Here is a 51073-nt window from a genome sequence, read left to right as displayed (position 1 = left end):
TCGAACGACACCACCGACAATGCCCCGGCGCTGGCCGCGCCGGGAACCTTAAGGAAGTACTGCTGCTGCCCGCTCAACGTTGCGCCGAGCGCGTCGAAACCCTCTGCCATCAGTCATCGCTCCGTAGCCGCCGCAGTGTCTGGCACTGCGCATGCGGCATACTAAAAGCGACGAATTAACCTCTACAATCGTAATTCCCTGAAACTGCTGGATGCAGGTTCAAAAGGCTGCGCGATAAATCCCCAGCGCGTCCGCCTCGCTCACTTCGCGCGGATTATTGACCAGCAGGCGGGTCTGGAGCATGGCGTCGCTGGCCAGGCAGTTCAGGTCGCCTTCCTTCACGCCGACTTCGCGCAGCGTGCGCGGGATGCCGGTGGCCAGCACCAGTCCTTCGATATGGGCGATCAGCGCGGCGGTCTTGGTTTCGCAGCTGCCGGTCGTGCCGGGCAGCACCACGTCGGTCAGTTCCGCGTAGCGCTTGCTGGCGGCGTCGGCATTGAACTTCATCACGTGCGGCAGCACGAGGGCGTTCGAGAGGCCGTGCGGCACATGGAAAATGCCGCCGATCGGGTAGGCCAGCGCGTGCACGGCGGCCACCGGCGAGTTGGCGAAGGCCTGGCCGGCGAACATCGCGCCSAGCAGCATSGCCTCCCGGGCATTGCGATCGTTGCCGTTGTCGCAGGCCAGCATCAGGTTGCGCGAGAGCAGGTCCAGCGCGCGGATGGCCAGCATGTCCGAGACCGGATTCTTGAGGTGGGCGCTGGTGTAGGCCTCGATGGCATGCACCATGGCGTCGATGCCGGTGGCGGCCGTGGCCGCGCGGGGCAGGCCGAGCGTCAGTTCGGCGTCGAGAATCGCGAGGTCGGCGAACAGCTGCGGCGCCACCACGCCCATCTTGGTGGTTTCGCCGGTCGTGACGATCGACACCGCCGTCACTTCGGAACCGGTGCCGGCCGTGGTCGGCATCTGCACCAGCGGCAGCCGGGCGCCGGTGACCTTCTTCACGCCGTACATGTCCTTGAGCGCCTGCGTGGCGGGCAGGAGGACGGCGATCAGCTTGGCCACATCCATCGACGACCCGCCGCCCAGCCCCAGCACCACCTCGGCATCGGCCTGGCGCGCGCGCTCGGTGGCGTCCAGCACGATGTGCTCGGGCGGATCGGCAATGACATCGTCGATCACGGTCACCTGCCAGTCATGCTTGGCGAGGTCTTCCAGCGCCGGCGCGAGCAGGCCGCTCTTGGCCAGGAAGCCGTCGGTCACCACGCACAGGCGCTTGGCCTGCGGGAACGACTCGCGCAGCAGGGCGCCCAGCCGGCGCGCGGCGCCGAATTCGACGATGACCGTCGGCACGGTCTGGAAGCGGAACGGGTTCATGTTGTCTCCGGGAGTTCGGGGCAGGCGGGGCGATCGGGGTCGCCCTTGCTCAGCAATGGGTGCCATAAGGCGGACCGGCACAGTATGCACCGGCCTGCCCGCCTGCATCACATCTGCAGGCAGAGGTACTTGATCTCGAGATATTCGTCGATGCCGTGGCGCGACCCTTCGCGGCCCACGCCCGACTGCTTGATGCCGCCGAACGGCGCCACCTCGTTCGAGATCAGGCCGGTGTTCAGGCCGACCATGCCGTACTCGAGCGCTTCGGCGGTGCGCCAGGCCCGCGCGATATCGCGCGTATACAAATAGGCGGCCAGCCCGTATTCGGTGGCGTTGGCGGCAGTTACTGCCTCGGCGTCGGACTTGAAGCGGAACAGCGGCGCCACCGGCCCGAAGATCTCCTCGCGGGCCATGCGCATGTCGGCGGTGGCGTCGGCGATGACGGTGGGGGTGTAGAACGTGCCGCCCAGCTTGTGCGCGGCGCCGCCGGTCAGCACGCGGCCGCCCTTGGCGCGGGCGTCGTCCACAAGCGATGCAACCTTGTCCAGCGCGGCGTCCTCGATCAGCGGGCCGATCGTCACGCCGTCTTCCAGCCCGTTGCCCACGCGCAGTTGGCCGGTGCGCTCGGCCAGCTTCGTGGCGAAGGCGTCGTAGATGCCGTCCTGCACGTAGAAGCGGTTGGCGCAGACACAGGTCTGCCCGCCGTTGCGGTACTTGGCGGCGAGTGCGCCTTCCACGGCGGCGTCCACGTCGGCATCGTCAAAGACGATGAACGGCGCGTTGCCGCCCAACTCCAGCGAGAGGCGCTTCACGGTGGGCGCCGACTGCGCCATCAGGATGCGACCGACCTCGGTCGACCCCGTAAACGACAGCTTGCGCACGATGGGGCTGCCCGTTAGCACGGCGCCGATGGTCTTGGCATCGCCGGTCACCACCTGAAGCACACCGGCGGGAATGCCGGCCCGGTGCGCCAGTTCGGCCAGCGCGAAGGCGGACAGCGGGGTCAGCTCGGCCGGTTTGATGACGATGGCGCACCCGGCCGCCAGGGCAGGGCCTGCCTTGCGGGTGATCATCGCTGCCGGGAAATTCCACGGCGTGATGGCGGCGCAGACGCCCACGGGCTGGCGCAGCGTGACCAGGCGCTTGTCGGCGGCCGGCGTGGCCAGCACTTCGCCGTCCACGCGCTTGGCTTCCTCGGCAAACCATTCGATAAAGCTGGCCGCATACGCGATCTCGCCGCGCGCCTCGGCTAGTGGCTTGCCCTGCTCGCGCGTCATCAGGTAGGCCAGATCGTCCGTATTGGCGATCATCAGGTCGAACCAGCGGCGCAGCAGGTTGGCGCGTTCCTTGCCGGTCTTGGCGGCCCAGGCGCGCTGCGCTACCTCGGCGGCGGCGACGGCGCGCTCGGTCTCGGCCGCGCCCAGGTCGGCCACCTTGGCGATCACCTCCCCGGTGGCCGGGTCCGTGACGTCGAACGTGGCGCCGGAGTCGGCGCCAATCCATTGGCCATCCACATAGGCCAGCTGTTTCAGAAGCGAGGGATCCTTGAGTTGCATGGCGGCTTTCCTGAGCGGGTTGATTCATATCGTTCAATAGATGGAACGATATTCGGTATGTCGAACGTGAGCGTATGATACGCCCATGCACGGCAGACTGCCAACCGCCCGGAAGCGTTCCGCGCAGCCGGTACAATCCGCCCAACTCTTCCGTATTGCCCAATGCCCAAGTCCGCCTACAACGCTCCCGCCGATGATGCCGCGCCGTCGCTGAAGTCCACGTCGCCGGCGGTGGTGCGCGCGGTACATGTCATGGATGCCGTGGCCGCCGCCCCGGAACCGCTGACGCTGGCCGACCTGACCCGGCTGACCGGCGCGCCCAAGAGTTCCCTCCACGGCATGTGCGACACCCTCGTGCAGCTGCAACTGCTCAAGCGCCTGCCCAACGGGGCGATGGCGGTGGGCCCGCACGTGATGGCCTGGGCCAACGCCTTCCTGTCGCAGACGCAGATGACGAGCGAGTTCCGCGCGCTCTGGGAGCAGACCGATGCCTTCCACGACGCCACGGTCACCTTGTCGATGCTCGATGGTGCGGAGGTGGTCTACCTGGCCTGCCAGAACGGCGACCGCCCGCTCGGCGTCACGTTCCGCATCGGCATGCGCCTGCCGGCGCCCTACACGGCCACGGGCAAGGCGATGCTGAGCACGCTGCTGCCGGCCGAGGTGCGCGACCTGTTCGCGCCGGGCATGCCGCCGCCGCTCACGCGGGCCAGCGTGGCCGATGTGGATGGTTTGCAGGCCGAACTGGCCCAGGTGCGGGAGGTGGGATATTCGACCGACAACGGCCAGATGCGCGAGGGCATGACGTGCTTCGGCGCCCCGGTGTTCGACGCGGCCGCCCCGTGCGCAGCGGGCGCCATCGCGGTCAGCTACCTGACCAACGAGATCGATGCGGCCACCGGCGACCGCATCGGCCAGCAGGTACGGGCGCTGGCGGACCAACTGTCGGCAAGGCTTGGCGCCCGGCGGTAACGTCCGCCACCGGGGAAGCCATCACGCGGTCAGGCCATGCTCGACCGCAAACACCGCCACCTGTACGCGGCTGGCCAGATTCAGCTTCTTGAGGATGTTCTGCACGTGGATCTTGACCGTGCTCTCGGCCACACCGAGGTCGCGCGCGATCTGCTTGTTGCTCTCGCCCCGGGTCAGCCCGCGTACGATCTCGCGCTCCCGCACGGTTAGCCGCGCGCCGTCCTCGGCACTCGGAGAAGGCGGTGCGGAAGGCTGCGCCGGCGCGCGGAACTGCGCCACGAGCTTGGCCGTCATGCCATCCGAGATCACCGGCTCGCCGGATGCGGCGCGGCGGATGGCCGAAGCCAGGAAATCCGCCTCGATATTCTTTAGCAAATAGCCCCGGGCGCCGCCGCGCAGCGCGCTGGCCAGTTCCTCGGCTTCCTCGGAGACGGTGAGGATCAGCACCGCCGTGTCGGGCAGGTCCTGCGCCAGCAGGGCCAGCGTCTCCAGCCCGGACAGCCCGGGCATGTTCAGGTCCAGCAGGACCACGTCGGGGCGATGCTGCTTGGCGCGCTTGAGCCCCTCCACGCCATCGGCCGCCTCGTCCACGACGGCAAAATCGGGCTGGCGCTGCAACAGCGCGCGAATGCCTGAACGGAACAGCGTGTGATCGTCGATCAGCAGGATGCGGATGGTCATGGCTGGAGACTCGCTTCGTTGATTTCGTTGGGCGCTGTGGCTTCGTTGGCTTCGCCGGCCACATGGGCGCCGGGCACGCGCAGGGCCACGCGGGTGCCGCGCCCGGGCGCGGAATCGATCGACAACTGCGCGTTGAGCCGCGCGGCGCGCTCGCGCATGATGTGCAGACCCACCTGCATCTCGCAGCGCGTGGCGAGCCCGGCGGCATCGAAGCCCTCGCCATCGTCCTGCACCACCAGTTCGAGGTCGCGCCCGCCTTGCAGCCGCACCAGCACGTGGCCGGCCTGCGCGTGCTTGCGCACGTTGGAGAGCGCCTCCTGTAGCACGAACAGCACCTGCAACTGGGCATCGGGCGGCAGCGGCCGGGCGTTGTCGTAGCCCTCCACCTCCAGCCGCACCTCGGTGGCGCACTGCCGCCGGAAGCGCGCCACGGTGTCTTCTGCCGCTTGCCGCAACTCGCCCTGCGTGAGCCGGGTGCGGAAGTTCAGCAGCAACTCGCGCACATCCTGGTAGCTTTCGTCCACCCCGCAACGGAGCATCGGCACGATCGCCGCCACATCGGCCAGCGCCCCGCGCGAGACGGCATCTTCCAGCAGTTGGGCTTGCAGGTTCAGGTAGTTCAGGCCTTGGGCGATGCTGTCGTGCAAGCCCTGCGCCACGAGGTTGCGCTCCTGCACCACGGCCAGCTGGCGCGCGGTGGCGGACAGCCGCTGGTGTTCGAGCGCCACGCCCAGGTGCTGCGCCAGCGTCTCCAGCAGTTGCCGGTCGGATGCATTGAGCACCCGTGGCGAGCGGAAGTGGAGCGAAAACATGCCGATCACCCCGCGCGGCGTGTCGATGCGGAACGCCGCGAAGCCGCCGAAGCCGCAGGCCATCGGCGGCGAGGGCAGTGCGTGGGTTGCAGACGGCCAGGCGACCACGCGCTGCCGCGTGGCCGCGCCGCAGTGGCAGGCATCGGCCGCCATGCGCTGTTCCTGCTCGACCAGCGTGGCGGGCAGCCCTTCGGAAACCACCATGTGGAGGTTCTCCGGCACTGCATCGAGCATGCGCACGCTGCCGCCATCGGCGTCCAGGCGCCGCATGATCCGGGTCAGGAAGCCCCGGCACAGCGCCTCGGCCTCGTTCGGCTGGTTCAGGTAGGCGGCGATGTCGTAGAGCGTCTCGAGGTCGCGGTTGCGCCTGGCCAGTTCGGCGGTCTTCTGGGCCACGCGGGCTTCGAGCCCCCGGTAGAGTTCCTGGAGTTCGGCCGCCATCCGATTGAAACCGGTGCTCAATGTGCCGAATTCGTCACGGCTGGTGACCGGCAGGCGCAGCGAGAATTCGCGGGCCGCCATGCGGCGCAGGCCATCCTGCAGCGTCAGCACGGGCAGGATGATCCAGAGATAGAGCAGGTAGATGACCGCGACGGTGCCCATGCAGGCAATGGCGGCCAGTGCGGCCTGGGACATGCGCAGCAGGTCCGTCTTGCGCGCGTTGTCGGCCTCGATCATGCGCACCAGATGGTCTGCCTGCGCGACGAAATCCGACAGCGCGGCCACATAGGTGAGCGATGTGCCGTCGGGCGCGTTCAAGTCCTGCTCCGCCAGCGGCTTCATCCGGTCGTCCCATGCCCGTGCCACGCGGTCGAGCTGGTCGTGGATGGCCGGCACGGCGGGCAGGAACAGCGGTCGTGTGGCGTCGCCCCGGCGCAGTTGCGCCAGCGTCTCGTCCAGCTGGGCGATCCGTGGCACAAGAGCGTGGGGTTGATGGGCGCGGGCGCGGGTCAGTTCGATCGCCACCGCGTTGGCGCGCATCCGCACGCTGCCAGCGTCGTTGATCGCCGCGCCGGCGCCTTCGAGGTTCCAGGAGAGCCACAATGTGCCGCCGATCATCGTCAGGACAACCAGCAGCGAGATCAGGGACAGCGAGATGATGCGGGTGGAGAGGCGGTGGCGCAGCCCCGGCAGCCCGACCGCCGAGGTGGCATGGGGGTCCGCGTGCGCATCGAACGCGGTGTCAGGAAAGGGGGCTGGCATGTTGTGGGGGCGAGGGCAGGGCGTGGGGACAGCTGCCATTCTGGTACCGGCGATTGCGCCGTTTCCTGCGCTGGATCAAATCGCCGACGGATGGGACGGGAACTTACGCGGGATTCGCATTCCGGCAACAGCCCAATCAGGCCGGCGCGACCCCCGCCGGCTTTTCGCCCGACATCAGGTAGTGGATCAGGTCCGCCACGGGGCGGATGGCGTCGCCAAACGGCAGCGTGCCCTTACCCCGGAAGAACAGGCCGCGCTCCACGTCGCCCTTGAGCGCCTGCGAGAGCTTGCGGTCGATGCAGAACTGGCCGATGCGCGCCACGCCGTCGCGCAGGCCGCACGATTGCAGGCAGTCGAAGCCCTCCAGGCACTCGCGCACCTTGGCGCGCGCCTGGAGCGCCGACTCCCGGGAGAGATAGCGCTTGAGCCACGGCGTCAGCACCGCGCGCGCCGGCAGTCCCGCCACGCTCGTGAATTCGCCGATCTGTTCCTGCGGCGCGGAAGCCAGCACCTGTTTGAAAGCCAGATGCGCATCGCATTCCTCGGTCACGGCAAAGGCGGTGCCGACCTGCACGCCGGCCGCGCCCTGCGCCAGCCAGTGATGCAGCTTGCCGTGGTGGCCCAACCCGCCGGCCAGGATCAGCGGCACGGACTCCCAGGCCAGCCCCAGGCTGGCGAACAGCGTGCGGCATTCGTCCAGCACGCGCGCAAACGAGAACCGCTCATCGCCAATGTCCTCCATGCGCGAGGCGCCGAGGTGCCCGCCGGCATGCGCGGGATGTTCGATCACGATGGCATCGGGCAGCCGTCCCTTCTTCATCCACTTGCGCAGCACGAGGCTGACGCCACGGGCGTCGGACAGGATCGGGATCAAGGCCACCTTCGGGTGATTGGCGGTCAGTTCGGGGAGGTCGAGCGGCAGGCCGGCGCCCATGACGATGGCATCCGCGCCGCTATCGCACGCCTGCCGGACCAGCGCCGCGTGGGCGCCAACGGCCTTCATCACGTTGACGGCGACCATCCCTTGCCCGCCCGCCAAGTCCTTCGCCGCGCGCACCTCGCGGTCCAGCGCCACGAGGTTGGCGTGTTCGATGGCCGCCTTGTCGCGTTTGGCCGTGGCGGCCATCAGGTCGGGGTGATGATGGCGCAGGTCGATGCTGGCGATGGTGCCCATGGCGTTGTGGCGGGCCACCGTGCCGGCCAGCCGATGCGCGGAGATGCCCACGCCCATGCCGCCCTGCACGATAGGAAGCAGCTTGCGGCCGGCCAGGTTGAGCCATCGATGTGTCATGAGGAAATCCGAAGTCAGGAGGGGCAAAAAACGGCCCAGCGTCTCACGCGCATCGGGGTGGCAGTTTGCCCCAGATCAAATTGCGGGGGATCGGCGGCCCGTTCCGAGGACCTAGTTCGGCGGAACGAGACGGGTAGAACACAGCCGGGGTTTGCGCGGGGTCAAAGGTTCCCTCGATGGGCATGACTAGCATCCTTGATCGATCGCTACCCCATGCGCCGCACCGCGCATTTTCGCCATGGATGCCTCCCCGCCCGACGTGCATGATGTGCCCGATGCGCCAACCCCCCCAACCGAGCCATCGCGCCGCCAGCCCCGCCGGCCCCAACTGGTGGCACCCGCCGGCTCGCTCGCGGCCCTGCGCATGGCGCTGCAGCACGGCGCGGACGCCATCTACCTCGGGTTGCGCGATGCCACCAACGCGCGCAACTTCGGCGGCCTGAATTTCTCCGAGGACGACATCCGCACCGGCGTGGCCGAAGCCCGCGCGCGCGGCGCCGAAGTACTGTTCGCCATCAACACGTTTGCGCAGATGGGGCAGGTAGACCGCTGGCACCGCGCCGTGGACGCCGCCGCCGCGCTGGGCGCCGACGCGGTGATCATGGCCGATCCCGGCCTGATGGCCTACGCGGCGGAGAAGCACCCCGACCTGCGCCTGCACCTGTCCGTGCAGGGCTCGGCCACCCATGCCGATGCCATCGCGCTGATGCGCGAGCGCTTCGGTATCCGGCGCGTGGTGCTGCCGCGCGTGCTGACGCTGGCGCAGATCGCCAAGCTGGCCAGGCAGACCGATGTGGAACTTGAGGTCTTCGGCTTTGGCAGCCTGTGCGTGATGGCCGAGGGCCGCTGCCTGCTGTCCTCGTACGCGACCGGCGATTCGCCGAACAACCGTGGCGTCTGCTCGCCAGCCCACGCCGTGCGCTGGGACGAGGCGGACGGCACCATGCACGCGCGGCTCTCCGGCATCCTGATCGACAGCTACGCGCCCGGCGAGCCGGCCGGTTACCCCACGTTGTGCAAGGGCCGTTTCACCGTGGAGGGCGAGCACGGCTACGTGCTGGAGGAGCCCACCAGCCTCAACGCGCTGTCGCTGCTGCCGGCGCTGATCGACATCGGCATCGCCGCCATCAAGATCGAGGGCCGCCAGCGCAGCCCGCGCTATGTGGGCGATGTGGTGGGCGTGCTGCGCGCCGCCATCGACGGCGCCTGGCGCGACCCCCGGCGCTTCGTGCCACGCCAGGAATGGCAGGCCACATTGGGGCGCCATGCCGAGGGCGACCAGGTGACCCAGGGCGCCTATGACCGTCCGTGGCGCTGAAACCGTCCGCATCCCAGCCACCATGACCACATCCACTTCCCCCTATTCCTTGACCATCGCGCTCGGTCCGCTGCTCTACTACTGGCCCCGCGCGGACGTGCTGCGCTTCTATGCCGATGTGGCAGACGCCCCCGTGGAGCGCGTCTATCTTGGCGAAGCCGTCTGCACGCGCCGCCACGAATTGCGCCATGCCGACTGGCTGGACGTGGCACGGATGCTGCGCGATGCCGGCAAGGAGGTGGTGCTGTCCACCCCGGTACTGGTCGAATCGGACAGCGACATCGCGGCCATGCGCCGCGTCTGCGAGCAGGACGAGTTCCTCGTGGAGGCCAACGATCTTGGCGCGGTGCGCGCGCGGCGCGGGCGGCCGTTCGTCGCCGGGCCGCATCTGAACGTCTATCACGCCGATACGGCGACGTGGCTGGGCTCGCTGGGCGCGCGCGGGGTCGTGGCGCCGGTCGAGATGGACCACGCGGCGCTGGCCGCGCTGGCGGCGGCGCGGCCAGCCGGCATGCAGATCGAAGCGATGATCTGGGGCCGCATGCCGCTGGCGATCTCCGCGCGTTGCTTCACGGCCCGGCATCACCGCCTGCGCAAGGATGCCTGCGAGTTCCGTTGCCTCGACTACCCGGACGGGCTGGTCGCCCGCACGGGCGAAGGGCAGCCGTTCTTCGCCCTGAACGGCATCCAGACTCAGTCCGCAAGCTGCCTGGACCTGTGCGCGCACCTGCCGGAGATTCAGGCGATGGGCGTGGATGTGGTCCGCGTCAGCCCGCACGCCGTGGGCACGCTGGACGTCATAGCGCTGCTAGACGCCGTGCGTCACGGCCGCACCGGCGCCGCGCCCAGCGGCATCGTGCCCGCCGGCGCCTCGGCGAGCAACGGCTACTGGACCGGCCAGCCCGGCATTGCCTGGATAGCCGGCGCGCCCGCATGACTGCCCCAAGACCATCGATGAATTCTTCTTCCCTGATTGCCCGCATCCATCGCCGCCTGCCCGCCCCTGCGCAGGCCCTGCCGTTCGTGATGGCGCTGGAGTCCGCGCGCCGCGCCGGCTGGTTGCAGCCACCGTCCGCGCTGGGCGGTCATGCCTTCCTGCTCGTGGTGGAAGACCTCGGGCTGGACCTGCGTTTCCGCTGTGCAGGGGGCGTGTTCCGGATGGGGCCGTTCGATCCTGAACCCGCCCCGGCGCTGACGCTGCGCGCCCGCGCCGCCGATTACCTGCAACTGCTCGCCGGCCATGCCGATACCGACACGCTGTTCTTCCAGCGCCGGCTCTCGATTTGCGGGGACACCGCGCTGGGGTTGGAGGTCAAGTACTGGCTCGACGCCACGCCGCGTCCGGCCTGGGTCGAGCCCTGGGTGGCGCGGCTAGCGGTGCTGTTTCCCGAAGTCCGTGCCGCGTGAGAGCGACGGGCTGGCCCGTCAGGCCTCGGGCGCCAGATCGCCGTAGCGCACGCCGCGTGGCTTGAAGCAGCAACGGGCGCGGAGCACGGCACCGGGGAGGTTGGCGAGCGCGGGCATCGCCGTGAAGCCATCGAGCGTCGCCTGGAGGTCGGCCGCGCTGCGCGCCCGCACCACCGCGAACAGGTTGAAGGGCCATGCCGTGCCTCGGCGCGCGCGCCGGTAGCAGAGTGCCACCGCGGGCAGGCGGGCCAGCCGCTTGCCCAGCACATCCACACGTGCGTCGGGCGCATTCCATACGCACATCGCGTTGTGCACGAAGCCGAGTTGGCCCGGCTGGAGAATGGCGCCGAAGCGGCGGATCACGCCGGCCTCGCGCCAATGCGCCAGCCGGCGCCAGAGTTCGTGTAGCCCGATGCCGGTGCCACGCGCCATGGCGTGGTAGGGCTCGGGCGTCAGCGGCAGGCCGTCTTCCAGCGCTGCCACCAGCCGCCAGTCGGCATCGGTCATCAGGGGCCGCAGTGGCACCCCGGCATCGACGTGGTATTCACATTCCAGTGGCAGTGCGAGCGGCGTCTGGTGGACATCCGCGCCAATGCCGTCGAGTACGGTCGCCAGGTGGTCGGCATCGCGCGCACCGGCCACGAACCAGAGGTTGTAGCGGTGGCCGGTTCTGCAGTAGTGATGGCCGATGGCCGGGTCGGCGTTGAGTCGCCGCGCCACGCTCTCCAGCCGCGCCGCCGGCACGGACAGCGCCGCGAGCGTGGTGGCGCCGATGGCGTTCGGCGCGAAGCGGGCGCCGACATGGCTGATGCGGCCGCTGCCAACGTCGCGCGCCAGCAGCGACAGCAGGCCATGCTCGGACAGGCCGAGCGCCCGGGCCAGGCACCGGTAGGGCCGTGGCTCCAGCGGGAAATCTTGCCGAAGGCGTTGGTAGAGTGCAGTCTCGTCGATCATGGCGATATCCGGAGCAGCGGGCAGGATTGCGTGCCCGCCATGATGAGCCGGATACCCGGCCGCCCCGTTGACCCCCATCAAGCGCGGATCAGCGCCCCCGCACGAGCTGCCAGGCCCGTCCGAGGTAGGTGACCGAGGCGAAGCCGCTCCACACATGCACCAGCCGCGTGAACGGGAAGATCGCGAACAGCGAGATACCGAGGAACAGATGCACGCGGAACAGCAGCGGGGCATCGGCGATGAAGTCGGGCGCATCGGCGCGCAGCGTGACGATGTGCTGGGCCCAGGTCATCAGCTGCACCATCATGTGACCGTCCATATGGCCGGCGGACACGAAGATGGTCGAGAGCCCGGCCAGCAAGGTCGCCAGCAGCCAGAGCAGCAGCACCTTGTCGCCGGTACGCGTGACCGCGGCAACTCGGGCGTTGGTGAAGCGCCGATGCAACAGGATCAGCAGGCCGATCAGGCAGATCGTGCCCATGACTCCGCCGGCGCCCATCGCCACGGCCTGCTTGAGCGTGTGGGAGACACCGAGCGCGTCCCACACGGCCACGGGTGTGAGCAGGCCCGCCAGATGGCCGAAGAACAGCCCGAGGATGCCAACGTGGAACAGGATGCTGCCCAGCCGCAGGTTGCCGCGATAGAGCAGTTGGGAGCTGTCGGCCTTCCAGCCGTACTGCTCGCGCTCGAAGCGCGCCAGGCTGCCGAACAGGAACAGGGCGGCGGCGATATAGGGATAGATGCCGAAGAGGAACTGGTGGGCGAATGACATGGTGGTCGCCTGCGTCGTCAGGGAGGTCATTGGGGGGAGGGGGCGCGCCGGTCGTGGAAGCGCACCACTTGTTCAGCCGGCATGGCCGCCGCCAGCAACGGCTCCACGCCATCCGTGCCGGGGCCGAACAGTTCCAGCGCTTCGTCCATGTCGCGCACGGGCGGGTCGGTCCGGGCCTCGGGCTGCACGCTGGTCATTGAGCGCAGCACCGTGAACACGGTCGCGTACGGGCTGTCGTGGCGCGCCAGCCGGTCGCAGATGGCCGCCAGCACGTGGATGGCCTCGCCCAGCAACTGCTCGGCGCGCTGCGCCTGCCCGTCATCGGCCAGCGCGCCGAGGAACTCCAGGAACAGCGGCACGTAGTCGGGCAACTCGTTCGCCACCGGCTCGAAGCCGGCGCGCCGGTATTCGTCGATCAGATCGACCATGGCTTGCCCCCGGTCGCGGGACTCGCCATGGACGTGCTCGAACAGGTGCAGCGAATGCGCGGGATTGCGGTCGAAGGTGGCCACGTAGTGCTCCTGCAGCGCGATCAGCGGGCTGTCGCGCAGCGGGCCGGTCAGCGGGGCCAGCCCCGCGCGGGCGGCGGGCCAGGCGTCGAGCGCCTGTTCGATCTCGGGCATGGCCGCCTGCAGCGGCGCTTCGGGGTAGCCCAGCAAGGCGCTGAGCACGGGATAGAGGGTCATGATGGATCCGTTGTTAGCAGGTGTCAGCAGGTTTCAGTCGGCTTCTTGCGCGACTTGGGCATGTCCGCGAAGACCACGCTGCCCTGCGGCTTTTTGCCGAACAGCGAGCCCTCGGACGTACCGCCCGAGCAGCCGTTGCCGAACGTGAAGCCGCAGCTGCCTTTCTCGTTGAAGCTGTCCTCGACCATTTCCTTGTGTGACGATGGAATCACAAAACGATCCTCGTAATTGGCGATGGCCAGCAGGCGGTACATGTCCTCCACCTGCGCCGGGGTCAGCCCCACCTGCCGCAGCACGGCGAGGTCCGCCTCGCCATCCACGACTTCCGAGCGCTTGAACGCCCGCATGGCCAGCATGCGCTGCAGGGCGGTCAGCACTGGCGCCACGTCGCCGGCGGTCAGCAGGTTGGCGAGGTACTTGAGCGGAATGCGCAGGCCCTGCACGTCCGGGATCATCCCGTTCATGCCCATGAAGCCGCTTTCCGCCGCCGACTGGATCGGCGAGAGCGGCGGCACGTACCAGACCATCGGCAGCGTCCGGTATTCGGGATGCAGCGGGAAGGCGATCTTCCATTCGCAGGCCATGCGATAGACCGGCGACTTGCGCGCGGCATCGAGCCAGCTCTGCGGAATGCCCTGGCGCAGCGCCTCGGCCTGCACGGTGGGGTCGTTCGGGTCAAGGAAGACGTCGAGCTGGGACTGGTACAGGTCGCGCTCGTCCTCCACGCCGGCGGCGCTGGCGATGCGATCCGCGTCGTACAGCATCACGCCGAGGTAGCGGATGCGACCGACGCAGGTCTCGGAGCAGACGGTCGGCTGGCCGCCCTCGATGCGCGGGAAGCAGAACGTGCACTTCTCCGCCTTGCCGCTCTGCCAGTTGAAATAGATCTTCTTGTATGGACAACCAGAGATGCACATCCGCCAGCCACGGCACTTGTCCTGGTCGACCAGCACGATGCCGTCGTCCTCGCGCTTGTAGACCGAGCCGCTCGGGCAGGACGCCACGCAGGCCGGGTTCAGGCAGTGCTCGCACAGACGGGGCAGGTACATCATGAAGGTGTTCTCGAAGGTCGAGTACATCTCCTTCTGCACGTTCTCGAAGAGCTGGTCGCGGCTGCGCGAGGCGAACTCGCCGCCGAGGTCATCCTCCCAGTTCGGCCCCCATTCGATCTTCTCCATCTTCTTGCCCGTCAGCACGGACACCGGCCGGGCGGTAGGCGGCGTCGGCATCAGCGGCGCCTTCTGGAGGTGCTCGTAGTCGTAGGTGAACGGCTCGTAGTAGTCGTCGATCTGCGGCAGGTTCGGGTTGGCGAACAGGTTCGACAGAATGCGCGCGCGGCCGCCCTGGCGTGGCGTGAGCGAGCCGTCGGGCTGGCGCTGCCAGCCGCCGTTCCACTTGCGCTGGTTTTCCCATTCCTTGGGATAGCCGATGCCGGGCTTGGTCTCGACGTTGTTGAACCAGGCGTACTCCACGCCGTCGCGGCTGGTCCAGACGTTCTTGCAGGTCACTGAGCAGGTATGGCAGCCGATGCACTTGTCGAGGTTCAGCACCATGGCCACCTGGGCGCGGATCTTCATCGCGGGGCTCCTTCTTCTTGTGCGGACTGGGGCAGTGGGGTATCCATCCAGTCCACCTTGTTCATCTTGCGCAGGATCACGAATTCATCGCGATTGCTGCCGACCGTGCCGTAGTAGTTGAAGCCGTAGGCCAGTTGCGCGTAGCCGCCGATCATGTGGGTCGGCTTGGTGACCGCCCGCGTGACCGAGTTGTGGATGCCGCCGCGCATGCCGCTCATCTCGGCGCCGGGCACGTTCACGATCTTTTCCTGCGCGTGATACATCAGGCACATGCCTTGCGGCACACGCTGGGACACCACCACCCGGGCGGTCAGCGTGCCGTTGACGTTGAAGACCTCCACCCAGTCGTTGTCCCGGATGCCGTTGGCGCGCGCCTCGGCCTCCGAGATCCACACGTGCGGCCCCCCGCGCGAGAGCGTGAGCATGCGCAGGTTGTCCGAGTAGGTGGAGTGGATGCCCCACTTCTGGTGCGGGGTGATCCAGTTCAGCACCAGCTCCGGGTTGCCGTTGGGCTTGCGGCCCAGCATCGGCGCCACCGTGCGGGTGTCGATGGCCGGCTTGTAGACGCAGGCGCCCTCGCCGAAGTCGAGCATCCACCGGTGGTCCTGATAGAACTGCTGGCGCCCGGTCAGCGTGCGCCAGGGAATCAGCTCGTGGACATTGGTGTAGCCGGCGTTGTAGCTGACTTCCTCGGATTCCAGCCCGGACCACGTCGGCGCGGAGATGATCTTGCGCGGCTGGGCCTGTACGTCCCGGAAGCGGATCTTGTCGTGCTCCCGACCCAGTGCCAGGTGGGCGTGCGGGCGGCCCGTGATCTTGGACAGCGCCTCCCACGCCTTCACCGCCACGTGGCCGTTGGTCTCGGGCGCGAAGGTCAGGATCATCTCGGCGGCGTCGATGGCCGTCTCCAGCCGGGGCCGACCGTAGCTGACGCCGGGCGCGGTCACGGTCTGGGTCAGGTGGCCCAGTTCGGCCACCTCGTGCCTGGTATCCCAGCCGATGCCCTTGCCGCCGTTCCCGAGCTTGTCCAGCAGCGGGCCCACGGAGGTGAACTTCTTGTAGAGATCCGCGTAGTTGCGCTCCACCACGGTCATCGACGGCGCGGTCTTGCCGGGGATCAAATCGCACTCGCCGTGCTTCCAGTCGCGCGGCTCGAAGGGCTGGCCCAGCTCGCCCGGCGTGTCGTGCAGCAGCGGCGTGCAGACCAGATCCTTGCGCGTGCCCAGGTACGGGCCGCCAATCTCGCTGAACTTCTCGGCGATGGCCTTGTAGATCTCCCAGTCGGTCTTGCTCTCCCACAGCGGCTGCACGGCCTCGGAGAGCGGGTGGATGAACGGGTGCATGTCCGACGTGTTCAGGTCGTCCTTCTCGTACCAGGTGGCCGTGGGCAGGACGATGTCGCCGTAGAGGCAGGTCGTGCTCATGCGGAAGTCGAGCACCGTCAGCAGGTCCAGCTTGCCCTCGGCGGCCGGGCGGACGTTGACCTCGCTCGGGCGGATGGCGTCGCGCTCGTCGCTGAACACGGCGTTCTGCGTGCCGAGCAGGTACTTGAGGAAGTACTCATGGCCCTTGCCCGAACTCCCCAGGATGTTGGAGCGCCACACGAACATGTTGCGCGGGAAGTTGGCCGGGTTGTCGGGGTCGTCGCAGGCGAATTGCAGGGCGCCGGACCTGAGCTGGTCGACGGTATAGGCTACCGGGTCCTGCCCGGCGCGCTCGGCGGCGTCCACCACATCGAGCGGATTTGCGCCCAATTGCGGCGCGGACGGCAGCCAGCCCATGCGTTCCGACTTGGCGTTGAGGTCCAGCAGCGACAGCCCGGCGTAGCGCGCCTTGTCCGCCGTGGGCGCGAGGATCTCGTCCACGGCGAGCTTCTCGTGGCGCCACTGGCTGGTGTGGTTGTAGAAGAACGAGGTGCCGTTCATCTGGCGCGGCGGGCGCGACCAGTCCAGCCCGAAGGCCAGCGGCGCCCAGCCGAACTGGGGCCGCAGCTTCTCCTGCCCCACGTAGTGCGCCCAGCCGCCGCCGCTCTTGCCGATGCAGCCGCACATCATCAACAGGTTGATGATGCCGCGATAGATCATGTCGTTGTGGTACCAGTGATTCAGCGCGGCGCCGACGATGACCATGCTCTTGCCCTGCGTGCGGTGGGCGTTCTCGGCGAACTCGCGCGCCACCTGCGTCACCAGGCGGGCCGGCACGGTCGTGTGCTTCTCCTGCCAGGCGGGGGTGTAGGGCACGTCGTCATCGAAGGAGGTCGCCACGTTCGGCCCGCCCAGGCCCTGGTCCACGCCATAGTTGGCCAGCTGCAGGTCGTAGACCGTGGCGACCAGCGCCGTGCTGCCATCGGCCAGCGTCAGGCGGCGCACCGGCACGCGGCGGCGCAGCAGCGCGTCATGCTCGCCGCCGAAGTAGGGGAAGCCGACTTCCGCCACGGTGTCTTCATGGCCGAGCAGCGACAGGCGCGGATCGATCGTCTTGCCGTCCTGGCTGTCGCGCAGCTCCAGATTCCAGCGGCCGGCCGTGTCGTCGCCGGGCGTCCAGCGGAAGCCGATCGAGCCGTTCGGGGCAGTCACCTCCCCGCTGGCATCGTCGATCAGCAGCGTCTTCCACTCCGCATGCCGGGACTCGCCGAGACTGCCGTCGAGATGGGAGGCGCGCAGGAAGTGATCGGGCACCAGCGTGCCGTCCTGCTCGCGCAGCCGCACCAGCATCGGCATGTCGGTGTACTGCTTCAGGTAGTCGCGGAAGTAGGCGGACTTGCCGCCCACGTGGAATTCCTTGAGTACGACGTGGCCCATGGCCATGGCCAGCGCGGCGTCGGTGCCCTGCTTGGGGGCGAGCCAGATGTCGCCGAACTTGACCATCTCGCCGTAGTCGGACGAGACCGCCACGGTCTTGGTGCCCTTATAGCGCACCTCGGTGTAGAAGTGGGCGTCCGGCGTGCGCGTCTGCGGCACGTTGGAGCCCCAGACCATCAGGTAGGTGGCGTTGTACCAGTCGGCGGACTCGGGCACGTCGGTCTGCTCGCCCCAGGTCTGCGGGCTGGCCGGCGGSAGGTCGCAGTACCAGTCGTAGAAGGACAGGCAGGCGCCGCCGAGCAGGCTCAGGTAGCGGGCGCCGGCCGCGTAGGACACCATCGACATGGCCGGGATGGGCGAGAAGCCGATCACGCGGTCCGGGCCGTACTGCTTGACCGTGAACGCGTTGGCGGCGGCGATGATCTCGGTGGCCGTGGCCCAGTCGGCCCGGACAAAGCCGCCCAGCCCGCGCACGCTCTTGTAGCGGGCGGCGCGTTCGGGGTCCTGGCTGATCCAGGCCCAGGCGGCGATCGGGTCCATGGTCTGGCGCGCCTCGCGCCACATGGCCATCAGCCGGCCGCGGATCATCGGGTACTTCACGCGCTGGGCGGAGTAGACGTACCAGCTGTACGAGGCGCCGCGCGGGCAGCCGCGTGGCTCATGGTTGGGCAGGTCCGGGCGCGTGCGTGGGTAGTCGGTCTGCTGGGTTTCCCAGGTAATCAGGCCGTTCTTGACGTAGACCTTCCACGAGCAGGAGCCCGTGCAGTTGACGCCGTGGGTGGACCGCACCACCTTGTCGTGCTGCCAGCGGGTGCGGTAGCCGTCTTCCCACTTGCGGTCTTCGTTGACCACGGCGCCGTGGCCGTCGGCATAGGTGGACGTGACGCGCGACAGGAACTTCAGTCGATCGAGGAAATGACTCATGGTTTGGCTCCAGCAGGGACACTTGCAGCTTACGGAGCGCGTGCCGCGCAGGCCATTCGCTGGTGGAGCAGGGGAGACGACGGCGATCGGCCTAGGCGGGACCCGTCGGCATCGTCCGGAAGAACTATGCCGACGGGCGGGGTTGACGCGCGGGTGAAGCAGGAATCAGCAGGGCATGGCCGCGTTGCGGCGCGCGTAGCACCACCAGGTAATCGCGGCGCAGCTGATATAGAACAAGATGAAGAGATGGAGCGCAGCGTCCGGCGCGCCGGTCATCTCCAGCGCGGTGCCGAAGCTCTTGGGGATGAAGAAGCCGCCGTACGCGCCGATGGCGCCGGAGAAGCCGAGCACGGCGGCGGATTCCCGGGCGGCGTCCTGCACGGCCACCCGCTGGGCGGGCGCGCCCGGGCCGGCGGCGCGCAGGCGCTCGGTCAGGAAGATCACCGGGATCATGCGGAAGGTGGAGCCGTTGCCGATGCCGGTCAGCGCGAACAGCACGATGAACGCGCCCAGGAAGCCGCTGAAGCTGCCGCCCGTGCCGTTGTGCGGCAGCGCCGCCAGCACGGCCACCACGCCGCCGATCATGCCGAGGAAGCTCCACAGCGTGACCCGCGCGCCGCCGAGCTTGTCTGACAGCCAGCCGCCCACCGGGCGCGTCAGCGCGCCGACCAGCGGGCCCAGGAAGGCGTAGGCCGTGGGGTTCACGTTCGGGAACTGCGACTTGGTCAGCAGCGCCAGCCCGGCCGAGAACCCGATAAACGAGCCGAAGGTGCCCACGTAGAGCCAGCACATCAGCCAGTTGTGGCGGCGCCGGAAGATCACCGCCTGCTCCGCGAACGAGGCGCGGGCATCGGCAATATCGTGCATGCCGAACCACGCCGCCAGCGCCGACACGGCGATAAACGGCACCCAGATAAAGCCCGCGTTCTGGAGCCAGAGCTGTTGCGTGGCGCCGTTGGCCGCGTATTCCTGCCCGGCCCCGCCCAGCGCGCCGAACACGGCCACCGACACCACCACCGGTGTCACGAACTGCACGATCGAGACGCCGAGGTTGCCGATGCCGGCGTTCAGGCCCGTGGCCAGCCCCTTGCGCGCCTTCGGGAAGAAGAAGCTGATGTTCGCCATCGACGAACTGAAGTTGGCGCCGCCCAGCCCGCACAGCAGGGCCAGCCCCAGCAGCGTCGGGTAGCTGGTGGACGGGTCGCGCAGCGCGAAGCCCATGCCGAGCGCCGGAATCAGCAGCAGCGCGGTGGAGATGGCGGTGAAGCGCCGCCCGCCGAAGATCGGCACGAGGAAGGAGTAGAAGATGCGCAGCGTGGCGCCGGACAGCGCCGGCAGGGCGGTCAGCCAGAACAGCTGGTTGCCGGTGAAGTGGAAGCCGGCGCGGTCCAGGTTCACGGCCACCACGCTCCAGAGCATCCAGACCACGAAGGCCAGCATCAGCGCGGGAATGGAGATGCAGAGGTTGCGGTAGGCGATGCGCGCGCCCTGGTATTTCCAGAACGCCGGGTCTTCAGGTTCCCAGCGGGTCAGTACGGAGGTGCTCATGGCGTTATCTCGTCGAAGGGGGGAAGGTGGGAAAGATTCAGGCCACCGCCGGGGCGGCGCCGCGATGGCTGTAGTGCATCCACACCAGACTCACGCAGACGGTGCCGTACATCAGCATGAAACAGCTGCTGCGCACGCCGGTCAGGTCGGCCAGCGCGCCGAACAGGATCGGCAGGATGAAGCCGCCGAGCCCCCCGGCCAGCCCCACCACGCCGGAGACGGCGCCGATGTTCTGCGGGAAGTCATTGGCGATGAACTTGAATACCGACGCCTTGCCGATGGCGAACGCGATGCCCACCGCGAACAGCAGCACCGTGAACAGCGTGGGGGACAGGCCGAGGTGGAAGGCCAGCGGACCGTTGGCGGTCTGGATCACGAGGTCGGTCTGCGGGTAGCTGAGCAGGAAGAAGCCAACCCAGCTCACCCACATCACCCACCAGGTGGTGCGATGGGCGCCGTAGCGGTCCGAGATCCAGCCGCCGATGGCGCGCAGCATGCCGCCGGGCAGGGAGAAGCACGCGGCCAGGAAGGCGGCGATGCGGATGTCGAACCCATATTCGCCGATGTAGTAGCGCGTCATCCACAGCGCCAGCCCCACGTAGCCACCGAACACCACCGAGTAGTACTGGGAGTAGCGCCAGACCCGTGGGTCGCGCAGCATGGCCATCTGGGCGCGCCAGCCGGCGCTGCCGGCGGCCACGCGGTGCGCCGGGTTGCTGGCCGAGAAGACCCAGAACAGCAGCGCCGTGGCCAGCATCGCCACCGCGTAGACCTTCGGCACGATGGTCCAGGTGCCGGCGGCGGCGATCAGCGCCGGGGCGACGAATTTGGTTAGCGCGGCCCCGGAGTTACCGGCGCCGAAGATGCCCATCGCCAGCCCCTGCCGATGGCGCGGGAACCAGCGCGCCACATAGGGCGTGCCCACCGAAAACGAGCCGCCGGCCAACCCGAGCAGCAGCCCGAGCGCCAGCAGCTGCCAGAGGGTGGTGGCATAGGCGAGCAGCCAGATCGGCACCACGGTGGCCAGCATCAGCAGGAAGAAGACGATGCGGCCGCCGTAGCGGTCGGTCCAGATGCCCAGCGGCACGCGGATCAGCGATCCGCTCAGCACCGGCATGGCGGCCAGCAGGCCGAATTCGGTGTCGTTCAGGCCAAGCTGCTGCTTGAGCGGAATGCCGAGCACGGCGAACACCATCCAGACAGCGAAGCAGATGGTGAACGCGAACGTGCTGGAGGCCAGCACGCCGTTGGCGCGGCGGGAGATCGCCGGCGCGTCGTGCAGGACGGCGGAGGAGGGGGGAGGGGACGAGGATGAGGGGGAGGCCATCGAGAGGTCCTAATGGACAACAAGGGATGGCCCCCAGCGTAGGCACGGCTGCCTGCCGTGCCTATTCGCCGGCCGGGGAGCGGGCGGGGCGGGTGGCCCCTGTCGATGGAACTAGTCCGGTTGGTGGTTATCGATCGGACAAATTCGAGAACGCGGGTCAGGCAGTCACGATGCCTCCGGGGCCAGCCCGGCGGCCTGACCGCCATCGCTCCGCCGTTCGGCCCGCACGGCCAGCAGCGCGATGCCCAGCGCGCCCAGCGGCGCCAGCGCCGCGATCCACGGCAGCGCGGTCAGCCCCGGGCCGTGGTCGACCACCACGCCACCGAGCCACGCGCCAATGCCGTTGCCGAGGTTGAACGCGGCGATATTGAAGCTCGACGCCAGGTTCTGGCCCGCGCCGTGGGCGTGGCGCAGCACGCGCAGCTGCAGCGGGGAGACCGTGGCGAACGCGGCCACGCCCAGCGCGCCGACGAACGCCACCACCGCCACTGGCTGGTGGAGCGCCAGCGTCATCGCGGCCAGCACCAGCGTCAGCACCGTCAGCGAGCCCAGCAGCGCACCCGTGGGACGCCGGTCCGCCATGCGTCCGCCGAGGATATTGCCGATGATCATGCCGCCGCCGAACAGCAGCAGGATGGGCGACACCGCCGCCTCGCCGTAGCCCGAGACCCGGGTCAACAGCGGCTGCACATAAGTAATCACCGCGAAGATACCGACCGATTGCAGCACCGTCATCAGCAGGCCGAGCAGCACTTGGGGGCGGGCGATGGTGCGCAGTTCGTCGGCAAGGCGGGCCGGCGCGGCGTCGTCGCGGCTGCGCTGCACCAGCAGGGCGATCACCGCCAGCGAGGCCAGGCCGATCACGGTCATCGCCCAGAACGTGCTGCGCCAGCCGAAGTGCAGGCCGAGCCAGGCGCCGGCGGGCATGCCGAGCAGCGTGGCCAGCGTGAGGCCGGAGAACATCACCGAGATGGCCGAGGCGCGGCGGTTGGCGGGCACGAGGCCGGTGGCCACCACGGCGCCCACGCCGAAGAACGTGCCGTGCGTGAGCGAGGTCACCACGCGCGCAATCATCAGCGTGGTGTAGTCGGGCGCCAGCGCGCAGGCGGCGTTGCCGATGGTGTAGATCGCCATCAGCACCAGCAGCACGGCCTTGCGCGGCATGCGGCGGGTGAGCAGCGTGAGGACCGGCGCCCCGGCGAACACGCCGAGCGCGTAGCCGGAGACCAGCATGCCGGCGGCGGCGATGGTCACGCCGAGGTCCGCCGAGACCTGGAGTAGCAGCCCCATGATGACGAATTCGGCACATCCGATGCCGAACGAGCCGGCGGTCAGGGCATACAGCGCCACGGGCATCCGCGAGGACGGGCCGGTGGCGGGGGTGGAAGGGAGGGGCGCGGCCATGTCGGGAAGTTGGGGACGGATTCTGGAAGGCGCCAGTGTCGGCCTTTCGCAGCTTCCGAAAAACGGGCAAGATCCAGAATCAGTTTCAAGAAATCATTGAGAATCGGATCGGATCATGGACCGGATTGGCGACATCGGCTTGTTTCTGCGCGTGCTGGACCTCGGCTCGATCAGCGCGGCGGCGCGCAGCCTCGACCTCTCGGTGGCCGTGGCCAGCCAGCGGCTGCAACGGCTGGAGCGCGACCTGGGCGTGCGCCTGCTGCATCGCACGACCCGGCGGCTGCATGCCACCCCCGAAGGCGCGGTGCTGGCGGAGCAGGGCCGGGCGCTGGTGGAAGACCTGGAGGCGTTGTCCGGCTCGCTGCGGCAGGCGGGCGCCGGCGTGACCGGGGTGCTGCGGATTACCACCTCGGCCTCGTTCGGCCGGCAGTATCTGTCGCCGCTGCTGCCGGATTTCCTGCGCGCCCATCCCGGCGTGCGCCTCAGCATCAGCCTGACCGACCATGTACTCGATCTGGTCAGCAGCGGCTTCGACCTCGCCATCCGCATCGGCACACTGGCGGACTCCACGCTGGTAGCGCGCAAGCTGGCGGACAACCAGCGTCTGCTGTGCGCCTCGCCCGACTACCTGGCGCAGCATGGCTGGCCGCAGACGCCGCAGGACCTCGCCCATCATCAATGCCTGATCCTGGTCGGCAGCCAGGGCCGCTCCGATGTCTGGCGGATGGGCGATGGCGCCGGCGGCGAGGTGGCCGTGCGCGTGCAGGGCCGGGTGGAGGCCAATACGGGCGAGTTGCTGGCCGATGCGGCGCTCGCCGGCTTCGGCATCGCCATGCATTCAGTCTGGCATGTCAGCGCCGACCTGCGGGCTGGCCGGTTGGTGCCGGTGCTGCCCGACTACCCGCTGGCCGACAGCGGCATCTACGCGGTGATGCCGCAGCGCCGGCTGGTGCCGCCGCGCGTGCGGGCCTTCGTCGATTTCCTCGCCGAACAGTGGGGCGACGCCCCGCCCTGGGCGGCCGGCTGGGTCGATGGCGGGGTGGATGGCACCCGGGCTGGGTGATGGTCACGAGACAAACTGCTTAAATCTTGAGCAGTCCGGTGGGGTAACGCACAGACGCGGCCCCGGGGGTGCGACGCCACAGGATATCCACAGAACCTGTGGATATCCTCAACGTGGGCCAGACCACGCCCCAAAAGCGCCTCCTGCGGCTATGCTGTGCCACCATCCTCGGTCAACTGTCAGCTTCGTGCTTCCTATGCGCAAGATCCGGCTTGTTGCGGCAAGGGTTTTCCCGATGTTTCTCGTGGTTGTGGCTGGCGCCGGCCTGTCCGGCTGCGTGGCCCAGTACCGCGTGCCCTCGGGCGCCCCCTATGCCAGCGTGCGGCTGCTGACCAATACCGATGAGAACACCACCTTCAGCGTGGTGGACCCGGCGAAGTGCCCGACGCCGGCCCGGCCGCTGGTGCTGGCCGGCATGGGCAAGCAGCTCGCCGCGATGGGGCGAGACCGGGGGCTGGACATGGCAGGCAGTTCTCCCGAGCCGCCCGCGCAGACGCGCGAGCGCAAGGTGGCGGTCGGCAAACGGGTGTATGTCGCGGTGACGTCGATGGCGGCGCCGCCGGCCGAAGAGATACGCTGCGCGGCGGGGGTGTCATTCATTCCGCAGTCAGGCGCGCAATATGAAATCCGCTATACGCGCGATGAAGCGGCGAGCCAATGCGCGGCGCGCGTGCTGCGCCTGCAGCCAAGGCCCGATGGCGGGGCCAATCTGGTGCAGGAAACCAGCCAGCAGGGATTCCGGGCGTTGCGAAAGGAGTTGATTTGCGACGCGCCGGGCGTTGAGCCGGCGCGCGCAGGGCAATAAGCGTCAGCGCTTATCGAGAGGAATATCGAACTCAGGCTTGTTCGATCAGGAAGCGCTCGGGGCGCTTGCCCAGCCATGCCGGGGCGCGGCCACGGCCCGACCAGGTCTTGCCGGTTTTCGGGTCCTGGTATTTCGGGGGCAGCGCTGCGGTCTTGCGTGCCGGGCTGGCACCGCTGCCAGCGGGACGACCACGACGGCGCTTCGGCGCAATATCGTCGACCGTCAGGTCGTAATCGGCCATCAATTGGCGAATCTGCGCCACGACGCCAGAGACTTCATTGGCGCGCACCTCGCTGAGTTTGGCTTCCAGTGCTTCTTTTTCAGCCAGTAGTTGCTTGTAGGTCGGCATTTTGGATCCCCGTTCAGATTGTTGTTCGCGGCATGTTACAGGACATTGCTGACTATTGTCGTGACTAGTCGTCCCATAAAATATTACAAAAGATAAACGGATTTTCCTAATAAAAAACGTTTGTTCCAGATGTGGGATCTGAATCGGACTACGCAAGTCCGTATTTTCGGATTTGAACGAATTTCAATGTCGATGCATTTCGACGAATGCCGACGAATCTCGACCAATGCCGAAATCGCGGAGCGAAAATCGCCGCGCATGACAGGCGCCGCGCAGGATTGGCGGCACTGATATTTTTGGCGACTCGGCAAGAAAAAAACCCCCGGAGGGAAAGACTCCGGGGGCTGYGAATTCCACTGGTTACCCAGGGTGGTACCGCACACATCGTTGACCGATGGGATCGGACATTTCTTAGATTGCCCAGCCTCCGGCATAGAAGGCGGCCAGCGCCACGGCAATGGCCACGGTGCCGATATTGAGCTTGCGCCATTCGCCCGAGACGATTCGGCCAATCACCAGCGTGCAGAAACCGAGCATGATGCCGGTGACGATATTGCAGGTCAGCACGATAAAGACCGCGCAAACCAGACCGGCCATGGCATCGACCAGATCGTCCATATGCAGGCGGCTGACGCTGGACAGCATCAGCAGGCCCACGTACATCAGCGCAGGCGCCGTGGCGTACGACGGCACCAGCCCGGCCACCGGCGAGAAGAACATCACGGCCAGGAACAGCACGCCGACGGTCACCGCTGCGAGGCCGGTGCGCGCGCCGGCGGCCACGCCCACGGTGGACTCGATATAGGCCGCCGCCGGGGCGCCGCCGAACATCGCCGAGAAGATCGAGCTGACCGAGTCGGCGGTCAGCGCGCGGCCGCCGTTATGGATGCGGCCGGTGGCGTCGAGCTGGTTGGCCTGGCCGGCCACCGCGCGGATCGTGCCGGTGGCGTCGAACACGGCGGTCATCACCAGCGCCAGCACGCTGGGCAGCACGGCGGCGGACAGCGCGCCGCGGATGTCCATCGCACCGATCAGCGAGGCATGGCCGGGCGTCGACAGGCTCGGCAGCGCGAACACGCCGGTGTACTTCACGGCCGGGTCGAACATCAGGCCCAGCGCCGAGATGACGATGATGACCAGCAGGATGCCGCCCGGCACGCGACGGCGCTCCAGGCCGAAGATCGCCGCCAGCCCGAGTACCGACATCACCACCGGGAACGCCGTGATGTGGCCCAGTTGCACGGGCAGGCCGGSGCCGGGATTCTTGACCACCAGGCCGACCTCGTTCGAGGCAATCAGCAGTAAGAAAAGTCCGATGCCGATCCCCGCGCCATGGGCCACGCCGGCCGGCAGGTTACGCAGGATCCAGGCGCGCACGCCGGTGACCGAGATCGCCGTGAAGACCACGCCCATCAGGAACACGGCGCCGAGCGCCACCTCGGGAGAGAGCTTCTGTCCGAGCACGAGGCCGAAGGCCATGAAGGCGGTGAGGGAGATGGCGCAGCCGATGGCGATGGGCAGCTTGGCCCAGAGCCCCATCAGCAGCGAGCCGAAGGCCGTGGTCAGGCACACGGCCACGAACACCGCGCTGGTGTCGAAGCCGGCCTTGCCGAGCATGCCCGGCACCACGAACACGGCATAGACCATCGCCATGAAGGTGGTGGTGCCGGCCACCACCTCGCGGCGCCGCGTGCTGCCGCGTGCGCTGATCTGGAAATACTCGTCGATTTTTCCCGCGCGGCCGGCGCGCGTGCCCTGCGCGTGCGCTACGTCATCCACGTCCGTGACGGACGGATACGGCTGTTCGATCATGATGGTCTGCCTCCTTGCAGGGGCGCCGCGCCGGTCCGCGTACGGATACGGCGTCAGCTTGTCTCACGTGGTTCTGGGTGCGAGGGCGGAGGTCCCGGTGGCATCGGTGCTCGGGGTGCGGGCGTCTCTTTCCTCGGTGTCCGGCCCGGGGGCCGGTGGCCGGTCGGCTGCCTCTGGCGGGCAGGATCCGGCGAGGCTCAACGGTAGGGGAGCGCTGCGCCGCTTTCATCATCGGGGCGCGATGCGGAACATGCGGGGCGCCGAATAACCACGGGTTTGCGGTGCTTCCGGAGGCTCAGGGATTTCCCTCGGTGGACGGCCGGACGGCGATTTTGGCCTTCGATGGGCCCTGGAAGGTAGGTTCCGGTCACATGGCCGGGGCATCCTGCCGGAAAGCGGGCGGGATCGCTAAAGGTCCCGGCGGCGGCGCCGATAGACCTTTGGCAACACCTGTCCATTTACCCATAGTCACCCCCAGCCAGCAGCGGAGCAAGCACGATGACCAGCGCGATGAGAGACATTGACGAGCGCACGAACCTGACCAACAACAATCAGTTCGAACTGCTGTTGTTCCGACTTGGCGACGCGGCGAACAGCGGGCAATCCGAACTGTTCGGCATCAACGTATTCAAGGTCCGCGAAATCCTGGTGATGCCGTCGGTGACCACCGTGGTGGGCGCCGAGCCGTCCATCCTCGGCATGGCCGACATCCGGGGCCAGGTGATTCCCGTGATCGACCTGCCGCGCCTGCTGGAGTGCCAGCCGAAGTCCGGCCTGAACATCATGCTGGTGACGGAGTACGCGCGCTCCACCCAGGGCTTTGCCGTGGAAGCCGTGGAAGAGATCGTGCGCCTGGACTGGAGCCAGGTGATCTCGGCCGAGACGAGCGTCAAGGGCGGGCTGGTGACCAGCATCGCCAAGCTCGATGTCGGCGGCGAGAACCCGCGTCTGGTGCAGGTGCTCGACGTGGAGCAGATCCTGCGCGATGTGCTGCCCACCCGCCAGCCGGACGTGGACCCGGCCACCGTGGGCCCGGCGCTGAACCTGCGCCCTGGCACCAAGGTGCTGGCCGCCGATGACTCGGCGCTGGCGCGCGGCCTGATCGAGAACGGCCTGAAGGCGATGGGCGTGCAGGTGGTGATGACCAAGACGGGCCAGGAGGCATGGGAGATGCTGGGCAGCATCGCCGATCTCGCCGCCTCGCAGGGCAAGACCATCCGCGACGAGATCGCGCTGGTGCTGACCGACCTGGAAATGCCCGAGATGGACGGCTTCACGCTCACGCGCAAGATCAAGAGCGACGCACGGCTCAAGTCCCTGCCGGTGGTCATCCACTCGTCGCTCTCCGGCGAGGCCAGCGAGGAGCACGTGCGCAAGGTCGGCGCCGATGCCTATGTGTCGAAATTCCTGGCGAAGGATCTCGCGGACACCATCCGCGGCGTGATGGCCCGCCATCCGTAAACGCGTCTTTTCCCCTCTCCCTTTGGGAGAGGGGCAGGGGAGAGGGCCGGCGGTTCAACATGCAGTGTCGCATCGAGAACCACTTGCCCTCTCCCCCAACCCCTCTCCCGCAAGCGGGCGAGGGGAGCAACGCCTCCCCTCTCCGAAACCAGTTGCATAAAAATCGGGCAGTCCAGCTCTTTCCAATGCTGGCGCGGGTTTGCGGGTCGCGGGGTGGGCGATTATCCACTGGAACTGTGGATAGCTCTCGTTCGCATTCTTCGCCCGCCTGCCCCGGCTCTCCCCTGTTTACATCAGCTGCTTACTTCGGCTGCTCCACCGTACGCAGGTACGGCTTCAGCGTCTTGAAGCCCTGTGGATATTTCTTCTTCGCATCGTCGTCCGAGACCGATGTCGGGATGATCACGTCCTCGCCCGGTTTCCAGTTGACGGGCGTGGCCACGGTGTGCTTTGCGTTGAGCTGGAGCGAGTCCAGCAGGCGCAGCACCTCGTCGAAATTGCGGCCCGCGCTCATCGGATAGACCAGCATGGCCTTGACCTTCTTGTCCGGGCCGATCATGAACACCGAGCGGATCGTGGCGTTGTCCACGGCGGTGCGTTTGCCGCCGCTAGCCTCGGGGTGAATCATGTCGTACAGCTTGGCCACGTGCAGGTCCGCGTCGCCGATCATCGGATAGTTGACCGCGCTGCCCTGGGTCTCCTCGATGTCCTTGGCCCAGCGCTGGTGGTCGTCAACCGGGTCGATCGACAGGCCGATGATCTTGGTATTGCGCTTGTCGAACTCGGGCTTGAGCTTGGCCATGTAGCCCAGCTCGGTCGTGCAGACCGGGGTGAAGTCCTTCGGATGCGAAAACAGGATCGCCCAGCTGTCACCCATCCATTCGTGAAAGCGAATCTTGCCTTCCGTGGTATCAGCGGTGAAGTCAGGGGCTTCTTCGCCTAGTCGAATTGCCATGTCGCACTCCTTGTTTCAGTCAGGGCCAGGTGGATGATTGGGCTGCCGGCGTCGCCGGGGAACTCCAGTATAGGAATTACACGGTGAAAAAACTCCCTCCACGGGCGTATGGTCGGCGTAGTCTCGGCGTCACATTTCGGAGGGGGAAAGGGACGGCGCTACGCCGGCCGTTCCAGGTCCGCGATCACCGCGCGCAGGAAGCGCGCCGCCTCCCCGCCCGTGACCACGCGGTGGTCGAAGGTCAGCGAGAGCGGCATCACGCGATGCACGGCGGGCTGGCCGCCGGCCGCCACCACTTCGTCACGTATACGCCCGGCGCCGAGGATGGCCACCGTGGGCGGCACCACGATCGGCGCCGCGTAGCGGCCCGCGATCATGCCGAAGTTGGACAGCGTGATGGTGTTGCCGCGCATCTCCTCCGGGGCGATGGTGCGCGCGATGATGTCCGCGCGCATGCGGTCGAGCCCGGTGCGCAGGTCGGCGGCGTCGCGCTTGCCGACGTTGCGCAGCACCGGCACGAACAGACCCTCGGGCAGGTCGGCAGCAATGCCGACGTCGATCCGCTCCAGCACATGGCGCCGCCCGCTCTGGCCCTCGTACCACGCGTTGAGCCCCGGCTCGGCATGCACGCCGGCCACCAGCGCGCGCACCAGCCGGATCGTGATGTCGTTGCCCGGCCCCGCATCCTGCTGCCAGGCGTGCAGGTCGGCATCGTCCATGACCGTGGCCGCCGCCACCTCGCTCTGTGCGCGGGCCATGTTCTGGGCCATCGCCCGGCGCACGCCCCGCACCACTTCGGCCGGGCCGAGATCGGCCAGCGTGGTGGCCACGCGCTGCACGTCCGTGGCCGTAATCAGGCCGTCATGGCCGGAGGGCGTGACCATGGCGAGGTCCACCGACAGCTTGCGCGCCAGCGCCCGCACCGCCGGCGTGGCCTTGATGCCGTGCGCGCCACCCGGACCGAGCGGCGCGGCGGCTTCCGCCAGCACCTGCGTGCCGACCTTCACCGCGCCCACCACGGTGCCGGCATCGTCCTGGGCGCTGCCGGCGCCCTCGAAGCCCACCAGCGGCGCGCCGAGGTGGACGATATCGCCCGGCTGCGCGAACAGCTTGGCCACCTGGCCGCTGAATGGCGATGGAATCTCGACGATGGCCTTGGCGGTCTCCACGGACAGCAGCGGCTCGTCCGCCGCCACGCTGTCCCCGGGTTTGACGTGCCACGCCACGATCTCCGCTTCCTGCAATCCCTCGCCCAGATCGGGCAGCTTGAAGGTCCGCATGAACGTCTCCTAGGCCGCCAGCGCGCGCCGCGCGGCATCGACAATCCGCGCCACGGAGGGCAGGTAGCTGTGCTCCAGCCGGGCCAGCGGCACCACGGTGTCGTAGCCGGTCACGCGCTGCACCGGCGCGCTGAGCGAATAGAGGCCGGCATCGGCCAGATTGGCCGCGATCTCCGCGCCGAGCCCCGCCGTGCGCGGCGCCTCGTGCACGATCACGCAGCGGCCGCTGCGGGCCACGGATTCGAGGATGGTGTCCATGTCGAGCGGCTTCAGCGTCGCCACGTCGATCACGGCGGCGCCGATGCCTTCGTCGGCCAGCTGGTCGGCGGCGGCCAGCGTCTCCTGCAGCATCGCGCCCCAGCTCACCAGCGTGAGGTCGGCACCGTCGCGCAGCGTGAAGCAGGCGTCGAGCGGCAGCGCCTCGCCATCGTCGGGTACCTCCTGCCGGAACAGCCGGTAGAGCCGCGTCGGCTCCAGGAAGATCACCGGGTCCGGATCGCGGATGGCCGCCAGCAGCAGCCCGTAGGCCCGCGCGGGCGAGGATGGCATGACCACGCGGATGCCCGGCATGTGCGCGAACATCGCCTCGGGGCTTTCGGAATGATGCTCGGGCGCGTGGATGCCGGCCCCGCTCGGCGCGCGCACCACCATCGGACAGCCCAGCCGGCCGCGCGTGCGGTGGCGCATGTGGCCGGCGTGGTTGAGGATGTTGTCGATGGCCGGGTAGATGAAGCCCGCGAACTGGATCTCGGCCACCGGCTTGAGTCCCATCGCCGCCATGCCGATGGCCGCGCCGACGATGCCGCCTTCGGCCAGCGGGGTGTCGATCACGCGCGCCTCGCCAAAGCGCGCCTGCAGGCCCACCGTGGCGCGGAACACGCCGCCGTTGACGCCGATGTCCTCGCCCAGCAGCACCACGTCCGGGTCATGCGCCAGCGCGTGGGCCAGCGCCAGGTTCACCGCTTCCACCAGATGCAGTTCAGCCATGATGGGCTCCTGGCGGGGTCGTCTGATATTGGCGCGCCATCTCGCGCTGGGCTTCCAGCGCGGCGGGCAGGGTGGCGTAGAGGCAGTCGAACATCGCGCCGGTGTCGGGCGGCGGCAGGGCCAGGTAGGCGTCCACGGCAGCGGCCACGGCCTGCTGGCATTCGCGGATCAGCGCCTCCTCCCGGCCCGGGTCCCAGGCGCCCTGCGCGGCGAGGTAGTCGCGCAGCCGCACGATGGGTTCCTGCGCCCAGGCGGCCTTGACCGTTGCTTCGTCGCGGTAGCGCGAGGCATCGTCGGCCGTGGTGTGGTCCCCCAGCCGGTAGGTCACGGCCTCGATCAGCGTGGGGCCGCCGCCGGCCCGGGCGCGGTCGATCGCCTCGCCCACGCGGTGCCGCACCGCAATCACGTCGTTGCCATCGACCTGCTCGCCGGGAATGCCGGCGGCGATGGCCTTCTGGGCGAGCGTCTGCGCGGCGGTCTGCTTGCTGCGCGGCATGGAGATCGCCCACTGGTTGTTGTTGACGACGATGACCAGCGGCACGTGCCACGCGCCGGCCATGTTCATCCCCTCGTAGAAATCGCCCTTGGAGGTGCCGCCGTCGCCGACGATGGTCACCGCCACGCGGGGCTGCCCGCGCAGCTGGAACGCATAAGCCACGCCGGCGCCGTGGCCCACCTGGGTGCCGATCGGCACGCAGTTGCCGAAGTCATGCGGCGCCGCCGCAAAGCCGCTGCCGCGCTCGTCGCCGCCCCAGTACAGCAGGCTCTCGGTCATGGTGACGCCCCGCACAAACTGCGCGGCGTGGTCGCGGTAGGACGGCACCAGCACGTCGTCCGGCAGCATGGCGGAGGCCACCCCGACGCCAATCGCTTCCTGCCCGAGCGCGGACGCGAACGTGCCGATCTGGCCCGTGCGCTGCATGGCGATGGCCTTGAGGTCGAACTGGCGGGTCAGCACCATGGCGCGATACAGCGGCAGCAGCGCGGCCGGGTCGCGGGCGAAGGGGGGAAGGTCTGGGCTGGCGGTGCCCTGGGCGGAAAGGTAGCGGGTAAAGCCGATCTCGAAGCGCGCAACAGTGTCCATGTGGATGTCCCCGTGTTGGAACCCTGTCAGGTTCGCGGTGCCCTGTGCGGCGCAGCATCTTGTGGACGCTGCTGCCTTCGAGTGTAGGGCACGGATGCGGGGAGCGGGCGTGCGCTGCCGCACGGGGCGGCGGATCGGCTTACCGGGGGGACTGAGGACGGCTGACTTCGGCGCCTTACACCGGCTTCCACACCGGCGAGGCCGCCACGGTCACTTTCCTCGGCAGGATGGACTGCGCGGCGAAGGCGTCGGCGATGCGCTGCTGTTCCTCGAGCGAGGCGGCGTCCACGGCCTGTACCTGATAGGTACGGCGCAGGTTGGCGGCCTCCACGGTGGCCGGGTCGAGCCCGATCAGCGGCGCATGCCATGCCGCCGCCGGACCCGGGTTGCGCTTGATCCAGTCGCCCGCACGGCGCAGTTCGTCATAGACCACGGCCAGCACGTCGGGCCGACGCTTCGCGTACGGCGTGGCGGCGAGATAGAAGCGCCGGTAGCTGGCCAGCTTCGTCCCATCGCGCAGGATGCGGGCATTGGCCTGGCGCTGCACTGCTGCGAGGAACGGGTCCCAGATCACCCAGGCCGCCACGCTGCCGCGCTCGAAGGCCGCGCGGGCGTCGGCGGGCGTCAGGTAGGCCGGTTCGATGTCGCGCACGGACAGCCCCGCTTCGGCCAGCGCCTCCACCAGCAGGTAGTGCGCCCCCGCGCCCTTGGCGAATGCCACGCGCTGGCCCTTGAGCTGGGCGACGGTGCGGATCGGCGAGTCCTGCCGCACCACGATGGCCTGCGCCGTGGGCGAGGGCGTCTCGATGGCGTAGTAGGTCAGCTGCGCGCCGGCGGCGAGCGCGAACGGCGGCACCGCGTCCGCCACATCGGCAGTCAGGTCGAGGTTGTTGACGTTCAGCGATTCCAGCAACGGCAGGCCCGAGGTGAACTCGTGCCACTGCACGTTCACCTTCAGCGGGGCGAGGGCCTTCTCCAGGGTCTCGCGCGACTTCAGCCAGATCATCAGCGTGGAGGACTTCTGGTAGCCGATGCGCAGCGTCTCGGCGCCATCGGCCGCGTGCGACAGGCTCGACAGGGTCGACAGCAGCGGGAGCGCGGCGCTCCCCAGGCCGGCCAGGACCAGGCGGCGGCGGGTGGGGTCGCGGGTGGCGTCAGATTCGTGCGACATGGCGGATTTCCTTCGTTCGGGTGGGTGTCTAGCCCGCCAGCCTAGCCGCCAGCGCCCGCGTGGCGAACGAAGCTTCCCGCCTTTGCTTATGCGGATTGGCGCCATATGCGACAACCGCATAACCGCGCGCGATTTCATTCGTTGTTCCGATATCGCCCGCTCTTTACAGTGCATAGCTTGTACCCGGTTCCCCCCGTTCCCCGGTCCCCCAAGAAGCCGAGAAGCGCATTGCCATGACGACTGCCACCCTCCAGGATTTCGAGATCCGCCCGTTCGACGCCGCGCTTGGTGCGGAAGTGATCGGGCTCGATCTGAACCAGCCGCTGTCCCCGACGGACTTCCAGCGCCTCCATCGCGCCCATCTGGACCACCACGTGGTGGTCTTCCGCGACCAGCGCATCACGCCCGCGCAGCAAATCGACTTCAGCCGCCGCTTTGGCCCGCTGCAGATCCACGTGCTGCACCAGTTCCAGTTGCCCGGCCATCCCGAGATCCTGATCGTCTCGAACGTGGTGGAAGACGGCAAGCCGATCGGGCTGGGCGATGCCGGCCACTTCTGGCACTCCGACCTCTCCTATAAGGAGAAGCCCAGCCTCGGCTCGCTACTGCACGCGCGGGAGCTGCCCGAGGAGGGCGGCGACACGCTGTTCGCCAATATGCACACCGCCTGGGACGCGCTGCCCGCCGACCTGCAACGCCGGGTGGAGGGCCTGCAGGCCGAGCACACCTACCTGGCGCGCTACGCCGAGCTGCAGGCGCGCAGCCCGTGGCGGCCCAACCTCTCGCCCGAGCAGATCGCCCAGGTGAAGCCGGTGCTCCAGCCGGTGGTGCGCACGCATCCGGAGACGGGCCGCAAGGCGCTGTTCGTCAGCGAGCACTTCACCACGCGCATCGCCGGCCTGCCGGAGGACGAAAGCCGCGCGCTGCTGGACGAGCTGTTCGCCCATAGCGTGAAGCCCGCGCACGTCTACCGCCACCAGTGGCAGCCGAACGACCTCGTGTTCTGGGACAACCGCTCGCTGCTGCATCTGGCCGCCGGCACGCCCGACCATCTGCGCCGCGTGATGTACCGCACCACCATCGAAGGCGATACGCCGTTCTGAACGCGACACCGAACCGAAATCCATCCGGAGCCCCTGCATGTCCCTGTCCATTCTTTCGACGACCCTGAAACGCCGCGCCGCCGCCGCCGTCCTGACCGTACTGATTGGGCAGTGCGCCAGCCTCGCCCTGACCGGCGTGGCGCACGCCGAGGGCCGCCTGCGCATTGCCGAGCAGTTCGGCGTGGTCTACCTGCTGCTGAACGTGGCCCGGGACCAGCAACTGATCGAGAAGCACGGCAAGCAGCAGGGCGTGGATGTCAAGGTGGAATGGACCCAGCTCTCGGGCGGCGCCGCCGTCAACGACGCACTGCTCTCGGGCGCCATCGACATCGCCGGCGCCGGCGTGGGCCCGCTGCTGACGGTGTGGGACCGCACGCACGGCAAGCAGAACGTGAAGGGCGTGGCCTCGCTCGGCAACTTCCCGTACTACCTCGTCAGCAACAATCCCAAGGTGAAGTCGATTGCCGATTTCTCCGACAAGGACCGCATCGCGCTGCCGGCCGTCACGGTGTCGGTGCAGTCGCGCGTGCTGCAACTGGCCGCCGCCAAGCAATGGGGCGACAAGGAGTTCAACCGGCTCGACAAATGGACCGTGGCCGTGCCCCACCCGGACGCAGCGGCGGCCATCATCGCCGGCGGCACCGAGATCACCGGCCACTTCGGCAACCCGCCGTTCCAGGAGCAGGAGCTGGCCGGCAACCCCAACGCGCGCATCGTGCTCAGCTCGTATGACGTGCTGGGCGGGCCGAGTTCCGCCACCGTGCTCTACGCCACCGAGAAGTTCCGCAACGAGAACCCCAAGACCTACCGCGCCTTCGTCGATGCGCTGGCCGAGGCCGCGCAGTTCGCCACCGCCAATCCGGAGGCCGCCGCCGACCTCTATATCCGCGTGAACAAGGCCAAGATCGACCGCGCGCTGCTGGTCAAGATTCTGCGTAACCCGCAGGTGCAGTTCAAGGTCACGCCGCAGAACACCTTCGCGCTGGCCGAGTTCATGCACCGCGTGGGGGCGATCAAGAACCAGCCGAAGACCTGGCAGGACTACTTCTTCCAGGACCCGGCCACGGCCCAGGGGAGCTGACATGTCTGAACCGCTGCACCCAGGCGCGCATCTGCGCGTGATTCCGGGCCGGTCGCCGTCTTCGTCACCGTCTGCGCCGCTGTTGCAGGTGGATGGCGTCTCGCTCGAATACCGCACCGACGCGCGCGTGGTGCGCGCCACCCACCGCGTGAGCTTCGACGTGCATGGCGGGGATCGCTTCGTGCTGCTGGGCCCGTCCGGCTGCGGCAAGTCCACGCTGCTCAAGGCCGTGGCCGGCTTCGTGCCGCCAGCCGAGGGCGAGATCCGCCTGGAAGGGCGGCGCGTGGCGGCGCCCGGGCCGGACCGCATCGTCGTGTTCCAGGAATTTGACCAGCTGCCGCCGTGGAAGACGGTGAAGCAGAACGTGATGTTCCCGCTGCGGCGCTCGCGCGGCATGGGCGCCGCCGAGGCCGCCGAGGTGGCGCTGCACTTCCTGAACAAGGTGGGGCTGGCACAGTTTGCCGATGCCTATCCGCACACGCTATCCGGCGGCATGAAACAGCGCGTGGCGATTGCCCGCGCGCTGGCGATGCGGCCCAAGGTGCTGCTGATGGACGAGCCGTTCGCCGCGCTGGACGCGCTGACCCGGCGCCGCATGCAGGAGGAACTGCTCGAACTGTGGCACGACGCCGCCTTCACGCTGCTGTTCGTGACCCATTCGATCGAGGAGGCGCTGGTGGTCGGCAACCGCATCCTGCTGCTGTCCCCGCACCCGGGCCGCGTGCGCGCGGAACTCAACAGCCACCAGTTCAGCCTGGCCAGCCAGGGCAGCGCCGATTTCCAGGCCGCCGCGCAGCGCATCCACCAGATGCTGTTCGATCAGCCGGCAGAAACCGCCGGCGAGCGGGGCAGGGCGCACGCGTAGCGTTTCGACTTCGTAGAGACGCCCACCCTCTCCCCCGGCCCCTCTCCCAGAGGGAGAGGGGAGCAACACCGCCGCTTTGCTCCCCGTCGCGCAAGCGGGAGAGGGGGAGCAACACCGCCGCTTTGCTCCCCGTCGCGCAAGCGGGAGAGGGGAAGGAACACCGCCGGTTTGCTCCCCGTCGCGCAAGCGGGAGAGGGGAAGGAACACCGCCGCTTTGCTCCCCTCGCCCGCTTGCGGGAGAGGGGCCGGGGGAGAGGGGCAGCGTCCCCAGCCACGATATCGCCTATATATATATGACCACCCTCGACACCCCCATCCGCCCTGAATACGAACTGGCGCTCGAGCCGTTCACCGCTGTGCCGCTGTCGCGGCCGCTGCCCTTCCATCGCCGCCTCTGGCAGCAGGGCTGGGTGCGCAAGGCGGTGATCCTGCTGGCGCTGGCGGTGCTCTGGGAAATCCTCGCCCGCATCCAGGACAACGACCTGCTGCTGCCCACCTTCCTGGCCACGGCGCGGGCGTTTGGCGAAGGCATCGCCAATGGCGAGCTGCCGGGCAAGGCGGCGGTGTCGCTGTCGGTGCTGGTGCAGGGCTACGCGGCGGGCATTGCGCTGGCCTTCGTGCTGACCACGCTGGCAGTCTCCACCCGGCTCGGGCGCGACCTGCTCGACACGCTGACCGCCATGTTCAACCCGCTGCCGGCCATCGCGCTGCTGCCGCTGGCGCTGCTCTGGTTCGGCCTGGGCAGCAAGAGCCTGATCTTCGTGCTGATCCACTCGGTGCTGTGGCCGCTGGCGCTGAATACCTACGCAGGCTTTCGGGGCGTGCCTGAGACGCTGCGCATGGCCGGGCGCAACTACGGGCTGCGCGGCCTGCGCTATGTGGTGCTGATCCTGCTGCCGGCGGCGCTGCCGGCCGTGCTGTCCGGGCTCAAGATCGGCTGGGCCTTTGCCTGGCGCACGCTGATTGCGGCGGAACTGGTGTTCGGCGCGTCGTCGGGCAAGGGTGGACTGGGCTGGTACATCTTCCAGAACCGCAACGAGCTGTACACAGACCGCGTGTTCGCCGGGCTCGCCACGGTGATCCTGATCGGGCTGGCGGTGGAGGGGCTGGTCTTCACCACGCTGGAACGCGTGACGGTACGGCGCTGGGGCATGCAGCACTGACCCGGTTGGCCCGTTACCCCGTTGCCCCGCGGCGAGGGGCGGAGTAAGGTACGTGGTCTCGTCCGGAGCCCCCATGACCGCCATCCACAATGCCGCCGCCCAGGGTTTTGCCGCCCAGGCCGATACCTACGCCCGCGGGCGTCCCGAATATCCCGCCGAACTGGCGCACTGGCTGCACGACACGCTGGGGCTCGCCCCGGGCAAGTCCGTGGTCGACCTCGGCGCCGGCACCGGCAAGTTCACCCGCCTGCTGGCCGCCACCGGCGCCAGCGTGGTGGCCGTGGAGCCGGTCGCCGAGATGCGCGCCCAGCTGGCCGCCAAGCTGCCGGACGCCACGGTGCTGGCCGGCACCGCCGAAGCCATCCCGCTGCCCGACGCCAGCGTGCACGCCGTGGTCTGCGCGCAGGCCTTCCACTGGTTCGCCAACCCCGCCGCCATGGCCGAGATCCGCCGCGTGCTGCGCCCCGGCGGCAAGCTCGGGCTGGTGTGGAACGTGCGCGATGAATCGGTCGACTGGGTGGCCCGGCTCACGGCCATCATGACCCCGTTCGAAGGGGATGCCCCGCGCTACTACCGGGGTGACTGGAAGCGGGTCTTTCCCGCCGAAGGCTTCGGGCCGCTGCGCCTGACGGAATTCCCCTACACCCACACCGGCGCGCCGGAGCAGGTCATCGTGGACCGCGTGATGTCGGTCAGCTTCATCGCCTCGCTGCCCCCGGCGCAGCAGGACGCGGTGCGCGCCCAGTTGCACGACGTCATCGCCACCGACCCGGCGCTGCGCGGCCAGACGGCGGTGGCGTTCCCGTACACCACGGCCGCCTATTGCGCCGAACGGGGCTGAAACCCTTAGCCCGGGCGGATTGACAAGCCCCGGGCCGTTCTATACGGTGGACGCCCATTCCAACCGGCCGTCCGCCGCTCCCTCATGCCACGTAAAGCCGCCCAACTCTCCGAAGCCGACAAGCATGGCGCCGCAGGCGGCGCCGTGGCCGTGGACCGGGCGGTGTTCGTGCTCTCGGTCTTCCGGGAAGGGGATACCGCGCTCGGCCTGGCCGAACTGGCGCACCGGAGCGGTCTATATAAGAGCACGCTGCTGCGGCTGCTGGCCTCGCTCGAGCATGCCCGGCTGGTGCAGCGGTTGCCCGATGGCCGCTACGGGCTCGGCCCGGAAGTCGCCCGGCTCAATGCGGTCTACGCGGCGTCGTTCTCGCTGGAACAGGTGGTGGTGCCCGCGCTGCGCGAGCTGGTGCGCGACACACGCGAATCGGCCGCCTTCCACGTGGAGCAGGGCGAGCATCGCCTGTGCCTGTACCGCGTGGATTCCCCCCAGCCCGTGCGCGACCACATCCGCGCCGGCGATCTCCTGCCGCGCAACCGTGGCGCCGGCGGCCGGGTGCTGCGGGCGTTCTCGGGCGCCCGGGGGGAGATCTACCAGCGCATCCGCGAGGAAGGGGTGATTGCCATGGTGGGCGACCGCAGTCCGGACATCGCTGGCGTCTCCGCGCCGGTGTTCGGCCCGGCCGGCGAACTGAAGGGCGCGCTGACGCTGACCTGCCCGACGCCGCGTTTCTCGGAAACCTTCCGCGATCAGGTGCTCGCCGCTGCGCGCCAGCTTACGGCGGCGCTTGGCGGGACCTTCCCGGAAGTCCAGCCGGCCCGCGCCCCGGCGGTGCCCGCAGGGCAGAACGTCCCATCTGACGAAGACTGATCCGCACGGATTTCCGTAGTAATTTCAAAACGTTGCGTGCGCGCTAACCCGGCTTAACGGGGGTGCCGCCGCACGCCATGCACGGGCTATGATGCGCCTCTCCGGTCGCAATTCCCGTTATCAGCGGGCATCTTGCGGCCAGGATCAGGGTAAACCGCAATAACGGCAGCCGCCCCCGGTAGCTTTAGAGGATGTTGAATCCGTGCACCTGGCCCAGCAGACCATTCTGGTCGTCATGATGGTGGTGTTCTCCAGCACGCTGGTAATGGCGGCGGGGCTCGTGCTCGCGCTGCGCGCCAACGAGGCTGGGCGGCTGTGGGCGAGCGGCCATGTCATCGCTTCCGGGGCCGGGCTGGTCGTGGCGGCCAGCGTGGGCGCCGGGTCGCTCCAGCTCGGGGCGCTCGGCGCGGGTGCCTATATCGTCGGCCGGCTGGCGATCTATCGCGGCGTGCGGGTCTATTACGGCCTGCCCGAGCGCGCCATGCTGCTGCGGGCCACCGGCGCCGTGGTGATGGTCCTGATGGTGCTGATGAGCGGGCTGGCGGACGGCCCGCTGCTGATCCACGCCATCGGCTACGGCGTGCTGGCCATGACCTCGTTCACCACCCTCATTACCCTGCTGCGCAGCGCGCGCGGGCGCACCAGCATCGGCGGGCCGCTGGTGCTGGCTTCCCATCTGGTGCTGCTGGGCTCCCAAGTGGCGGCGCTGGGGCAGGCGGCGTCATTCCACGGGCACGTGATGGTGCCGTTTTTTGCCCAGACCGCCTCGTCGGTCTGGCCGCTGGCGCCGCTGGTGGCGGTGCTGCTGGGCCTGTTCGGCTTCAGCCTGATGGCGATGGAACAGATCATCGCCCGGAACGAGAGCGGGGCGCGGGTCGATGCACTGACCGGCCTGCTGAACCGCGGCGCGCTGGACATGACCGCCATGGGCCTGGTGGCGCGCTGGCAGCGCGAGCGCGAGGCGCTGTCCTGCCTCGTCATCGACGTGGACCACTTCAAGCAGGTCAACGACACCCACGGCCACCACGCCGGCGACAACGTGCTGCGCGAGATTGCCGCCGCGCTGGACAACTCGCGCCGCGCTTCGGACATCGCCGCGCGCTACGGTGGCGAGGAATTCTGCATCCTCTGCCCCCACACGGACGAACAGCAGGCCACGGCGCTGGCCAACCGCATCCTGCGCAAGGTGCGGGCGATCGAACTGCCGGGGCGGGGCGGGCATGCCAGCGTCAGCATCGGCGTGGCGCAGCTGCACGGCGGCGCCACCAGCCGCGAGTCGCTGTGGCGCAACCTGTTTTCCGAAGCCGACCGCGCGCTCTACATGGCCAAGCAGCGGGGCCGCGACCAGTTCGTGCTCGGGTCGAGCATGGTGATCGACGAGACCCCGGAAGCGCCCGCACCGGCGCCGACGTCGATGGACTGCGTCACCGCCGCCTAGGCGGGCCTACCCCAGCGCGCCCCCGAAGCGATACCGCTTGCCGGGGTGCCACAGCACCACCAGCGAGGCCACCGCATCCCGCGAGAACGTGCGGCGGCGCAGCACCAGCGCCGGTTCTGCCTCGCCGATGGCCAACATCTCTGCCACCTCGGCCGTGGGCAGTTGCGCCTCGATCTGGTACTCGGCGCGCTGTAGCGGCGCCACCCGCATCAAGTGCTCGTTGGGCGTGACCGCGCCAAAGTCGATTTCCATATAGCCCGGCGCCAGCGCCGGATTGACCCAGCGGTCTTCCACCTGGATCGGCGCGTCGTTCTCGTAGTGCAGGATCACCGAATGGAACAGCATGCTGCGCTCGGCCACGCCGAACTGGGTGGCCAGCATGCGCGTGGCGTGCTGGCGTTCCAGCCGGAACAGCGCGCTGCGGTGGCGGTGGCCGCGCGCGCGGATCTCCTCGGCAATGCTGCGGATCTCCACCACGGTGGCCTGGTAGCGCTGCGGCGCCACGAACGTGCCGGCGCCCTTGCGCCGCACCAGCACCTGTTCCGCCTCCAGCTCGTTGAGCGCGCGGTTCACCGTCATGCGCGAAACGCCGAACTGGGCCGCAAGCCGCAGTTCGGGCGGGATGGCGTCCCCCTCGCCCCAGGTGCCGGCCTCGATCTCCCCCTGCACATAGTCCTTGATGCGCTGGAAGGCGGGCGTCGGCGTGGCCGACGAAGGGGTCGATGACATGCAGGCTCCTGGCTCTCTGTAATGGTGCGCGCGGTCCGCTTCGGTGAAATGCGGCGCCGGCCGCCCCTGACGATGCCCGCGCATTGTGCCGCATCGCACCAACGCCGTGCGCGACACAGGGATGACGCGGGGATTGCGCCGCTTATGCGGAAACCGCTTTTCGATCTGCAAAAAGTTGTCTATACAGTATCAGACAGGATCGATAAGATCAGTCTATACAAGCTGCTGCCGAAGACAAGCCGAAGTCACGGTGTCATGGCGACAGCATCGCGATTGAAAAGCACGGGGAGCCCGAAGTGAATCGTCATCTTTCCAGGCTGGCAGCGGCATGGCTGCTGCCGGTAGCGCTGTCGTGGGCGGCGCCAGCCAGCGCACAGCCGGACACCCATTCGACCTATCCCGCCAAGCCGGTGCGGATCATCGTGCCATTCGCCGCCGGCGGCGTGGCGGACGCGCTGCCGCGCCTCATCGGCCAGAAACTGGGCGAGAAGTGGGGAAAGTCCATCGTGGTGGACAACAAGCCCGGCGCCGCCGGGAATATCGGCATGGAGGCCGTGGCCCGCGCCGCGCCGGACGGCTACACGCTGGGCCTGGCCCCGGCCGGCAACCTGACCGTGAACCCCATCCTGTTCCCGAAACTCGGCTATGAGACGCGCGACTTCGTGCCCGTGACCATGCTCGCGGCGTCGCCGAACGTGCTGGTGGTGAATCCGGCCGTCCACGCCCGCTCGCTGAAGGATCTGGTCAGCTACGCCAAGGCCCACCCGGGCGAACTCAATTTCTCCTCGCCCGGCAACGGCAGCGGCGCGCATCTGGCGGGCGAGCTGCTGAACCTGGAGGCCGGTATCAAGATGGTGCACGTGCCCTACAACGGCATGGCGCCCGCGCTCAACGACGTGCTGGCCGGGCAGGTGCAGATGATGTTCGGGGGGATTTCCACGGTGCTGCAGCACATCCGCACCGGCAAGCTGGTGCCGCTGGCCGTGGCCAGCCCGCGCCGCCTGCCGCAGTTGCCGAACGTGCCGACGGTGGCGGAATCGGGCTATCCGGGCTTCGACGTGACCTCCTGGTACGGGCTGGTGGCGCCGAAGGGCACGCCGGACGCCATCGTCCAGAAATGGCAGGCCGATGTGGCCACCGTGCTGCGCCAGCCCGATGTGAAAGAAAAACTCGATGCGCTGGGCCTGGAGCCCGTGGGCAACAGCGCGCAGGCGTTCGGCGGCACCATCGCCGCCGAGACGCTCAAATGGCGCGCCATCGTGCACCGCGCCAACATTCCCCCGATGCAGTAAGGAGACCGCCGTGAAAGAGTTGTACCTGACCTACCTGAACGGGCCGGACGTGGCCGAACTGGCGCTGACCGATGCCGAGATCCTGGCGGCGGTGGAAGGCGCGCTGGCCGCGCAGGGCCGCCGCGAGACCGTGATCGAGCCGCGCGTGCACCTGGTGCCGGAGTCGTCGGACAAGGGCCATTTCAACGTGCTGCGTGGCTTTATCAAGCCGCTGCACGTGGCCGGGGTGAAGGTGGTTTCGGACTATGTCGATAACTACAAGCAGGGCCTGCCGTCGGAAATGGCGCTGCTGAACCTGTTCGACCCGGACAACGGCGTGCCGCTGGCCGTGATCGACGCCACGGCCATCACCGACATGCGCACCGGCGCCGTGACGGCGCTCGGCGCGCGGCATCTGGCGCGCAAGGGCAGCAAGATCCTCGGCCACGTGGGCGCACGCGGGACTTCGTACTGGAACGTGAGGCTGCTCGATTCGATCTTCGATTTCGACGAAATCCGCGTCCATTCGCGCCGCCCGGAGAGCCGCGACGCCTTTGCCGCCCGGCTGACGCGCGACCTCGGCAAGCCGGTGATCGTGACTGACGACTGGGAGTCCTGCGTGCGCGGGGCGGACATCATCGTGGAAGCCTCCCGCCTGCCGGCGCCCACGCCGATGCTGCTGACCGAATGGATCAAGCCCGGCGCGCTGGTGATTCCGTACGGCACGATGAGCGCCGTGGAGCTGTCCCTGACCGACATCATGAGCAAGATGGTGGTGGACGACTGGGGCCAGTGCCGCAAGGGGCTGCCGTTCGGCGCGCTGCGCCAGCACGTGGACAGCGGGCGGCTGAACGAGGAAAACCTCCATGCCGAGCTGGGCCAGATCGTGGCGGGGCTGAAGCCGGGCCGCGAGCGCGACGACGAGACCATCCTGTTCTGGCACCGCGGGCTGTCCACCACGGACATCGCGCTCGGCCATGCCATGCTGACCAAGGCGCGGGCGCTGGGGCTCGGCCAGACGCTGCGGTTTGCCTGAGATGGCGCACGGCGTTGCCTCGACGCGCATGTACAACGCCACGCCGGCAGTGGCTGAGGCGTGGCAGCGGCTGTTCGTGCAGGTCTTCGCCGATCTCGACTGGCCGGTGCGTGTGATTCCGCACGCCTGGCCGGCCTCCCTGAAGGCGCTGTGGCAGCGGCGCGACCTGGTATGCGGCTTCATGTGCGGACTGCCGTTCGCGGAACACGTCGCGCCCGTGGTGCCGCTGGTGGCGCCGGTGCCGGCGGTGGAGGCGTACGGCGGGCTGCCGCGCTATCGGAGCGAACTGCTGGTGCGGCGCGAATGCGGCTGGCGCAGCCTGCCCGATACCTTCGGGCAGCGCTTCGGCTGGATGGTGCCGCATTCGCAGTCGGGCTATCAGGCGGCGCGGCTGCTGCTGGCCCCGTACGCGGGAGAGTCGGGCAGCGCGCTGTATTCGGCCTCGGTCGGCCCGCTCGACACGCCGCCGCGCGTGCTGGAGGCGCTGCAGGGGCGACAGATCGACGTGACCGCCCTCGACAGCTATTTTCTCGAACTCGTACGAAAGCATGAGCCGGCGTGGCTGGCCGGGGTGGACACCATCGCCGTCACGCCGTGGACGCCGATCCCGCTACTGGTAGCCGCCCAGACCCTGCCGGCGCCGGACCGGGAGCGGCTCGTGGACAAGCTGTGCAGCCTGCACGAGGACGCCCGCTACGCCGGATTGCTTGAGGCGGTGGTGGTGCAGCGCTTCGTCGTGCCCGACGTGGCCGCCTACGACAGCCTGCCGCTGGCAGCGGCAGGGGCGACGCAGTATCCGGAGATCCGCTGACGGCGTCTCGGGCTATTGCGCGCCCGGCACATCCCGCTGCGGCACGCCGTCGTACGTCCAGATGAACTGGCGGGGGATCGGGCCCTTATTGCGGCCACCTTGCTGGGTTTGTTCCCAGGCGTGGGAGAGGATGCCGACCGAGCGCGACAGGCAGAACAGGCCGCGCGCGAGCGGGGCCGGGAAGCCCAGTTCGGCGTAGATCACCGCCGTGGCGCCGTCGATATTCATCGGAATCGGCTTCTCCCGGCCGGCGCCGAGCGCCTGCTCCACCGCGCGGGCGATGCCCGCGTAGCGGCCGGAGACCACACCGGCAGCCGCCGCCTGATCCACCAGCGCCAGCAGGCGCGGGGCGCGCGGGTCGAGCGGATGGAAGCGGTGCCCGAAACCCGACACAAACTTGCCGCGCAGCTCCCGGTAGGCCTGCAGCGCCGCCGCCACGGCTGCCTCGCGCGTGGCGCCGGCATCCTCGCGCTGCGCCACGTCCTGATACAGCTCCACCGCCTGCTCGCCGGCGCCGCCGTGCACGTCGCCCAGCACGTTCACGGCCGATGCCATCGCGTTGTTCAGCCCCACGCCGCACGTGGCCGCCATGCGCGCAATCGCGATGCTCGGCGCCTGCGGGCCATGGTCCACCGCCGCCATCAGCGCGGCGTCGAGCAATTCGCCCTGGCCGGGCCCCGGCAGGTCGCCGCGCAGCATCAGCCAGATCATCTGGGCGAAGGAGACATTGCCAATCAGTTGCTCGATGGGGTAGCCGCGATAGCGGATCTCGCCCGGCTTCATGTCGATGATTTCGGTGTGCCACCAGTCCTGCGAGGCCTGCTGGCCGGCGTCGATCGTCTTGTCGCTCATAGCGCGCGCTCCTGTTTCAGGGTGTCGATGTCGGCGTCGGCGTAGCCGAGTTCGACGAGGATGTCGCGGGTGTGCTGGCCCAGTTCGGGCGGCGGGGTGTCCACGGCGGGTGCCTGCCCGTTGACCTTGAAGCCGGTGCGCACCAGCCGGATGTCGCGGCCCACGCCGGGCACATCGGGGAAATCGCCGATCATGCCGCGGTCGCGCACCTGCGGATGGGCCAGCGTGTCGGGCACGTTCAGCACCGGCCCGGCCGGCACGCCGGCCTCGTTCAGCCATTGCCACCAGACCGTGGCGGGCTCGCGGGCCAGTTCCGCCTCGAGCGCCTCGGTCAGCGCGCGGCGGTTGGTCAGCCGGGCCTGGCGCTGCGCGAAGCGTGCATCGGTGGCCAGTTCGGGGCGGCCCACCACGCGGCACACGGCCTCGAACTGCTCCTGCTTGTTCGCGGCGATGTTGAGCAGGCCGTCGCCGGTGCGGAAGGTGCCGGACGGGCTGGCCGTCATGTTCTCGTTGCCCATCGGCGAGGGCGCCTTGCCGGCGATCAGGTGGTTGGAGACCACCCAGCCCATCGTGGCGAGCGTGGCTTCCAGCATCGACACGTCGAGGAAATAGCCCTCGGTGCGCGTGGTGTCCGCCAGCGACGCCGCGATGGCGAAGGCCGCCGTGATGCCGCCGATGGTGTCGGAGACCGGATAGCCCACGCGGTACGGCGCGGTTTCCGGGTCGCCGGTGATGCTCATCACGCCCGACATGCCCTGGATGATCTGGTCGTAGGCAGGCAGGTCCGAGAGCGGGCCGTCCTGGCCGAAGCCCGAAATCGCGCAGTAGATCAGGCGCGGATTCACGGCCTTCAGGTCTTCATGGCCAAGGCCGAGCCGCTTCATCACGCCGGGCCGGAAGTTCTCGACCAGCACATCGGCGCTGGCCACGAGCTTGCGGAACACCTCCTTGCCGCGCGCGTGCTTGAGGTTGAGCGTGATCGAGCGCTTGCCCGGGTTCTGGGCGAGGAAGGACACGCCCATCAGGCGCTGGTTCAGGTCGGCATCGGCGCCAAGCTGGCGCGCGAGGTCGCCGGTGCCCGGCGTCTCCACCTTGATCACCTCCGCGCCCATGTGCGCCAGCTGATGGCAGCAGAACGGGCCGGCCAGCACGTTGGTGAGGTCGAGCACGCGGATGTTGCGGAGCGGCTTGTTCGGTTGCGGGTGCGATTGCGGTTGCATGACGGGTCCTGCCTTGAAAAGATTACTCAGCCTTGGCGCCGGACTCACGCACGATGGTGCCCCAGCGCGTGTTCTCGGCCTTGATGACGCTGGCCAGGTCGGCGGGGCTGCCGCCGCGCGGCTCGCTGCCTTCCTCGCGCAGCCTGGCCACGGTGTCCGGGTCCTTCAGGGCCTTGTTCACCTCGGCGTTCAGGCGCTGCACCACCTCGGCGGGCGTGCCGGCCGGGGCCACGAGCGCCTTCCAGTCCTCGGCCTGGAAGCCGGCGTAGCCCTGTTCGGCCACGGTGGGCACGTTGGGCAGCAGCGGCAGGCGCTTGGCGGACGTCACGGCCAGCGCGCGCAGCTTGCCGGCCTTGAGCATCGGCAGGGCGATGGGCGGCGTGGCGAAGTAGAAGTCGGTCTGGCCGCCCATCAGGTCGGTCAGCGCCGGGGAGGCGCCCTTATACGGCACGTGCAGCGCCTTGATGCCGGCGCGGCGCTGGAACATCTCGCCGGTCAGGTGGCCCACGGTGCCGGTGCCGGCGGACGCCATCGACAACTGCTTGGCCTTGCCCGCCGCCACCAGATCGGCCAGCGTCTTGAACGGCGCATCCTGCCGCACGATCACCACCACCGGCTGGGCGGATACCAACACCACGGGCGTGAAGTCGCGGACGGCGTCGTACGGCATCTTGGGATAGAGCGACGGATTGATGGCGAGGTTGGCGGTCTGGCCCATGCCGACCGTGTAGCCGTCCGCGCGGGCCTTGGCCACCGTATCCAGCCCGATATTGCCGCCGGCGCCGGCGCGATTCTCGACCACCACGGTCCAGTGCGTGGCCGCCCCGACCTTGTTGAAGACGAGGCGCGACAGCACGTCCGTGCCGCCAGCCGGCGGGAACGGCACCACCAGCCGCACGGGCTGGTTCGGCCAGGCATCGGCGGCCAGCGCGGCGGGAGCGCCGGTCAGCAGCGGGGCCGCAAGCAGCGTCACCGCCAGCGCGCGGGCCGGCAACGGAAGGCTGGAACGGAGGCGGGAACGAAGGCGGGAACGGATCGGGGCGGAACGGAACATGCGGGTGTCTCCTGCGGTTTTCGTGTGTCCGGATGTGCTTTGAGAAGTTCTGTAAGATAGAACATTGATCTTAAAGAAGGAACACGCGAAGGATAGGAGGACGCGACGGGGCATGTCAAGTCGGCAATGACGAGGGGGTGGGCATGGCCATTGCGTCTGCCTGAGCCGTCCGGCTCCACTACAATAGCGGCCCAGAATTGAAAGGTAGGCAGAACAATGTCCCACGCTTGCGGTCTCGACTTCGGCACGTCCAACTCCACGGTAGGCTGGCTGCGCCCCCACCAGCCGGTGCTGTTGCCGCTGGAAGATGGCAAGACCACGCTCCCGTCGGTGATCTTCTTCCATGCCGAGGACCCGCTGGTCAGCTATGGGCGCGCCGCGCTGGGCGACTATCTGGCCGGCTACGAGGGCCGGCTGATGCGCTCGCTCAAGAGCCTGCTCGGCACGTCGATGATGGACGACAGCACCGAGGTCATGGGCCAGGCCATGCCCTTCCGCCAGCTGCTGGCCCATTTCATCGGCGAACTGAAACGCCGCGCCGAACTGGCGGCCGGCACCACGTTCACCAAGGCGGTGCTGGGCCGGCCAGTGTTCTTTATCGACGAAGACCCCAAGGCCGATCAACTGGCCGAGGACACGCTGGGCGAGATCGCCCGCGCGGCGGGCTTCCAGGAGATCGCGTTCCAGTACGAGCCGATTGCCGCCGCGTTTGACTACGAGGCCGGCATCTCGGGTGAGGAACTGGTGATGGTGGCCGACATTGGCGGCGGTACGTCCGACTTTTCGCTGGTGCGGCTGTCACCGGACCGCGCCAAGAAGCTCGACCGCAAGGCCGACATCCTGGCCAACGGCGGTGTCCATATCGGCGGGACCGACTTCGACCGCGCCCTGAGCCTGGCCAGCGCCATGCCGCTGCTGGGGCTGGGCAGCCAGCTACGCAACGGCAAGGAAATGCCGTCGAGCCAGTATTTCGATTTGGCGAGCTGGCACACCATCAACCTGCTCTACACGCGCAAGGCGTGGTCGCTGGTGATGGATAACTACCGTGACGCCGCCGAGACCGAGAAGCTGGACCGCCTGATCCGGCTGATCAAGGACCGCGCCGGCCACTGGCTCGCCATCCAGGTAGAGGCGGCCAAGATCGCGCTGTCCGAGGAAGAAAAGACCTGGGTGGACCTGCACCGCATCGCCCCGGACACCCAGCTGCTGATTACGCGCGATGACTTCGATGGCGCCATCGCCAAGCTGGTGACGAAGACCGAGAGCACGGTACGCCACATGCTGGACACAGCCGGCGTGACGGCGGATCAGGTCGATACGATCCTGTTCACCGGCGGCTCCAGCAGCGTGCCGCTGCTGCGCCAGCGCCTGGCGGAACTGCTGCCGGGCGCCAAGCGCGTGGAAGGGGATCTGTTCGGCGGCATCGGCTCAGGCCTCGCGCGCGATGCGGCGCGGAAGTTTGGCTGACTGGAAATCCCGATCAGCGATACCCGACCGGATTCGTGCTCGAATCACGTACGTACGGATCGTCCGGCGCGATCCGGCAGGCTACTTCGACATCGGCTGGCCAGAGTGGCACTTTGCTTGTGGCGCGGTGGATGAGACGGCCAAGGAAGGACGTCACGTGGATCGGAAACATCAGCCATTTGAGGATCGGGTTCGACGCATCCTCGGCCACCAGCGCGATCCACCCCTGATATAGGGTTTCACGTTTGTCGGCAATCGGGAGGCAGAAGCTGAATCCCGGCGCGCCGATTACCGCCTGCGGCCCTTCCTCCATGTAGCGCCGAACGAATTCCCAATGGTGCAGGCAATGGTCTCGGCTGTCCGACACGTAGCCGAACCCAAACAATTCCTCGACGGTCTGCTCGTCCTTCAACACGAGACCGCAGATGGCCCAGATACGGACGCCCGCGATCCGGGTGTGGGGGGCCAAGTTGAAGTACAGGTCGTCCCAGGATGCCTCAAGTACCGTGTCATCGCCGCGAAATACGTAGACCATCCGGTTCTGGCGATTGAAACGCATCGGGTAATGCGTATAGCGGAACCATTCGCCAATGTGAAGATAGAATTTAAAAATTCCAAGAATGAAAAGAGAGCCAACGAGCGTGATAGACCCAAACGCCAGTAGCATTTCAACCTCATCCTGACGATTCCAGTCGGGGTCTAGGTAACAACGAAAAACAACCACATAAAGAAAGAATCCGAGCGTCAGTGAGATGGCCACTATGCCGAAAATCCCTGCCGAACTCATCATTCCTCGATTCGAGTAGAAGCCGTCGACCATCTCCAGATAAGTGGAGTTCATCCGGATCACCCGACCCGCCGCGTGAGACTCTCCGACTCGCGACTTGATTGCTAGGGGCCACTCGCGATCCGCGTTATTCAGCGGACGTAGCTGTTTTCTTGTAGTGAACATTATGCTACTGCCATTGCTAGATTGAAATCCGACTGTTCAGAGTCGAAGGCGGTGTAGCGACCAGATGTCAGCTTGCCCCAGTAGCAGCGCTCCAGCCACTGCGAGAATTTGTCCCCCCTGACGTGATCTAACACCACTCCGATGGCCACCAACGCCACGGTCAGAACAACACCAACCACGGACAAACTCAAGGCGATAGTTGTCCCACGGACGACTATCGAAGCAACAATGGTTCCCCACCCTTGAACGGCACTGGTGGCCCAATAAGCAACTAGGCCTGCACCAATTCCGGTGACACCGGAGAAAAGCTCGAGCAAACCTAGTGACCAGTGTTTTCGACCTATGTTTACTGCACCATCCACAAGATCCATCACCGCAATCACACCCGCCAGCACAGCCGTCAGTGCACCCGCCACGCGCAACGCCATTCTGGCGCGCGTCGCATATCGTTCCCCCGTCGCCCGCTTCACCATCCCGGTCGCATACAAATTGCGCCACGTCCCATATACCTGCACTACCGCCGCTGCCCCGGACGCCAGCGCCCCCACATACAACCCATAACCCAAACTCACCCGCACGTCCTGCGTCCGCGTCTTCTGGAACGACAACGCCTGCGCTTCGGCTTGCAGCATCTGCTCCCAGCCCGCGAACTTCCACACTGCGTCGATAGCTGTCAGGATTCCCTGCGATACCGCGCCGTAAATCGGGATCGAGCTGCCGATCTTCAGTACGCCGTATTCGTGCAG

At 68.1% G+C, this 51073-nt stretch carries 44 protein-coding genes; 18 read left to right on the top strand and 26 right to left on the bottom strand.

All coding sequences use genetic code 11. The features are described 5' to 3' along the window. Positions 1 to 219: 219 nt before the first annotated feature. Positions 220 to 1377: an iron-containing alcohol dehydrogenase gene (locus AC1DEL_RS26695; protein ID WP_477126429.1), complete on the bottom strand. Its 1158-nt coding sequence runs from the start codon at positions 1375 to 1377 to the stop codon at positions 220 to 222. Positions 1378 to 1484: 107 nt separating this feature from the next. Next, positions 1485 to 2933 (bottom strand): NAD-dependent succinate-semialdehyde dehydrogenase, encoded by a 1449-nt coding sequence (locus AC1DEL_RS26690; RefSeq protein ID WP_441645582.1) that lies wholly within the window; start codon positions 2931 to 2933, stop codon positions 1485 to 1487. A gap of 162 nt (positions 2934 to 3095) precedes the next feature. On the opposite strand from AC1DEL_RS26690, the gene AC1DEL_RS26685 reads away from it, so the two are divergent. Continuing rightward, a complete protein-coding gene (locus AC1DEL_RS26685) occupies positions 3096 to 3905 on the top strand; it encodes an IclR family transcriptional regulator (RefSeq protein WP_092296894.1) in 810 nt (269 codons plus the stop codon). Positions 3906 to 3926: 21 nt separating this feature from the next. Here AC1DEL_RS26685 and AC1DEL_RS26680 read toward each other — a convergent pair whose 3' ends face one another. The 3 genes from AC1DEL_RS26680 to AC1DEL_RS26670 all read right to left on the bottom strand — a co-directional run bounded on the left by AC1DEL_RS26680 (position 3927) and on the right by AC1DEL_RS26670 (position 7892). Continuing rightward, complete coding sequence (locus tag AC1DEL_RS26680; RefSeq protein WP_441592852.1) at positions 3927 to 4586, bottom strand: response regulator; 660 nt, start codon at positions 4584 to 4586, stop codon at positions 3927 to 3929. Next, positions 4583 to 6601 carry a type IV pili methyl-accepting chemotaxis transducer N-terminal domain-containing protein gene (locus tag AC1DEL_RS26675; protein WP_441592853.1) on the bottom strand — a complete coding sequence of 673 codons (2019 nt, stop codon included), beginning with the start codon at positions 6599 to 6601 and terminating at the stop codon, positions 4583 to 4585. The genes AC1DEL_RS26680 and AC1DEL_RS26675 overlap by 4 nt, the downstream gene beginning before the upstream one ends. A 136-nt stretch (positions 6602 to 6737) precedes the next feature. Next, positions 6738 to 7892, bottom strand: a complete 1155-nt coding sequence (locus AC1DEL_RS26670) for an NAD(P)H-dependent flavin oxidoreductase (RefSeq protein WP_092296906.1) — start codon at positions 7890 to 7892, stop codon at positions 6738 to 6740. A gap of 364 nt (positions 7893 to 8256) precedes the next feature. Between AC1DEL_RS26670 and ubiU the strand changes: the two genes are divergently transcribed. Genes ubiU through ubiT form a run of 3 tightly spaced genes read left to right on the top strand, consistent with a single transcriptional unit; the run spans position 8257 to position 10617 of the window. Next, positions 8257 to 9210 carry a ubiquinone anaerobic biosynthesis protein UbiU gene (gene ubiU / locus AC1DEL_RS26665; protein ID WP_477126437.1) on the top strand — a complete coding sequence of 318 codons (954 nt, stop codon included), beginning with the start codon at positions 8257 to 8259 and terminating at the stop codon, positions 9208 to 9210. A 22-nt stretch (positions 9211 to 9232) separates the two neighbouring features. Continuing rightward, on the top strand, positions 9233 to 10147 hold the full coding sequence (locus tag AC1DEL_RS26660; protein WP_092296912.1) for a U32 family peptidase: 915 nt from the start codon (positions 9233 to 9235) through the stop codon (positions 10145 to 10147). Positions 10148 to 10164: 17 nt separating this feature from the next. Beyond that, the gene (gene ubiT / locus AC1DEL_RS26655; protein WP_477126430.1) at positions 10165 to 10617 is read left to right on the top strand and encodes a ubiquinone anaerobic biosynthesis accessory factor UbiT; all 453 of its coding nucleotides are present in this window, start codon (positions 10165 to 10167) and stop codon (positions 10615 to 10617) included. An 18-nt stretch (positions 10618 to 10635) separates the two neighbouring features. On the opposite strand, the gene ahbB is transcribed toward ubiT, so the two are convergent. The 8 genes from ahbB to AC1DEL_RS26615 form a co-directional block, all read right to left on the bottom strand. Then, a complete protein-coding gene (gene ahbB / locus AC1DEL_RS26650; protein ID WP_477107999.1) occupies positions 10636 to 11571 on the bottom strand; it encodes a siroheme decarboxylase subunit beta in 936 nt (311 codons plus the stop codon). Positions 11572 to 11659: 88 nt separating this feature from the next. Then, positions 11660 to 12343 (bottom strand): respiratory nitrate reductase subunit gamma, encoded by a 684-nt coding sequence (gene narI, locus AC1DEL_RS26645; RefSeq protein ID WP_092297417.1) that lies wholly within the window; start codon positions 12341 to 12343, stop codon positions 11660 to 11662. A gap of 26 nt (positions 12344 to 12369) precedes the next feature. Next, a complete protein-coding gene (narJ, locus tag AC1DEL_RS26640) occupies positions 12370 to 13056 on the bottom strand; it encodes a nitrate reductase molybdenum cofactor assembly chaperone (protein WP_477126438.1) in 687 nt (228 codons plus the stop codon). Further along, positions 13053 to 14606 (bottom strand): nitrate reductase subunit beta, encoded by a 1554-nt coding sequence (gene narH, locus AC1DEL_RS26635; RefSeq protein WP_477126431.1) that lies wholly within the window; start codon positions 14604 to 14606, stop codon positions 13053 to 13055. The genes narJ and narH overlap by 4 nt, the downstream gene beginning before the upstream one ends. After that, positions 14603 to 18331: a nitrate reductase subunit alpha gene (locus AC1DEL_RS26630; protein ID WP_477126432.1), complete on the bottom strand. Its 3729-nt coding sequence runs from the start codon at positions 18329 to 18331 to the stop codon at positions 14603 to 14605. The genes narH and AC1DEL_RS26630 overlap by 4 nt, the downstream gene beginning before the upstream one ends. 165 nt (positions 18332 to 18496) lie before the next feature. Further along, positions 18497 to 19879, bottom strand: a complete 1383-nt coding sequence (locus AC1DEL_RS26625) for a NarK family nitrate/nitrite MFS transporter (RefSeq protein WP_092296931.1) — start codon at positions 19877 to 19879, stop codon at positions 18497 to 18499. Between the two features lie 37 nt (positions 19880 to 19916). Beyond that, on the bottom strand, positions 19917 to 21206 hold the full coding sequence (locus AC1DEL_RS26620; RefSeq protein ID WP_477126433.1) for an MFS transporter: 1290 nt from the start codon (positions 21204 to 21206) through the stop codon (positions 19917 to 19919). Between the two features lie 165 nt (positions 21207 to 21371). Beyond that, positions 21372 to 22610, bottom strand: coding sequence for an MFS transporter (locus tag AC1DEL_RS26615; RefSeq protein WP_441645589.1), 1239 nt, complete (start codon positions 22608 to 22610; stop codon positions 21372 to 21374). A 115-nt stretch (positions 22611 to 22725) separates the two neighbouring features. On the opposite strand from AC1DEL_RS26615, the gene AC1DEL_RS26610 reads away from it, so the two are divergent. Together AC1DEL_RS26610 and AC1DEL_RS26605 are read left to right on the top strand one after the other, a co-directional pair. Next, positions 22726 to 23673, top strand: coding sequence for a LysR family transcriptional regulator (locus AC1DEL_RS26610; RefSeq protein WP_092296941.1), 948 nt, complete (start codon positions 22726 to 22728; stop codon positions 23671 to 23673). Between the two features lie 196 nt (positions 23674 to 23869). Then, positions 23870 to 24478: a hypothetical protein gene (locus AC1DEL_RS26605; protein ID WP_255370887.1), complete on the top strand. Its 609-nt coding sequence runs from the start codon at positions 23870 to 23872 to the stop codon at positions 24476 to 24478. Between the two features lie 31 nt (positions 24479 to 24509). On the opposite strand, the gene AC1DEL_RS26600 is transcribed toward AC1DEL_RS26605, so the two are convergent. Next, positions 24510 to 24827, bottom strand: coding sequence for an H-NS histone family protein (locus AC1DEL_RS26600; RefSeq protein WP_092296944.1), 318 nt, complete (start codon positions 24825 to 24827; stop codon positions 24510 to 24512). Positions 24828 to 25238: 411 nt separating this feature from the next. Further along, positions 25239 to 26639, bottom strand: coding sequence for an NCS2 family permease (locus AC1DEL_RS26595; RefSeq protein WP_477159221.1), 1401 nt, complete (start codon positions 26637 to 26639; stop codon positions 25239 to 25241). 498 nt (positions 26640 to 27137) lie between these two features. On the opposite strand from AC1DEL_RS26595, the gene AC1DEL_RS26590 reads away from it, so the two are divergent. After that, positions 27138 to 28100 carry a chemotaxis protein gene (locus AC1DEL_RS26590; protein WP_092296952.1) on the top strand — a complete coding sequence of 321 codons (963 nt, stop codon included), beginning with the start codon at positions 27138 to 27140 and terminating at the stop codon, positions 28098 to 28100. A 301-nt stretch (positions 28101 to 28401) separates the two neighbouring features. Here AC1DEL_RS26590 and AC1DEL_RS26585 read toward each other — a convergent pair whose 3' ends face one another. The 5 genes from AC1DEL_RS26585 to AC1DEL_RS26565 form a co-directional block, all read right to left on the bottom strand. After that, the gene (locus AC1DEL_RS26585; RefSeq protein ID WP_092296955.1) at positions 28402 to 29055 is read right to left on the bottom strand and encodes a peroxiredoxin; all 654 of its coding nucleotides are present in this window, start codon (positions 29053 to 29055) and stop codon (positions 28402 to 28404) included. Positions 29056 to 29213: 158 nt separating this feature from the next. After that, positions 29214 to 30335 (bottom strand): dihydrolipoamide acetyltransferase family protein, encoded by a 1122-nt coding sequence (locus tag AC1DEL_RS26580; protein ID WP_477126434.1) that lies wholly within the window; start codon positions 30333 to 30335, stop codon positions 29214 to 29216. A 9-nt stretch (positions 30336 to 30344) separates the two neighbouring features. Further along, positions 30345 to 31322: an alpha-ketoacid dehydrogenase subunit beta gene (locus tag AC1DEL_RS26575; protein ID WP_092296961.1), complete on the bottom strand. Its 978-nt coding sequence runs from the start codon at positions 31320 to 31322 to the stop codon at positions 30345 to 30347. After that, the gene (gene pdhA, locus AC1DEL_RS26570) at positions 31315 to 32406 is read right to left on the bottom strand and encodes a pyruvate dehydrogenase (acetyl-transferring) E1 component subunit alpha (protein WP_454757675.1); all 1092 of its coding nucleotides are present in this window, start codon (positions 32404 to 32406) and stop codon (positions 31315 to 31317) included. The genes AC1DEL_RS26575 and pdhA overlap by 8 nt, the downstream gene beginning before the upstream one ends. Before the next feature lie 175 nt (positions 32407 to 32581). Next, entirely contained in the window at positions 32582 to 33577 is a 996-nt protein-coding gene (locus AC1DEL_RS26565; RefSeq protein ID WP_092296967.1) for an aliphatic sulfonate ABC transporter substrate-binding protein, read from the bottom strand. Between the two features lie 233 nt (positions 33578 to 33810). Between AC1DEL_RS26565 and AC1DEL_RS26560 the strand changes: the two genes are divergently transcribed. The 7 genes from AC1DEL_RS26560 to AC1DEL_RS26530 all read left to right on the top strand — a co-directional run bounded on the left by AC1DEL_RS26560 (position 33811) and on the right by AC1DEL_RS26530 (position 40935). Beyond that, positions 33811 to 34680, top strand: coding sequence for a TauD/TfdA dioxygenase family protein (locus AC1DEL_RS26560; protein ID WP_441592862.1), 870 nt, complete (start codon positions 33811 to 33813; stop codon positions 34678 to 34680). Positions 34681 to 34717: 37 nt separating this feature from the next. Then, positions 34718 to 35761: an ABC transporter substrate-binding protein gene (locus AC1DEL_RS26555; protein ID WP_255370888.1), complete on the top strand. Its 1044-nt coding sequence runs from the start codon at positions 34718 to 34720 to the stop codon at positions 35759 to 35761. A gap of 1 nt (position 35762) precedes the next feature. Further along, entirely contained in the window at positions 35763 to 36626 is an 864-nt protein-coding gene (locus AC1DEL_RS26550) for an ABC transporter ATP-binding protein (protein ID WP_092296973.1), read from the top strand. 293 nt (positions 36627 to 36919) lie between these two features. After that, positions 36920 to 37789: an ABC transporter permease gene (locus AC1DEL_RS26545; protein WP_092296976.1), complete on the top strand. Its 870-nt coding sequence runs from the start codon at positions 36920 to 36922 to the stop codon at positions 37787 to 37789. 73 nt (positions 37790 to 37862) lie between these two features. Then, entirely contained in the window at positions 37863 to 38630 is a 768-nt protein-coding gene (locus tag AC1DEL_RS26540; RefSeq protein WP_441592863.1) for a class I SAM-dependent methyltransferase, read from the top strand. A gap of 84 nt (positions 38631 to 38714) precedes the next feature. Continuing rightward, positions 38715 to 39497: an IclR family transcriptional regulator gene (locus tag AC1DEL_RS26535; RefSeq protein ID WP_477126435.1), complete on the top strand. Its 783-nt coding sequence runs from the start codon at positions 38715 to 38717 to the stop codon at positions 39495 to 39497. 202 nt (positions 39498 to 39699) lie between these two features. After that, positions 39700 to 40935, top strand: a complete 1236-nt coding sequence (locus AC1DEL_RS26530; RefSeq protein WP_092296985.1) for a GGDEF domain-containing protein — start codon at positions 39700 to 39702, stop codon at positions 40933 to 40935. Between the two features lie 6 nt (positions 40936 to 40941). Here AC1DEL_RS26530 and hutC read toward each other — a convergent pair whose 3' ends face one another. Next, the gene (gene hutC / locus AC1DEL_RS26525) at positions 40942 to 41664 is read right to left on the bottom strand and encodes a histidine utilization repressor (protein WP_092296988.1); all 723 of its coding nucleotides are present in this window, start codon (positions 41662 to 41664) and stop codon (positions 40942 to 40944) included. 296 nt (positions 41665 to 41960) lie between these two features. On the opposite strand from hutC, the gene AC1DEL_RS26520 reads away from it, so the two are divergent. From AC1DEL_RS26520 to AC1DEL_RS26510, 3 genes are read left to right on the top strand one after another with little or no spacing between them, the layout of a single operon-like run. Beyond that, positions 41961 to 42956, top strand: a complete 996-nt coding sequence (locus tag AC1DEL_RS26520) for a Bug family tripartite tricarboxylate transporter substrate binding protein (protein WP_477113840.1) — start codon at positions 41961 to 41963, stop codon at positions 42954 to 42956. Between the two features lie 10 nt (positions 42957 to 42966). After that, on the top strand, positions 42967 to 43971 hold the full coding sequence (locus tag AC1DEL_RS26515; RefSeq protein WP_441592864.1) for an ornithine cyclodeaminase family protein: 1005 nt from the start codon (positions 42967 to 42969) through the stop codon (positions 43969 to 43971). Between the two features lies 1 nt (position 43972). After that, positions 43973 to 44782 (top strand): phosphate/phosphite/phosphonate ABC transporter substrate-binding protein, encoded by an 810-nt coding sequence (locus AC1DEL_RS26510; protein WP_441592865.1) that lies wholly within the window; start codon positions 43973 to 43975, stop codon positions 44780 to 44782. A 12-nt stretch (positions 44783 to 44794) separates the two neighbouring features. Here the strand turns inward: AC1DEL_RS26510 and AC1DEL_RS26505 are convergent, their stop codons facing one another. Genes AC1DEL_RS26505 through AC1DEL_RS26495 form a run of 3 tightly spaced genes read right to left on the bottom strand, consistent with a single transcriptional unit; the run spans position 44795 to position 47908 of the window. Then, complete coding sequence (locus AC1DEL_RS26505) at positions 44795 to 45634, bottom strand: citryl-CoA lyase (protein WP_092297000.1); 840 nt, start codon at positions 45632 to 45634, stop codon at positions 44795 to 44797. Next, positions 45631 to 46854 (bottom strand): CaiB/BaiF CoA transferase family protein, encoded by a 1224-nt coding sequence (locus tag AC1DEL_RS26500; RefSeq protein ID WP_477105641.1) that lies wholly within the window; start codon positions 46852 to 46854, stop codon positions 45631 to 45633. Before AC1DEL_RS26500 ends, AC1DEL_RS26505 begins: the two co-directional genes overlap by 4 nt. A 22-nt stretch (positions 46855 to 46876) precedes the next feature. Beyond that, positions 46877 to 47908 carry a Bug family tripartite tricarboxylate transporter substrate binding protein gene (locus AC1DEL_RS26495; RefSeq protein WP_092297006.1) on the bottom strand — a complete coding sequence of 344 codons (1032 nt, stop codon included), beginning with the start codon at positions 47906 to 47908 and terminating at the stop codon, positions 46877 to 46879. A 216-nt stretch (positions 47909 to 48124) separates the two neighbouring features. Between AC1DEL_RS26495 and AC1DEL_RS26490 the strand changes: the two genes are divergently transcribed. Beyond that, complete coding sequence (locus AC1DEL_RS26490) at positions 48125 to 49375, top strand: Hsp70 family protein (RefSeq protein WP_092297010.1); 1251 nt, start codon at positions 48125 to 48127, stop codon at positions 49373 to 49375. Positions 49376 to 49388: 13 nt separating this feature from the next. Here the strand turns inward: AC1DEL_RS26490 and AC1DEL_RS26485 are convergent, their stop codons facing one another. Beyond that, on the bottom strand, positions 49389 to 50216 hold the full coding sequence (locus AC1DEL_RS26485; RefSeq protein ID WP_441645740.1) for a DUF6708 domain-containing protein: 828 nt from the start codon (positions 50214 to 50216) through the stop codon (positions 49389 to 49391). A 110-nt stretch (positions 50217 to 50326) separates the two neighbouring features. After that, positions 50327 to 51073: hypothetical protein (locus AC1DEL_RS26480; protein ID WP_477126436.1), on the bottom strand; the 747-nt coding region annotated here is incomplete at its 5' end.

Source organism: Cupriavidus sp. 10L43_2, assembly GCF_056395265.1.
Note: the sequence above shows the minus strand (reverse complement) of the source record. Positions and strands in the feature narration are given on the sequence as shown.

What these genes read in the sequence shown, in the direction of transcription:
- AC1DEL_RS26540 (WP_441592863.1), top strand. Translation starts at nt 37,863, where the DNA reads ATGACCGCCATCCACAATGCCGCCGCCCAGGGTTTTGCCGCCCAGGCC.
- narH (WP_477126431.1), bottom strand. Translation starts at nt 14,606, where the DNA reads ATGAAGATCCGCGCCCAGGTGGCCATGGTGCTGAACCTCGACAAGTGC.
- hutC (WP_092296988.1), bottom strand. Translation starts at nt 41,664, where the DNA reads ATGTCATCGACCCCTTCGTCGGCCACGCCGACGCCCGCCTTCCAGCGC.
- AC1DEL_RS26620 (WP_477126433.1), bottom strand. Translation starts at nt 21,206, where the DNA reads ATGGCCTCCCCCTCATCCTCGTCCCCTCCCCCCTCCTCCGCCGTCCTG.
- AC1DEL_RS26580 (WP_477126434.1), bottom strand. Translation starts at nt 30,335, where the DNA reads ATGCGGACCTTCAAGCTGCCCGATCTGGGCGAGGGATTGCAGGAAGCG.
- narI (WP_092297417.1), bottom strand. Translation starts at nt 12,343, where the DNA reads ATGTCATTCGCCCACCAGTTCCTCTTCGGCATCTATCCCTATATCGCC.
- AC1DEL_RS26670 (WP_092296906.1), bottom strand. Translation starts at nt 7,892, where the DNA reads ATGACACATCGATGGCTCAACCTGGCCGGCCGCAAGCTGCTTCCTATC.
- AC1DEL_RS26675 (WP_441592853.1), bottom strand. Translation starts at nt 6,601, where the DNA reads ATGCCAGCCCCCTTTCCTGACACCGCGTTCGATGCGCACGCGGACCCC.
- AC1DEL_RS26615 (WP_441645589.1), bottom strand. Translation starts at nt 22,610, where the DNA reads ATGGCCGCGCCCCTCCCTTCCACCCCCGCCACCGGCCCGTCCTCGCGG.
- AC1DEL_RS26505 (WP_092297000.1), bottom strand. Translation starts at nt 45,634, where the DNA reads ATGAGCGACAAGACGATCGACGCCGGCCAGCAGGCCTCGCAGGACTGG.
- AC1DEL_RS26660 (WP_092296912.1), top strand. Translation starts at nt 9,233, where the DNA reads ATGACCACATCCACTTCCCCCTATTCCTTGACCATCGCGCTCGGTCCG.
- AC1DEL_RS26560 (WP_441592862.1), top strand. Translation starts at nt 33,811, where the DNA reads ATGACGACTGCCACCCTCCAGGATTTCGAGATCCGCCCGTTCGACGCC.
- AC1DEL_RS26680 (WP_441592852.1), bottom strand. Translation starts at nt 4,586, where the DNA reads ATGACCATCCGCATCCTGCTGATCGACGATCACACGCTGTTCCGTTCA.
- AC1DEL_RS26690 (WP_441645582.1), bottom strand. Translation starts at nt 2,933, where the DNA reads ATGCAACTCAAGGATCCCTCGCTTCTGAAACAGCTGGCCTATGTGGAT.
- AC1DEL_RS26490 (WP_092297010.1), top strand. Translation starts at nt 48,125, where the DNA reads ATGTCCCACGCTTGCGGTCTCGACTTCGGCACGTCCAACTCCACGGTA.
- AC1DEL_RS26610 (WP_092296941.1), top strand. Translation starts at nt 22,726, where the DNA reads ATGGACCGGATTGGCGACATCGGCTTGTTTCTGCGCGTGCTGGACCTC.
- AC1DEL_RS26535 (WP_477126435.1), top strand. Translation starts at nt 38,715, where the DNA reads ATGCCACGTAAAGCCGCCCAACTCTCCGAAGCCGACAAGCATGGCGCC.
- AC1DEL_RS26510 (WP_441592865.1), top strand. Translation starts at nt 43,973, where the DNA reads ATGGCGCACGGCGTTGCCTCGACGCGCATGTACAACGCCACGCCGGCA.
- AC1DEL_RS26585 (WP_092296955.1), bottom strand. Translation starts at nt 29,055, where the DNA reads ATGGCAATTCGACTAGGCGAAGAAGCCCCTGACTTCACCGCTGATACC.
- AC1DEL_RS26625 (WP_092296931.1), bottom strand. Translation starts at nt 19,879, where the DNA reads ATGAGCACCTCCGTACTGACCCGCTGGGAACCTGAAGACCCGGCGTTC.
- ubiT (WP_477126430.1), top strand. Translation starts at nt 10,165, where the DNA reads ATGAATTCTTCTTCCCTGATTGCCCGCATCCATCGCCGCCTGCCCGCC.
- AC1DEL_RS26495 (WP_092297006.1), bottom strand. Translation starts at nt 47,908, where the DNA reads ATGTTCCGTTCCGCCCCGATCCGTTCCCGCCTTCGTTCCCGCCTCCGT.
- AC1DEL_RS26485 (WP_441645740.1), bottom strand. Translation starts at nt 50,216, where the DNA reads ATGAACTCCACTTATCTGGAGATGGTCGACGGCTTCTACTCGAATCGA.
- AC1DEL_RS26605 (WP_255370887.1), top strand. Translation starts at nt 23,870, where the DNA reads ATGCGCAAGATCCGGCTTGTTGCGGCAAGGGTTTTCCCGATGTTTCTC.
- AC1DEL_RS26590 (WP_092296952.1), top strand. Translation starts at nt 27,138, where the DNA reads ATGACCAGCGCGATGAGAGACATTGACGAGCGCACGAACCTGACCAAC.
- AC1DEL_RS26685 (WP_092296894.1), top strand. Translation starts at nt 3,096, where the DNA reads ATGCCCAAGTCCGCCTACAACGCTCCCGCCGATGATGCCGCGCCGTCG.
- AC1DEL_RS26575 (WP_092296961.1), bottom strand. Translation starts at nt 31,322, where the DNA reads ATGGCTGAACTGCATCTGGTGGAAGCGGTGAACCTGGCGCTGGCCCAC.
- AC1DEL_RS26565 (WP_092296967.1), bottom strand. Translation starts at nt 33,577, where the DNA reads ATGTCGCACGAATCTGACGCCACCCGCGACCCCACCCGCCGCCGCCTG.
- ubiU (WP_477126437.1), top strand. Translation starts at nt 8,257, where the DNA reads ATGGCGCTGCAGCACGGCGCGGACGCCATCTACCTCGGGTTGCGCGAT.
- AC1DEL_RS26555 (WP_255370888.1), top strand. Translation starts at nt 34,718, where the DNA reads ATGTCCCTGTCCATTCTTTCGACGACCCTGAAACGCCGCGCCGCCGCC.
- ahbB (WP_477107999.1), bottom strand. Translation starts at nt 11,571, where the DNA reads ATGATCGACGAGACTGCACTCTACCAACGCCTTCGGCAAGATTTCCCG.
- AC1DEL_RS26500 (WP_477105641.1), bottom strand. Translation starts at nt 46,854, where the DNA reads ATGCAACCGCAATCGCACCCGCAACCGAACAAGCCGCTCCGCAACATC.
- AC1DEL_RS26600 (WP_092296944.1), bottom strand. Translation starts at nt 24,827, where the DNA reads ATGCCGACCTACAAGCAACTACTGGCTGAAAAAGAAGCACTGGAAGCC.
- AC1DEL_RS26550 (WP_092296973.1), top strand. Translation starts at nt 35,763, where the DNA reads ATGTCTGAACCGCTGCACCCAGGCGCGCATCTGCGCGTGATTCCGGGC.
- pdhA (WP_454757675.1), bottom strand. Translation starts at nt 32,406, where the DNA reads ATGGACACTGTTGCGCGCTTCGAGATCGGCTTTACCCGCTACCTTTCC.
- AC1DEL_RS26545 (WP_092296976.1), top strand. Translation starts at nt 36,920, where the DNA reads ATGACCACCCTCGACACCCCCATCCGCCCTGAATACGAACTGGCGCTC.